This window comes from Clostridium sp. OM05-6BH (assembly GCF_003481635.1).
Lineage (GTDB): Bacteria > Bacillota > Clostridia > Lachnospirales > Lachnospiraceae > Butyribacter.
This window is the reverse complement of the sequence record NZ_QULH01000015.1, coordinates 1-57,671: the sequence shown is the minus strand read 5'-3', so window position 1 is coordinate 57,671 and position 57,671 is coordinate 1. Positions and strand designations below refer to the sequence as shown.

Below are 57,671 nucleotides of genomic sequence, written 5' to 3'. Positions count from 1 at the left end.
CTTCGACGGATTATGAGACGCTGTTACCATAATACCAGCAGCACAATGAAGTGCCCTCACAGCATAGGACAAACAAGGCGTAGGCATAAGTTCTTTATAAATATAAGATTGGATTCCGTTTGCCGCAAAAACTCCTGCAGCAACCCTTGCAAATACGTCTGATTTGATTCTCGAATCATAACTGATCGCAATACTTCTCTTGTTCGGTGCAAACTGCTTATTTACATAATCTGCCAAACCTTGAGACGCCTTTGCCACAGTATAAATATTCATTCGATTTGTTCCGGCACCAATTACTCCGCGCAATCCTCCGGTTCCAAATGCCAAATTACGATAGAATGCATCCTCGATCTGCTCTTCATTGCCGTCCATACTTTGTAATTCTGCAGCCACATCCTGATCATCTGCTAATGTCTTCCACCTTAAATATTCTTTTTGTATCGTCTCTTTCATGCTCTTTACCAAACCTTTCCAACAACTACATACTCTTCACCATTTTGATGATAATATTTTGTAATTGTCGCATATTCATTTAATTTTGTCACATTTAGCAAACATTTACTATGTCAATCTGATCATTTAACACGTCACTTTCAACATCTGCGCACTACCATGAATCTTGAGCGGCACCGAACCAGCGGGTACAAATATACAATCCCCCTTAAAAAACTGCAACACTCCTGATCCGCCATAAAGCAGTAAACCACATCCTGACGTGCATAATAATACCTGAAATGAATTTTTATCTGTGTAAAAATCTGCCATTTCACGACATGATTCCGTATTAAGCAGCATACGCTCAACCTGAAAATATTGGCACCGGCATAATAGTTCACTCGCCCAGCCTCTTTGATACTTTAATACTCGGAGCGGTTGTCGTGGTTCCGAACTTTGCCGCAGATCAACAACATCAAGCGCTTTATCGACATGTAATTCTCTCAGCTTTCCCTGCTTGTCGCGACGATTATAATCATACAAACGATACGTCAGATTAGAATTTTCCTGAATCTCCGCGATCAGTGCTCCTGCGCCGATCGCGTGCACCGTTCCTGCCTCAATAAAAAATACATCATCTCTATGCACCGGCACTTTCTGTAAGTATTTTTCCACTGTTCCATTCTCTATGCTATGACGTAATTTTTTCTTATCCATATCATGATAAAAGCCATACACAAGTTTTGCATCTTTAGCCGCATCCAAAACATACCACATTTCTGTTTTGCCAAAGAGTTCCCCCTCCTTGTTTCTTGCATATTCGTCATCCGGGTGCACCTGCACAGAAAGATCCTTCTTCGCATCAATAAACTTGATCAAAATAGGAAGTTCACCTGCCTCAAGATACGGATTACTCCTCGGATGTTCTCCGATAAATTCCGGAAAACGTCTCAAAAGTTCTGCAAGTTCCATTCCCTCAAACTCACCACTTGCAATAACACTTGGTCCATCCGGATGTGTCGAGCATTCCCATGTCTCCGCCAGCGGCTGCATATTAATATTTTTCGAAAAATCATCATTTAATCTACTGCCACCCCATAAATAATCCTTAGCGGCAGGTTTCAATAAAAACGGCTTTCTATCCATGTTCATCCTCCGCACTATGCCTTACCTTGTTGCCGGCAATTCGTACACCTTCTTATCATGCACATTGATTTCCTTACCAAGCTGTACTTCCATCACCTGTAGTTCTGTCTTAGCAATAATAGTATGACGACATCCTGCAGACATCGTAATAACATCTCCTGCCCGGACACTCTGTTCCATTCCATCCACAATTGTTCGTCCCTCACCGGAAAGAATTGTCCACACCTCATCCCTGTGCTCGTGACTATGATAATTCATGCTGTGTCCCGGATTTAACGTTACCTTTATCGTAATACTTTCTTCCTCAATATCAATGACACGGTAGCTTCCCCACGACTTTTCAGCATACATGATCTGCTGATCGATCTGATCCACATATGGCTTAATTCGATCTGCCTGCTCAATATCTGATACTAAAATCCCCTCCGCACTCGCCGACACAACAATATTCTTAGTACCCATACACAAGATCGGAACATTCATCTCATTGATCACAAATGTGTTCTCTGTCGTTTCATCAAAGATTGCCTCACCGATCGTATTTCCCTCCATGATCTCAGTCAATGCATTCCATGTTCCAAGATCATTCCACGCACCGGAAAAGCGCATTACTTTAATGTTTTTTTCATGCTCTACTACCGCATAGTCAAACGATATTTTTTCCAAAGTTTCATACTTATCAAACAGGTCCGCATAATCCGTAAAATCAATCAACTCATGTGCTCTGTCCAAGACATGACCTAAGCGAAATGCAAAAACGCCACCATTCCACAATGCGCCTTGTGCAATATAACCTTTTGCAATTTCTTCCGTTGGCTTTTCCTTAAATACAGATACATCACTTACTGATTGCGTTGATGTCGGAATAATGTATCCATATTTTTCACTCGGATACGTCGGTTCAATTCCCATTAAAACCAGATTAGCCTCTTCCGTTTCTGCTAATTCTCCCAGACGCTTTAATGCTTCAAAATAATCATCATTAACATATGGATCTACCGGACAAACCACAACCGATTCCTCTAGCCCAACTCCTCGAACATCTTTCAAATAAGCGGCAGCCAACACAATCGCCGGAAACGTATCACGGCGGCACGGTTCAACACTGATCCCTACATCTTCGCCCAACTGATTGTGTATCGAGGAAACCTGCGTCTTAGACGTTGCGATTGTTACTTCCGCATTTTCGTCCACCAACTTAATCTGACGATATACACGCTGTACCATTGATTCATATCCATTTTCCGTTTTCAAAAATGGAATAAATTGTTTTGAACGAACATCATTCGAAAGCGGCCAAAGACGCTTTCCGGATCCACCAGATAATAATACTAAATTCATAATAACTAACTATTCCTTTCTCAGCGCAACAATTCGCATTCAACCGATCACTCTACCCCCAACATTGGGAGTCCTTTGTAAATCAACTGTAATAACACTTCTATATGATCAACGCTCTGCTCTCATCGGATTATTCAAAAAGTCCTCATACGATAACCGAATTCCATCCTCTAATTCCGTCTTATATGTCCATCCAAGCTTCTCAGCTTTACTAACATCAAGAAGTTTACGCGGTGTACCATTTGGTTTCGAACTATCCCACTTGATCTCTCCATTGAATCCAATCACCTTAGCCACTAATTCTGTCAATTCCTTAATCGTTAATTCCTTACCTGTTCCCGCATTGACCGTCTCATCACCACTATAATTGTTCATTAAGAACACACATAGATTGGCCAGATCATCTACATACAAAAATTCACGAAGTGGAGAGCCATCCCCCCAGCAAGTCACTTCAGTTGCTCCACTCTCTTTCGCCTCATGAAAACGGCGGATCAACGCCGGAAGCACATGGCTGTGTGTCGGATGATAATTATCATTTGGTCCATACAAATTGGTCGGCATCACCGAAATGTAATCCGTCCCATACTGTTTATTCAAAAACTCACAATATTTCAACCCGGAAATTTTAGCTAGTGCATACGCCTCATTCGTCTTCTCTAATTCTGAAGTAAGCAGGCAGCTCTCTTTCATTGGCTGTGGTGCCATTCGCGGATAAATACAGGAAGATCCTAAAAACTCAAGTTTCTTACAACCGTTCTTCCATGCAGAATGAATCACATTCATCTCCAAGATCATATTATCATACATAAAATCTGCAAGTGCATTTTGGTTCGCCACAATGCCGCCAACTTTAGCTGCTGCTAAAAATACATACTCTGGCTTTTCCTGTGCAAAAAATGCTTCCACTGCATCCTGTCTGCACAGATCAAGCTCTGTATGAGTACGAGTAACAATATTCGTATATCCCTGTCTTTCCAACTCTCTGACTATTGCAGATCCAACCATCCCCCGGTGCCCTGCAACGTATATTTTGGCATCTTTTTCCATCATTTCGATCATCCGTCCTTTCGATTGGTCTCAAAAAATATTTTGTCTCTTAGCTGATACCATGAATTATCCGGTACTATGCATCTGCATCTTTCACCGCACGCTCCCTCTTCGCTAACTTACGGTCATGTTCCGCCATGATACGGACCAATTCTTCATAACTTGTTTTCTGTGGATTCCATCCAAGTACTGTCTTTGCCTTCGTAGGATCTCCCCAAAGATTATCTACATCGGTTGGACGGAACCACTGCGGATTGACGCTGACTAACAGCTTGCCGGTCTCTGCATCGTATCCCTTTTCATCCACGCCTTCACCTTCCCAACGGATCTGCATTCCATTTGCTGCAAACGCCTTTTCCGTAAAGTCGCGAACCGTATGCTGCTCTCCCGTTGCAATCACAAAATCTTCAGGCGTATCATGCTGCAAGATCATCCACATACATTCTACATAATCTCTCGCATATCCCCAGTCGCGCAGGGAATCCATGTTGCCCAGTTCCAAATGATCCTGTAATCCCTCAGCGATACGTCCTGCTGCTAACGTAATCTTGCGGGTTACAAAATTTTCACCACGACGCTCCGATTCATGATTAAACAAAATGCCATTCACTGCAAACATGTTATATGCTTCACGATACTCTTTTACAATCCAAAAGCCATACTGTTTCGCAACCGCATATGGGCTGTATGGATGAAATGGTGTTGTCTCTCTCTGTGGCACTTCTTCCACCTTACCAAATAATTCAGATGTAGATGCCTGATAAATCTTAGTTTTCTGCGTTAGTCCCAAAATACGGACAGCTTCCAAAATACGAAGTACACCGATTGCATCAACATCGCCGGAATATTCCGGGACATCAAACGACACCTGCACATGCGACTGTGCAGCCAGATTATATATTTCATCCGGCTGAATTAATCCAATGATACGAACCAATGAAGAAGAATCAGACAAATCTCCATCATGCAATGTAATAGCATTCTTTTCTAACAAATGGTCAATACGTGATGTATTGGAGATTGAAGCTCGTCTTGTAATACCATGTACCTCATATCCCTTTTCTAACAAAAACTCTGCCAAATAAGATCCATCCTGACCTGTAATTCCTGTAATTAACGCTTTTTTCATAATATAATAAACTCCAATTCTGCACACGTTTTTCCAGCATAACCATTTGTATCCTGTGTGCGCCGATACAAATTGCTATGCTCTTATTTCATAAATACAAGCGTTATTTTACGCACAAAAAAAACGTAAAACAAGACAATATATTGGCATGTTTTACGCTTTTTAGCACAATATTGTTTTTTATTCATTACTCAAACTTTCCATACCTTAATATCTCACGCATAGACATATTGCTTATTATGTCAGTAAAATAATAGCTATTTTGCAGCCAACAAGGTAAATTATCCTGCCATCAAGAAACTATAGCAATTGCTGCAGAACGCAGAGTTTTCACAGTGATTTCTTATTTTGTTAAGTCTCTGATGAATACATGCCTGAAGGATTGTCTGAGATGTCCCGGTTTAGCAAGGTATCATCCATTTTTGGACGGGACGCTTTCGCTACGATGCGCTACGTCACGTTACTTAATGTCTCTGAAATACGAGACATAAGTAACGACGAGCGCAAAGTCCCTTTCAAAAATGATGAATACCTTGCTTCCGGGACTTCGAGTTTCCGAAAGGCATGTAAATCAATCATCAGAGACAACAAAATCTAGAAATCACTGTGAAAACCTATTGCGGCAAAGCAATTGCTATAGTTTCTTGATGGCAGGACTCACTATATAGCGGCTGTAAAATATAATTAGTCCATCGACATAATAAGCATTATGTGAATCGGTTAGTAACGTCCGGTATAAAGTTTTAGTTCATTACAGTTTCAATGCATCTATCACACGTTTTACCTCTTCCTCATCCAACTCTACAATGTCCGCAATAGATGCAATACTATCACCCCGTTCATGTAGCTTTTGAATCGTTCGTTCCCGGCCTTCCGCACGGCCTTCTTCCTTTCCCTCTAGGTAACGCTGACGATATTCATATTCTAATGTCATATAGTCCAACCTCCATCTCTCGTTTTGGCGGGCCGAACACACTGCTTCCTCCAGCTCCTCTGTAAATTTGTCCGACGCACCTTTTCCATCAATATAATCTAAAATCCGTTGCATTTCGGGACTCACATCGTCCATTGTTCCCTTTGTACTTAAGATTATCTTAACTGCGTCATCGTCTAATGTCAATGCTGTATTTTCCTGACATGTATTACAAAATGTGTAAATATGCCGGCCTTCTCCGAATGGATCAAATGTGCAGATGAAGATTACGTAACTTTTCTTTAATGTCGTATAATCTTGACCTTTATCCAATATATTGAGATCTATCATCCCCTGGTAATAACGCATCCTCTTCGGCAGGTTTGCGCCATCGGACGTCTGCATTTCCAGATTGAATACCGTGTTCTGATCATCCTCCACATATACATCCAGCCGAATCCCTTTCGCCTGTAGGGACAGATCAATGGTTTTCTGTGTTTGTGGATATACGATCTTTCGTATCTTCACACCTAAGATTGTCTCCAAAAGCGGTTTCACAAATTTAGGATTGCTCATGATCCGACTAAACATAAAGTCGTCTCGCAGTTCCAGTTCCTCATATTTCTTCATCTTCATTGCCATAGTAATCTCCTCTTCCCTAAAATATGCTACATTTATTGTTTCGTATGTTGCAGTATATCATTTTTGACCGAGGATTACTATTGACATTTTTCACATTCTCATGCATTAATTTTGTACATATCTCACAATATTTGTTCGTTTTAATTTTCTATATTTTGATCAATCAGTTTATAAAAAAGAGCAAACCAACGTTTTGCTCTGATTCCCTCTACGTTGCGAGCATTTTAAGATTATCTTAACTGCGTCATCGTCTAATGTCAATGCCTAGTTTCCGTTACAATCTATACGATAAAAACCAGTCATTGCTCACCACATCATCCGATATCTTCTCGGTGTCAATCCTTCTATCTTCTTAAATGCCCGATTAAAATAATTGGGATCCGATATCCCACACTTCTCCCCGATCATCTCCACTGACAGATCCGTAAATCGCAGCAGCTGCTTTGCACGCGTAATACGAATCTGCAGCAAATACGAATTCACCGTAACACCATAGGTCTGCTTAAACAGCTTCGTCAAATAATACTTATTGATGTAAAAACGTTTCGACAAATCATCTAATGTCACCTTATCCTCATAATGCGATTCCAAATATTCTTTCACAAGATGAATACTTTCCTGCTTTGCTCCACCAATCTCCTGCTCCGGATGATATGTTTCCTCCATTAACAATGTCAAAAAATTCTGCAGATACCCATTAATCCGCATATCACGAATATAATCTTCCGAATCAGCTACGCGATATACCGCATCAATCACATCCATATATTGATCGATCCGTTTAGAAGGAAAAACATTTTCTCCGCCTCGGGATAAATACTTATCATAAATAGTGGCTGCCATACTGCCATTAAAATGCATCCATTTTAGAGACCATGGATCATCCTTAGAACTTCTATGGTAATACGGATGTCTGCAATCAATAAACACACAGTCCCCCACAGAAAGCGAATATTTTTGTCCGCGAAACTGCAATTCTCCCCGACCATTCTTTACGACAAAAAACAAGAAAGAGTCCAGCGATTCTCTATGACTTTGATGTGGCTTCAATGCCTGCAGCGAACCAACCTCTTGCAAATATAACAGTGCTTCTTTTGCAAATAAAGTCGGTGTATAGATAATGCGGTCTGAACGCACTGCACGATCCGTGAAATATCCCATTTCCTCTATGCTCATACCGCACCTTCTCTCTATCACATTGCAAGCTCTACAATTCTACAAATGCTTTAGTTCAGCACAACACCCTTGCGCAGCATAAAGTTGCCATATTGCCGTTCCTCGCCCGTCTGTATAATTGCGTAGGCTTTCTTGGCATGCTCATAAAATTCAAACCGCTCATATTCTCCGAGCTGCACCTCGAATCCCTCAATCTCACTGGAACGAGCACGAACCTCTTCCCACATCGTCGGTATCGGCATTCCTTTATCTATATCCGACTGCACCAGGCTCATCACCATGATCGGAGCCTTTACATACGTGTCTAACGGCATAACTTTCACAATAGCTTCCACCATCTCCGGTGCACTAATACAAGGGTACTGAATAACACGCTTTCCCATCGCTTCTGCCGGAAAATGTGCATCTGCGATGACAATTTCGTCATCATGTCCCATCTCGCATAGTATTTTCAACATCTCCGGAGTCAGCACTTTCGGAATTCCTTTTAGCATCGTTTAACTCCTCCCTTATTCCCAGATAAACTCCGTATCCCAAACATCAACGCCACTATCCTGGAATATGCTATATAATCTCTGGTGTAGCTGTTCTCTCGTAACGCCCTTCTTCATGATCACCTGTAAGAAACCGCCACCACCGGCGCCGGAAATAAACTGTCCATCCACCAGATCTTCACAAGCAAGAAATATCTGATCAATGCACGTATTCGTCGATCCCGCATCAAGCTGCTTGCTAAGTTCCCAATGCTCATTCAAAAGTGCCGCAAACCGATCCACATTACCACGTTCCAACTCAAATTGCATCAATGCCGCTGTCCGCTGCATTTGATCCAACGCATCGGTAGATTCCTTACGCCCACCGATATATCCACCAACAACATCCCGCAACAAATTTCTCGCCAAACGTCTCTGTCCGGTATAGATCAGCGCAAATCGCTCCTGCAGCTCCTTCTTGGTTGCCTCACTCAGTACCACATTTTCTACTTGAATCACCTGATTGATTCCAGGTTCTGTCGTAATCATCTTAACTCCCGCTGTCACGCCACCGACTTGATCCTGCCAGCCGCCACCGGTACTCATGATCTGCTCCATGCAAAGCACAATATCATAAAGCTCTGCATCTTGTACTTCCTGTCCAAAAAATTCAAAGATCGCCTTCACACAAGCCCCCGATAGAATGGAACTTGTGCCAAGTCCAGACCCCTTCGGCACACCGATCACCTGCGTCGACAAATAAAATCCGCCACCCAGCTTCTCCAATATATCCGTCAATTCATAATGACCTTCGATCGGAATAATGCCACATGCGATCAATGCTGCTTTATGAAGGGCAAAGAAATCATAAGGATTATGGCAATCCTGAATCTCCTCTACCGTCTTTGCAACACCACTTACACCAATGTCCTGACTCTCAAACTGTACCTCCAGCTCGGGAATTCGATGCATCGTCACCTGAATCGGATAATTGCCTTTCAGCTTAATCGCCGCATTTAATACAACACCACCCTTTTCGTTACAATGTGGTGGTGTATCCGTCCAACCGCCGCCCCAATTCACACGAACCGGAAGCGAAACATGCACTTCCTCCTTCGCAATATGAAAATCATCAAAATCCGGAATCTTATCTTTGCCATTTTCGTAGATAACGCGCTGGATCTCATCAAAGCATTTGCTCTCTAACGCATCATACTGTGCTCCTGCAAAGCTTTGGCGATGATTTCTCATATATCTGGACAACGCATAATAAATGCGAATCTTCTCCGAAAATGCACTATGCTCTGCGCGCTCCATCAACAACTGATATTGCGCCTCGTTAATTCCTGCATCACCAAAGACACGCAATGCATCCTCGTAATACTCTCCCTGCATCAATCGATCCACGAAACAGGTCACAAGCACCTGGTTCTCAATGCTCCGTTTCCACGGAACAATAGCGCGTACATCCGCTGCATTAAAACTGCTGCACAAACTCAGTCTCTTTGACTCCAACCAACTCTTCACATCATCCGGCTTCGCTGTTCCTGCCACAATACGGCATAAACGCATCGCACTTGCAACACTGGCAGTACGATCTGCCTCTACCGTGTAGAGATCAGCAAACCACAAATAACGCTCCTGTCCATTCCATATTTGCTCCGGCAAAATGTCGTACACCGCCAATATTTTTTGTATCGGTATCCCCATCCATAGGCTATTCTTCTCATAGGTTCCCTTTGGATTATCCTCCGTACCATACACCCTCGTCACAAAGGTGCCATCCGAGAGTGCCAACGTGTGAAACACCATATTTTCCGGCAACGTCACATTCTCAATGCCGGCATTCGAAATGATCGTACCGGCTCCAACGACCGTATTCGGTCCAATATAACTATCCTCTATATAGGATCCCTGTCCTATCACGGCATCTGACGCAATGTAGGCATTATTCGTCGCATATTCGTCCGCATCCTGCATATTCGTCAAAACACGCTTCTGCCAGCCAAGGAATTCATAATCATCCACGCCAACCGTCACAAGCTCTCTAAGCTCTCTCGTAGTTCCAAAATGAATAAACTCCGCCGGAGACAGACAGATCAGCTTCATTGAGAAAGCATGCAGTGCCTCCCAGATCTGATTACGACACTTTGTCAGTTCTTCACAAAAGCTCCCCTCCGGAGTCTCCCGCTGAAAATCATCCAACGTCGCTTCGCCAGCTAACGGATACAAGAAGTCCGCATAAAAACTTACTCTTGCTGTCTCATTCACGAACTTATGAAACTTCTCCTCACAGACAATACCATCTGTGCTGATCAGACCAAACAACGCATTCAGTAGTTCAGCATCTAATACCACTGCACCGGTATCAATATCAACCGCATCATTCTCATTCACCGCACCGGCTGCTCGAAGTGTCTCCACCGACTGTTTCTGTAGGCAGCGTGCGACATGATCGTGACCATCATTTAAAAATACACCGTGATTTTTGCCTGTCTCAACATCTTCCTTGATCGATATCGCTGCCGCACCGTGATACTGTAGATCGATCTGCAACGGGTTAAATAAAAGCAGCACATCTCCCGATAGAACAACCATTCCATCCGGGAAACGTCCTGCTAAAGAAGTCATCCCTATTATAAATTCATCAAATAATGTCGATGGTCTGCCATTTGGCAGCTCCCGCGGCACCGGTGAAAACAACTTGCCACAAGCCGAATACTGCGGAACACGCTTACTGTCTCCTCCAGAGTGGATCACCAAGATCCGCTTACCCCGGAAATGGTTCTCCCTTGCATCTCCATCCTGCTCAGCAATATACTTCAATACATTAAAAGTTGCTCCACCAGATCCAACACGCTTACCATCCGGATCCGGTAACACCTTATAAACTGTCTTCTCCGGCAGCAAGCCTAACGTCAGCCGATCTAAAATCTGCTGCTCATAGGCTAACGCCTGCTCCTCATTGGAAGCTGTTAATATCACATAATCCCATGTGATATAACTGGATTTGCGCAAACTGCGCTGATACTCGTCCCACGAGTCAAGATAACTCTGAGCGAGGAATAGTTTTTTCAGTTTTCTTTTAGTCATCGGTATACGCTCCCTTGGGTTATAATACATATGTAAGCTCTCCAGAAAACTTTGGTCAGTATAGAGTCTTGACACCATACAGTGTTTCTGCGAACTCTGTGTAATTAAAATTAAGATATTTTGCTCCAGACTTTACCACATTCTACAATGGTTTCACACTTGCATCCAGCATTTCTGGAATCGCCATCGAAGGCGTATCTAAATCGAGGTCAGCCAATGCTTCTTCAAAATTCCACCACAATGCATCATTTCTGATGTATGTCTCCAACACTTTCCTAAGATCACTATGTCTTCCGAGCCAATCCCGGAACTTTGAATAGGACGATGAAACACCATGCGCCAAATCGGAACCGTTTCCTATCACATAAAGAGTTGTTGTGGGGGAAGGTTCTAGTTCTCTTCCTGAGGTTATCTCCCAAATCCCTATCTTTTCCAGTAGTTCTGTTTCAAAGTTTCCATAATATTTAGCCCCACATTTAAGAAGGGAGTCTTTGTAACCTTGTCATTATCGTTCTTATTCCATCTTCAAACTTCCATTGTGCATTCCATCCGATACCTTTTAACCTGCATATATCAGGGTTTACGTTTACAATCCCTGTTGCAGGGTATGGCACTGTTCCATAGTGCAACTCGCTTTTACTATGCGTAACATCTATCATCTTTTCAATAAATACTTTTAATGGAGCCGAATATCCTGAGCCAAAATTATAAACTCCTTCGACATTATCTGATTCTATAAGCATACAAAGAGCTTTAACTGCATCATCGATATACAGGAAATCCCACATTTGGATGCACTTTGTCAAATCACAAGGCTCGTTAGAAATCATTTTCTTCAATATAGAAATCACCAAAGTACCTGCATAATCATTTGGTCCATATAAGCTAAAAAACCTTGGTTCTACCAAAACACAATTATGATTCTGGCAGTAATCTTTTGCATACTCATAAAATGCTAACTTATATTTTCCGTATTCCGTGTTAGGCTGTGGATCAACATTCTCCGTTAGCTTTTCCTGTTTAGTCCACAATCCATATTCAGCTTGAGACCCAGCTGTAATAAATCTATTGCATTCAAGGCGTATCATTGCCTGTAAAAAATCAACATTGTATTGTAGATTTGTCTTTTGGAGTTTCTGATTGCTCCGATCCTCCCCACGAGTTCCGTTCCATGCTGTTGCTACAGCGACATCAACTTTTCCATCTATCAAAAAGTCCAACGTACGATAGTCACACATATCACACTTTACAATTGTAATCAAATCACTTTTATTTAAGACGCTTAATTTTTTGCAATCATTTCTGACAATTGCAATTACTTCGTGTCCCTGCCCTAATAATTCGTTCGCAAGAGCTGACCCAATCATGCTTGTTGCTCCGGATATAGCAATTTTCATCCACCTATTCTCCCTTCAGCATTTTAGTCATTTCCATTTTCAAACCTTCTGCATCAATACCAAATTGACGGTATAAGTATCCTGCATGAGCCATTGCTACAAACTTATCAGGAACTCCACACACCTTGAATCTTGTAGATAAATTATTCTCAGCAATTACCAACGATACCATACTACCAAGCCCACCATAAATATTGTGATCCTGTGCAACAATAACGTTTCCCGTTATTGTTGCTTCATAAATTGCATTTTTATCAATCGGCTTAATCGAATACATATCAACAACTCGAATTTTCTTTCCAGTTTCTTCACGAATGCGCTTTGCAGCAGCTACCGCATGCTGAACTATAACACCCGAACAGAGGAAAGCTCCGTCATCACCATCCATTACCAATGTGGAACCACCTGCACATACATCAACATCCTCATCATAAATATTTTCTGTCGGTTCTACACTACTACGAATATACATGGGACCATTATATTTCAATGAATAGTCCAATAAATTTTTAGCCTGATTGGCATCACTCACTTCAAATACCGCAATGTTAGGAATAGATGTCATAATACCGCAGTCCTCAATTGCCCAGTGCGTTGCACCTGAAATTCCTCCAGATACACCAGCATACACACCAATCATACGAACATTTTGATTTCCATAAGCCACATCGGTTCGGCATTGCTCACATGCACGCATAGTTAAGAATGGTGCCATTGAGAACACATAGGGAATAAATCCTTCGCATGCCAAACCAGTGCCAAAGGAAATCATATTCTGCTCTGCTATGCCCGTATTAAATGCCCTATGAGGATTTTCTTCGACAAAATTCTGATTTCTACAAGTTCCAGATAAATCTGCATTGACAACAACAACTTTGTCATTTTTCTTACCCAGTTTACTCATGTATTCGCCAATTATATTACGGAGAAAGCTTTTATTTTCACTCATATATTCCACCTTCTATCATATGCTTCATAAAGGGATTCAACAGATTCTTTTAGCTGTTCATCAGTAATTTTTCCAGCATGCCAACGCACTTCATTCTGCATATATTCAACACCGCACCCCTTAATTGTATGTGCAACAATTACTGTCGGCACATCAGAAGTTACTGGCGGAAGCTGATCAAAACACCTCTTAATTTCTGAAATGTTGTTCCCATCGATTTCAACCACATTCCATCCGAACGCTCTATACTTCGCGGCAATATCTCCTAATCCGGTTACATCTTCAATCGAACCATCAGCTTCTAATCCATTAAAATCGACAATAGCAACTAAATTTCCCAAATTATATTTTACTGCATTTAACGCAGCCTCCCAAATGGATCCTTCCGACTGCTCTCCATCTCCCATAATCGTGTAAACACGGCTAGTATTATTTCCTTTAAGACGCAACCCTGCTGCAATTCCACAAGCTATGGGCATACCATGACCTAAGCTTCCAGTAGAAACCTCAACAAAGGGGTTCACTAGATTGCAGGAGTGCATCGAAAAACGACCCTGATCTGTTGCATATTCGTTGATAACATCTTCAGCTGTAAAGCAGCCAATAGCAGCTTGATTAAAACTTGTAACAGCCGATGCATGTCCTTTCGATAATACAAAACGATCCCTGCTCTCATCCTGAGGATTTTGTGGATTATAATTCATCTGATATTGCCATAGAACAGTCATAATATCAGCAATAGATAAATCTCCACCAATATGAATTACTTCCCTGTTACACAGTTTCAATAGATTCACACGAATCTCCAAAGCAGCCTTTTCCATCTCTTGAATGGTTGTTATTCTCATGCTGTCACCTCCTGTATGTTACGGTGAGCAATGCAAGGTTCTAGATGCCATGCGACACTCTGATAATTTTCTAAAAATCTCCTCTTAATTCATGCCATTACTGGTTCACTGCCTCAATGATTATCTTGGCCATATAGTCAATCATCTCATCAGTCATACCAGGATATACTCCAACCCAAAATGTATTATTCATAATGAAATCAGTGTTGGTTAAATCGCCAAAAACACGATACGCATCCGTACCACGAATCTGATCAAAACAAGGATGTTTAATAAGATTTCCGCTAAATAACAGTCTTGTCTGCACATTATGATTTTCAACATAATGTGTTATCGCATTACGATTTAATCCACAATCTGGTTTTACAGAGATCAAAAAACCAAACCATGATGGATGACTGTTTTTTGCCGGTTCAGGAAGAATCAACTTATCTGAAACAGGTTCCAATGCAGCACGTAAACGATCCCAATTATGACGACGGCGTTCAATAAATGATGGGAACTTCTTTAACTGTTCACAACCAATCGCTGCCTGCATATCCGTAACTTTCAAATTATATCCGAAATGGCTATATACATATTTATGATCGTATCCTGTCGGAAGTTCTCCATATTGTCCATCAAAACGATGTCCACAAAAATTATCTTGACCAGATGGACATACACAATCACGCCCCCAATCCCTAAACGACAATATTAAGCGATTTAATTTTGAATCATTCGTATATACGCAACCACCCTCACCCATTGTCATGTGATGTGGCGGATAAAAACTGGATGTACCTATATCTCCCCAGGTACCAGTAAAACGCGTCTCGCCATTGATAGTATACTTTGTTCCCAGTGCATCACAGTTGTCTTCGACAAGCCATAAATTATGTTCATCACAAAATGCTTTAACTGCCGACAAATCGAAAGGATTTCCAAGTGTATGTGCAATCATGACAGCCTTTGTCTTTGGAGATAATGCTTCTTCCAATTTAGTAACATCAATATTATATTGTGGCACTGTAACATCAACAAACACAGGAACTGCACCATACTGAATTGCAGGAGTAACCGTAGTTGGAAATCCACATGCAACTGTAATAATCTCATCACCTTTCTTAATCTGACGATCACCTAACTCTGGTGCTGTTAGTGCCATAAATGCAATAAGATTTGCAGAAGATCCACTATTAACAAGATGTGCATGTTTTACTCCGATCCATTCTGCAAATTCTTTTTCAAAGCGATCTGCAAATCGTCCGGTAGTCAGCCAAAAATCAAGTGTTGCATCTGTCAAGGCACACATTTCCTTTTCATCGAACACTCGAGCTGCATATGTTATTCTATCTCCTTCTTGAAAAGTTTTTTTATTTTCCTTAAAGTCATGATAATATTCTGTTACCAATGCCTTAATCTGCTCACGTGCTTCTTCTTCATTCTTCCAAGTAGTCATTTATCTCTCCTCCATAAATTCTTTTATTTCTTTGTTCATTTCCGCAGCTACATTTCCACTCGCCAACCATACCTTACTAAAACGACAGGTCATTTCCATACATTCTTCCATATGCCAGCGAGGCTTCCAGCCAAATGTCGACTTTACTTTACTGCAATCAAGTTTCAAGAAATTAGCCTCATGTGGTGCATTATCTTCCGCCTGATTTTCCCATTTTGCTTCTTGTCCCCAACATTTACAAAAAAGATCCACTAACTCACCTGTGGTAACACAATCACAATCATCCGGTCCCACATTGTAATAGCCCTGATACGTTATATCTTCATACTGTTTTTGAGCAATCATAAGATAAACAGCAAGAGGTTCTAACACATGCTGATATGGCCGAGTTGAATATGGATTTCGAACCCCTATCACCTGTCCTTTTTCCATTGCACGAACGCAGTCTGGAATGATTCGATCATTTGCAAAATCACCTCCACCAATAACATTTCCCGCACGTGCCGTAGATATTGCAACACTATTATCTGCAAAAAAACTATTCTTGTAACTATGTGTTACTAGCTCAGAACAACTTTTACTATTAGAATACGGATCAAATCCATCCAGCGGTTCATTCTCTCGGTATCCCCATTCCCATTCATTATTATGATACACTTTGTCCGTTGTGACATTTAACACACTCTTTACGGAATGCGATTGACGAACGCATTCTAAAATGTTTACAGTTCCCATAACATTTGTATCATATGTATATCGCGGATCTTTGTAACTATCGCGTACAATAGGCTGTGCCGCTAAATGAAAAACTATTTCTGGCTGTGCCTCGTCAAACGCTGCCTTAAGTGCGTCATAGTTTCTGATGTCACCAATTATTGAGTGAATTTCCTCTGAAATCCTGGATATATCAAATAATGAAGGGGTTGTTGGTGGATTTGTCGAATAACCGGTTACTATCGCCCCGGCATTTACTAAAATCTTACAAAGCCATGTACCCTTAAATCCTGTATGACCGGTAACAAACACCTTTTTTCCTTTATAAAAAGAAAAATCAATTCGTTTATTCATCAATCAATCCTCCCATTTTTTCCATGGTGCCACTCCCTTAGAGAGTAATTTTTCTAATTCATCCATCTCACGTTTATTATCCATACACTGCCAAAAGCCTCTATGCATATAAGACATTAACTGACCTTCCCCGGCAAGTTTTTCTAAAGGCTCGCGTTCAAATACTGTCTGATCCCCCTCAATATAATTGAAAACTTCTGGTTCAAGAACCATGTATCCCGCATTGATTGGTGCCTCGTCAATCTGACTCTTTTCTCGAAACGATTTAACTGCATTGTCTCCACCAATATCAAGGATTCCTTTTTGTTGCTCCAACATAACTGCTGTTAATGTGGCAACCTTTTCATGTTCTTTATGAAACTCTACCAACTTCTTAATATCCACATCACATACACCATCACCATAAGTCATCATAAAAGTTTCATTTCCTATATATGGCTGAATACGTTTAATTCTTCCTCCTGTCATGGTATGCAGTCCGGTATCAACAACTGTCACCTTCCATGGCTCACAATGCTGTTGATGAATCGTCATTTCATTCTTGCCATTTGTAAAATCAAATGTAATGTCACTATTATGAAGGAAGTAATCTGCAAACCACTCTTTAATCACATGCTGTTTATAGCCCGCACAAATTATAAACTCATTAAAGCCATAATAAGAATATTCCTTCATAATATGCCATAAGATTGGCTGTCCTCCAATTTCTACCATCGGTTTTGGTTTAAACTGTGACTCTTCTGAAATTCGGGTTCCAAAACCACCAGCTAATAACACTACTTTCATTATATTCAGCCTCCAAATTCATGATTAGATTATATAGCAATCCAGCTTTCCGGATAATAATTGCCGTTAATATAGTTCTCCTTTGTATTTTCGTCAACAAAATTTCTTGGACATATCACCTTTTTATCGGAAGAATCATTCAAATATCCACCCCAAAAAGAAAATGTCGAGTTAGCTATAATATTCCCACCAGAGCACTTTGTCATGAGATACATGTCAATTGCTGCACTGTTACCGCCATCCATGTAAATCACATTTCTATTATTAAATAAACCCAATCCTTTTACCTTTTCTATGTCATCAGAAAAAACAAGGTAAATGCAATTAGTATCATCAAAATAGCCTAATGCTTTTTTATAATAATCCAATTTCAAATTAAGAGAAGAAAGCACCAAATAATCAGTAAGCCTGAAGTGAACACTTACTGGCTGTAATCCCTTAAGATCCAATCTTTTAAAAATTGAGTCACCGTCATTTACTATTCCCTGTCTAAACGAGAATTCTACTTTGACCCTGTTTTCCACACTTTTCCAATCCTGATATGTTCCAAAACCATCTATCACGTCGTAATTATTTGAGTCTCTAAGTATCAATAATGTTTTATCACAATGTACCGCACCAGAAAGGCCTTTAAATTGCTTAAAATTATGATAACTTTTCTTTATAAATTCATATACTATTCTGTCTTTATAATATTTGAATTTAGAAAAGTATGTCATTTTCATGCTATTTTTCCAATTAGAAGAATCTATTCGTTTGATACGCTGTGTTAAGGCTCGGATAAATAAATTTCTACTCTCAATTAATTTAATTCCAGAGCAGTTAAAGACATCTAAAAACTGGTAACCTCTTCTGAAATTTTTTAGTTCATTATAAAATACCAATTCTTGATTATTTACTTCCGATAAATACATGAGATTCGCCAATGTTGTCATCTGTGCTCCTAGCTGGTCGCCATGTGCAATTCTACTGTTTGTTAACATTTAGGTTCTCCTTTGTTTGTTAATACTTATTTTTCCTCATATAAAAAAATCACGTGTCTTTTCGTCACTTCTAAATCGCTCTACCGAATCCAAGAGATTAATATCATTTCTGATTTCCAATTCTTGATCTGGAAAAATAGATTTGTGTTCTGTCATGCATTTTTGAATATACTCCTTGCTACTTAATCCCTTATGTTCAGTCACATGCGCATAAGAATTTATTTTATTTTCAACAAATTGTTCATCACCAAGCCAAGAATGATGAAACCCGATAAAATCGTCTATACAATGAATTTCATTCATTAATTCTCCGCATTCACCTTTTTTTCTGAGTTCATCAAAACTCCAAGATATATTTTTATAATACCTTCCAGTCATGACAAACATTCTATAGCTATAATCTGCAGCTCCTCCCCAATTTTTGGAAAATAAATTAAAATAGAACAATGTAAAATACAGTTTTCCTGTAACTATTCCATATTTTTTTGCAGCATCAAATACCATCTTTGCTTTCTTGCTGTCTAAAATTTCATCAATGTCACATAATATAATTATGTCATCATCAGTGATGTTCAAATGTGGAGCTTGAGATATATTTCTTTGAACAGCTTCATTATACCAGGTCTGAGCTCTCAATATATGCCTTTTATAAGAATTTGAAGATATGCGAAATCGAGAAAGTAATAATTTCCCTATTATATTATTTTGAACAAACTGTTTTTTCACATCTACAAATTGATGTACAACATTATCAATTTTATTTTCGTAGTTTTTTTTCTTCGGTCGATAATGAAAGTCCCTGTTTGATTCAGTTATATAAATAGTTCCTCCGTAGTTTCTACTTTCATCTGCAGAAATTCTTAAAATTAAATTTTCATTTAAAAAAGGGCTAAACTGATATATCATTTTTTTCCTCTCATTCTATTAGAGGTAGTGTCAAACACTACCGTGTTTTATTGTCTAATTATATTGCTAAAAACCTCTTGAATAATTTCTTCTCTTAAAATTGCCAATATTGTAATATAAACGGCAGCACCAACTACGACTTTTACCACTAAAGTAATAAATAAATTGTCAAAACTCAGCCAATATATAGTAACAAACATTATTATTGCTGAAATAATTGCTTTCCAGTCCATTTGAATAATATTCTTTAAGCTAATTATTTCACGGCTGAAAATTAAAACCACCAAAAATAAAGCGCCAGAAGAAACAACCGAAGCCACTGATACCCCTACTGATTGCAGCCTTTCAACCATAAACAAATTTAGTATAACATTCAAGATTGCGCCCACACTGATTGCTATATTGTATTGATTCTGTTTATCATTAGATATTAGACACTGTTGTCCAATATAATTAGCCAAAATACTCATCAACACGTTAAATGCCAGAATTTTCAGTAAGACAGCACTTTTCTCATATCCCAAACCAAAGAACAATGGAACAAATTCATCTGATATGCAAATAATCCCCACCGTCACTACAATGGCAACAACTGATGCATAGTGTAACGTTTTAAACATAAATTTTTTTGATTTCTCGTTGCTGGCATTATGGTTCAAATATGTAACTCTAGGCATTACAACGTTGCTGATTGAATTAATCACCGAACCACATAAAGAACATATTTTAGATGCTTGTTCGTATACACCGACTTCATAACTATTGGCAAATGCCCCCAATACCGTCTTATCCGCTGAGGTAAATATAGTATTTACAATTCCTGGTACAAAATAAATTAAAGATTTTATTGTATGTTTTAATATATTCTTAAAAGACACCTTAGATGAAATAATGTATTTTTTTACTGTTGGAAAAACCACGATATAGCTGATTACATTTGATAGTTGCATAATTATAGCATAAATTAGAAAATCTTTTTCTGATTTAACTAGTATAATAATTAAAACAATATTAACTAATCTAACTGCAATATTTCTTAACGCAGTGGTTTTAAAGTCCTCCATCCCCATTAGAAACCATGTCGAATCAATCCCCGTGGAGATAATATTCATAATCATAATTGCACACAGAATCTTATTACCACTGGAAGTCCACACAAAAGATATTGTATAAACAATAATACATGTCACCATTAAAAAAAACTTTGCAATCATTATTTCCTTAAACAACGTACTTATATATTTTTTATCTGCTCTATTTGCAGACACCTTTAGCATACCATAAAGGGAAAATCCTAATGCCTCTATTAAAACAAAATAGGAGCTATTTGCCAAAGCATATGAATAATCTCCAATAAGTTCAGCCGACAATACACGCGCAACATATGGTGATAATATCAGGGGAACTATAAACGATACAATCTGATTTAATATATTATAAAAAATATTAATAGAAATCTTTTTCTCCTGCATTAGCTAATCTCCTATAATTATATCTGCCATACGATTTACATATGAATCAATAGAAAAATTACTTTTATATAGATCGCTTTGCAAATATTCGTTTATATTGCTAATAATTTCTTTATATTTATTCTTATCCATGCTATGTAAATATAAGTACAATTCATCCAATGAATCAAATTTTCTGTAATCAATAAAAGTATTCTCTGGAACAAATCTTGATATATCTTCTGCACCATAATAAACAGGAACACAACCCGAAAAAAAGGCATCGAAAATTTTTTCAGTTATATATCCAGACTTACTTTTCATATTTTCAAAACAGATTGAAAATTTATATTTCGCCATTGTATGAAGCTTATCCTCTACTTTTCCACGATAACTTTTTCGGTCCGACTTGTTCCAACCAAAACCATATAGGTCAAATTCTATATTGTTTTGTTCAAAATACTGTATTATATTTAATCTCTCAGAATATAGTTCATATTTGTCAGTACTATGTTTATTTCCACATATCATTGTGATAAATTTCTTATTTTCATAAGGAGTATCCAATAGCTTTTTAGGCATTGCCTGCGGATAAAAAAATTGAAAGTACCTTTTATTATCAACCATTCTTTCATCCCATGTTAAAATTTTATCGAACCATTTATGATTCTTTTTATCGTATGAAGCCCTAAAAACTGTAGGAGGCTCCTGGATAATCAAAATTGCTTTGCATTTTCTGTTCAATTTGCTGTATTTATAGAAATAATCCTTCTCCCATTTTTTCTTGAATATATATTTCAACCAATCAGTTAATCTATTCATAGTCAACCTGGAAGCATTATTCAAATCTTGGAACAACCAAACATCAATTTCCTCTTTATTATCATACATATCCACTGTATGATATTCATGTCCCAATTCTTCTAAACGCTCTCTTAATTTTATCCCCGGTAATAATAAATTTTGACCTATGCTACACATAGCTGGATCAAATAATTTATCGTTTGAATATGACTCACCATATGGGGTTACAATTGCAATCTTCATCTATTTCTTCACCTTTTTTGTTAATTTATAAGCTAAACTTGCCGGTCTCGAAAATATATCTGCAATTCGAAGCATCCTTTCATACTTGAAAGTACTAATTTTTGATACTTTCAATTCTTGATGCATTCTTTCAAGATATCTTACAGATTTTTTATAACTAATACATTTTGAAGTTTCTCTTGCTAACAATCGTCTAAAATACCATTTGAAATATTCAGTTCTTCCTAGCTCATCTTCTTTTAAAAGATTTCCGTAGTATTCATCATTCGACAAAAAATGAATTAACTTAATCAACATTTCTTCTAAGTTTGATGAACTATCCTGACTTTTGTAAATTCTATAGTCTAATAATGTTTTTGGTATTTCAGCTATTGTTCCACCTTTTTTTTCTAACTCCATATATATAACAACATCGATACACGGACCAGGTGTCGACAATATGGTAATGTTATTATTTTTTATAAATTCTGTTCTATATACAGTTGCCGGAAAAGTAAAACTCTTTTGCTTATTTAAATACTCATGGAAAAATTGCTCATGACAAAATGTACGCTCTACATATTTTTCTTCATTTATAATTTTGGTATATTCACCATCCTCGTCAATATTATTAGCGAGACACGATACTGCCATACAATCTTCATGATCATCTAAATAAGTAACTTCTTCTTTCAATAGATTATCATGTAAAATATCATCATCGTGAAAAATTGCAAAATAATCACCATCGCAATTTTTGAATGCATAGGATATGTTTCCAATTCCTCCAAGGTTATGTTCATGCCTAATATAATTAACTCTCTTATCTTCAATAGACTTAACATACTCTTCTGTTCCATCGTTCGAACAATTATCCAAAACATTAAGTATGAAATCTGAATATGTCTGATTCAGAATACTTTCTATAGCAGATTTAAGATAGTTTACTCTATTGTATGTTAGAATAAAAATCACTACTTTAGTTTGCATTTTTACCCCCTTCATCTAAATAACAGGAATATTTATACCCTATCAATATTGCTGAATAAGTTGCTGAAATAGCCTCAGTAAATGTATGTCCACCTAATATACTATACGAAATCATACATATAAGAGCTATATTGAGAAACAAATTTTCGGTCATATCCATACATTTCCATGAAAATGAGCGAATAACAAAATAATAAACTTCTATGGCCACAAAAATACCATAAGCAAATATAATTTCGAAGAGATCCATTTCTACAGCAATTGCAAAATTCGTACGACCTACTCCAAATAATAATTTCAAAGCAGTTAGCCCTTTGCCAGAAATAGTATTCCACTCATTCAATAACATATTACTTCTTCCACTAGAAAGATACTCCCATATAGTATTAGTTTTCAAAGCTTTTTCTATGAAATATGTATGATAATCAATATATCCTAACATATCACTGGCAAAATATTTTGAAACAAAACAATATGCCACAATCGCTGTAACTATAATAGTAATAACTGTTCGAATTCTGTGTTTTGAATAGAATAATATTAACGCAATTACAACAGCTCCAACATAAAGATACGGGGATTTTGTTCCTAACAAGACAACTGCAATAATATTCAACAAAGTCACAATCAAATATTTTTTTTCACCTCTTGAAAAATACAAGCTCAAAACAAACTGAATTACAAAAATAATTGACATTGCATTAACCGAAGAATATAAACCTGCTAACGAATCGTTTGCCACGTTACTCACATTAATTGCTTTACATAGTAATAAAGAGAGTGGCACAAACCAACAGCTAAATTTCCAAAAATTTTCAAAACTGTCTTTTCTTATCGTTCCATTCTTTGAATAGTTAATTAACATTTGTGTTTCGGATAAAAATAGTATTAATTTCATTCCAAAATTCAAGCCCACCATCGCATTACTACTCGTAAAAATCATTCCAGTAATTACAGATTGAATTAAAATATATCCTTCAATAAAAAAGAATGCATATGTTGTCTTTTTTTCTTTCAATGGTATCCGTCTTGTACAAAGATACGAATTGACTAATATTAAAAGTATTCTAATAACCTGACCAATCGGAAAAATCTCTCCATAATAACCATTAAGTAAATCTATGAGCGGCGCAAAAAACATAGAAAAGATTATATATTTTTTTATACTAAGTGTTTTTTTCCCTATAATGTGCGGTGTGCTAATTACTATTTTCATTAAATACCTCATTTATCTGTTCAGCCATTTTACAAGGTGTAAAATTCATTGCCATTCTCTTACAGCAATCTTCATAACCTATTTTACCATTCTTAATAATTGATTTGATTTTATTTGCATACTGTTTTGCATCATATCCATCTACAATATATCCCGTTTTCCCATCTTTTATTACATACGATATATCACCAACATCTGTAGATACCACAGGAACACCCATATATAAACTTTCCAATACCACTAAGGACATCGCCTCATTCTCAGACGCAAAAACAAAAACGTCGGAATATTTCAATACTGTTGCAATTTGCACGCGATTGAGTAACCCCAAAAAAACAACTCTATCAGATATTCCTAGATATTTAGCTTTTTCTTCTAATGCATCTTTTTCCTCTCCATCGCCACAAATCAATATATCAATATCAAATCCTTCTTCAATTAATTTGTATGCTACATCAACAAGAAAATCCATTCGTTTTACACGGCTTATCCTCCCAACAGTAACCAGATGTTTTCTATTTGATAATATAGGAATGGAGTCTTCATCTACGACAAGTTTTGTATCAAATGAAGAATGGATAGTAATGCTTTTTTTATTTACAATTTCCTTCATTTTGGGCTGTTGTTCAAGATACAATTCTTTTGATCTGTCAGCGGCCCAGATAACTCTATTGCTTTTCTCGATAGTTCTTGAAATTATTTTCCAATAACAGTCTGTAAATAGTTGGATTCTAAAAATTGGAAATCTTGAAATTCGTAGTGTTTGGCATGGATCACCATGAACATGATAAACACATCTTATATTCTTTCTCCAAAAAGGAATTGCTAATTCAGCTGAATGAATATAATGGTAATCTGCATTAATCTTTTCTATTTTTTTCCAATATTTTCTTATTCCATATACCATTCTTAGTCTGAAGGGCACGTGAGTTTTTTCCTTATCGGCAAGCACCTGCGAAACGGGAAGAAATTTATAAACAAGATTTCCTATCTTTTTATCACTCCATTTCCCAACCTTGTCAGACTCGTTGAACGACATCCCTACAAGATAATACTCAATCATCTCACTCTTATTTGCTGATAAAAAATTATTCAGCAACATTACTTCTCCACCGTTAGGTAAAGAAAAATAATCACATACCGCATATACCAATACTCGTTTCATTTGTTTTCCTCTTTGTTCTCATTTTTTTTTGCGCTAAATCTTGGTACAAAACCATTACGTTCGACAAAATAATATATCTCATTAAGCATCTGGTAATTAACTTCAGCACTGTATTTGTCTTGATATATCTTATATATTTTGTCATAATTCAAAGATAATTCTTGCATCTTTACAACAATACTAACAATTTCATCTACAGAATTTAACGGAAACTTATAACCTGTTACGCCATTCTCTACAACAGTAGCACAATTGCCCACATCACTACATAGTACAGGGGTTCCAACAGTATACGCTTCTACAATACTCATCGGAAACCCTTCATACCATTGAGTCGGCAATACAAGTGCCTGGCTATTTGCTATTATCTTTAGGATGTCAGCATTTGGCACAAATCCACGCATTTCAATGTTCACATCATTTTCTCTAATGAAGGACTTACACCAATCTTCCATAGGCCCCGTACCACAAACAATCAGCTTAGGCGCATGAACTCCCATGCGCTTCCACGCTTCAAACAGAAAATCAATTCCTTTTAGCTTGTCTAGCCTTCCCGCAAAAACAAATTGATTCTTTCTGTCTTTCTTTGAGATACATTTATTTTTACTTTCAACAAAATTAGGCTTTACAAATACTCTTTCCGGTTTAATTTGCTTTAATTCCAATATTTTATTCTTATTAAATTCAGTCAAACAAATATAATTGATTTTTCCGTAAATTCCTGTCATTCGATGAAATACTGTATTAATGACACATGCCAATGTCTGAATTTTACTTCCACGATAACAATTATGTTTCACTGCACACTGCAAACCATGCTTCAAACAATCTTCACAAATATGCCCATCTCTATAAAAAGTTGCACCAGGACAAAGCAATCTAAAATTGTGGATAGTCTGCACCACTGGTACTTTCATAGATCTTGCCGCATAATAGACTGCTGGGCTTACCAGATTAAGTGTATTATGAACATGAACTACTTCTATATCCTCTTCTTTTATCAACTTCTTGATATCTCTGTATGTTCTTGGATTAAACACCGTTGTAACTGTAAGAGAAAGTTTCTGTAGTTTTGACATTTGCTTTAAATCAGCATTATTACGGCTGTATAAAAAAACTTTATGACCATGCTTCTCAAGCATTTTCATTTCATTAACAACAACTGTATCCTCTCCACCTGGAATCTGGTAATAATTATGTACAAACAAAATATTTTGTTTTTTTTTGTCCACGGTCATTACATCATTTTCCCCTTATCATTGCATTCCAAATAAACTTGGTGTTAGTGCTCCAATATCGTTTGAACAATCTCTTAGGATCTTGCATTAAGCGATACACCCATTCCAGATTATGTTTCTGCATCCACATTGGAGCACGCTTAATATTTTCTGCATAATAATCAAAGCCTGCGCCAACACCAAGCATCAGTCCATCAATTCTCCCCTGATGTGCTGCCATCCACTTTTCCTGTTTGGGTGCTCCAAGACCAACCCACACAAAGTCAGGCTTTGTGTCATTAATCTGTTCTACTATCGCTGCATCTTCCTCCTCCATCATCGGTCTAAACGGTGGACTATACATTCCGGCGATTTGAATTTTTGGATAGCGATTCGTGAGTTTTTGATATAATAATTTCAATGTTTCTTCTTCACTACCATAAAAATAATGGCGATAACCTTTCTTTGCAGAAATTTCAAAAATCTCTCCCATTAAACTAGGACCTGTTGTTCGCTCCATATTCTTATAGCCGCGTTTCTGACCAACAGTGGAAAGAGGTCCACCATCTGGTATTGCCATCAGTCCATTATTTTGTATCTCACAATATTTCTCATCTTCATAACTAGTTACAGTTGTATGCACATTGGCGACGCATATATAGTCCCCTTTTATTTTTGAAAGATTTTTTTCGAGATAATATACCAACCATCCCATGTTAATCGCTGCAATATTAACTCCCATAATATTACAGGTTGGAATGAGTTTTTTGTCAATCTGTCTCTTATACTCCATTCCTCGCACCTTTTCAGTTCTCCTTTTTCCATGGGGTTCTACTTTCTTTTTGTGGGATCTCTCACCCCAATCTTTTCCCATAGTTCTCTACTTCCACCCCCCCACAACTACAACTTCCCCAACCCCTAGCACCACTTCTGTCTCTCGTTCAAACAACCGGATCTTCGCTTTTACCTCCTGCCGTTTGATATCCACACTGACGAATGTGCCTTCCATGCCTTCAAACGTACCGCTTGTAATGCGAACGGTATCTCCAGCTTTCCAGCTTTCCATGGTCTTTTGAAATTGTTGTTGCTCTTGTTGCTTTGTAATATCACGTTGTTGTTCTTGCTTTAGTTTTTCTTCACGTAAGTTTTCTTCGGTTGTTTTGCCAATGACTTCGAGTGCAACTTTTGCCTTTGTGTATCTACCGAAGAGTTCGACTTCGATCTCTGCGACACGCTTATGACGATCGACGTAGCAGATCTTAGCATGTCCATAGCGAAGTGGACCGCTTAGTATTTCAATGCGCTCACCAACCTGGTAACCGACCGATGGTCGTACGATGTCTTCGTCATCCATCATTTCCCGCAGATATGTCTGCTCTAGCTCATGGATCGGCGTAAAGTTTTCGGCGCTGCGAAGTACTTTGGTCACTTCCGGGATCGCATAGCAAGCACGGATAATGTCTGTAATGCGATTCTCGTCGGTATCTATAAAGATATAGCCGGGGAAGAGCGTCTGGATCAGTTCTTTCCACTCGCCACAACGTTTCTTAAGTGTTACGCATTTTGGCAGGAAGATCCGTTCATACTTCTCGGTATTGATCACCTGCTCACACAATTTTATGATCATTCCTTCATTACCTGTCTGCACCTGCATCACATACCACATACGAATCCTCCATTCATTTATATACGAAAAAAGCACAAATCATGTTCTGATCTGTGCTCTCGCATTTCACATATTCAAGAATTAGTACGGTAATTCACTCCCTGCAGTAAACTTTGCTGGAAGAAAAGTATCTCATGCCATTTTCTGCAGAAAGATTCTCTAAAAAAGGGTATGCTTCGCCACTTCCTATCAAATACTCAAAAAAAATAAGCAATCAATAGAAAATCATCAGCAAATATAACCATCCTACTCTCATAACGCGACAATGCGACGATTACTCAATCAGATTTTTGTAACTTACGTATACACTGCTTGCAGGGACGAGCCTCTACAGGCAATTGCGCTTAGATACTTTGAGAGTGTACCTCGGGAAAGGCACACTTCTCAAAACACAACGTATAATATTTATATCATGAAGCGGCTGCTTTCACAAGCCGCACCATAACCATATTTACATCGCACCTTCACGATGCAGCACGACTAACACTGTCTTGAACAGGATCTTAATATCAAGTCCAATGCTCCAGTCATTGATGTACTTCGTATCGAGTGCCACGACTTCTTCGAAGTCGGTGATATCACTTCGTCCACTGACCTGCCACATTCCGGTGATTCCCGGTTTGGTTGCAAGTCTTGCACGGTGATGGATTTCGTATTTTCCCCATTCGTCCATTGTTGGTGGGCGTGTTCCAACGATGCTCATATCACCTTTGAGTACGTTGAAGAACTGTGGAAATTCATCGAGACTCCAGTCTCTGATATAGTTACCGACCCCTTTCTTGATCGTGCCATCAGCACGCTTCTTGCAGCCGATGATACGAGGGTCGAACTCCAGCTTAAACATCATGCCGTCTTCTACACGGTTTTGCTCCATAAGCTCCTGCTTGCGCTCCTCTGCATCGAGGTACATACTGCGGAACTTATAGATCTTGAATCGCTTACCGTTCTTACCGACTCTCTCCTGTGCAAAGAAGATCGGTCCCGGCGACTGAATATAGATTAACGGTGCCAGGATCACGAATAAGATTCCGGTAATGATACATCCAACAATTCCTCCGCAAATGTCGATCAATCGCTTGAGGAACAAATCTCTGCCGGATGCATAGTTTAAGGTTGTCGTTAGCACAGTATAACCGCCCATATGCTCTACCATCTGACGATTAAGAATGAGTTCCTTGTTTTCAAACAAGTTTTCATGCACGACGATGCCCATATCGACGAACTGTGCCACCAACTCCCTGCGCGTTTTATAATTATGAGGACACGCCATAAATAATTCATCCACCCAACCCCTGCAGACATACTCTATGACGGTGCTTTCTGACGCTACGACCGGAATACCTTTGATCTGCTTGCCGATCATATCTTTATCTAATATTACGATACCGCGCACCGTATATAGCTGATAATATGTGTCCCCCATCGTTTTCAACGTCTCGTAAATGGCATCCGATGTCGATACGATAAGTAATGCCGGTTTTTCACCGCTGCGACGCATCTTGTTGACTGCTCCTTTCATAATAAGCCTTGTCACATAAGAAATCGGCATGTAAAATGCAGCGCACAGAAACAGCACGGTTCGCGAAAATGGCTGTGCGTTTTGCACTGCAAACAAATATAAGGTAAATGCCAAAATGACGTACACATCATGTTTGACGGTTGTATACAGTTCCTGAAGCATTCCGCGCTTTAATACATTTTTGCATGTATTGCATACAAAGAGCAATACAAAATCAATAAATCCAAGCACGATCGCTGCACTACGATATAGTTGAAAATGATACGGATTCACCGCACCATGACGGATAACATATGCAATTAAGAATGAGAGTTCCAAACAGATTATGTCTAATATAATAAAGTCGATATGTTTATACCAGCCTTTTGCTTTACGTCTGTACATTCTCTCACCTTCCTTTTATCTATAGCGATACGCTTATGTTCCCCACGCCTTACCATTCGTTGTCATCTATACTACATATAAACTATAGGTCATTTCCCACAGTATTATTTTCAATTTCTTTCTCTTGCAGTTGAATTTATCATAAACTGCTATCATTATACCCACTGATGTGGCTTTTTTGTTCTTATTAATGTTCAGATATCTATTGGCTTATACGCCCCTGTCACCAGTGCAGTTAACCATTATCATGGTCTGCAACATGAATAACCCCTTATTTTGAAAAAAAAGCAAATTGCTTACAAATCAGATTTCTCCGATTTGCAAACAACCTGCCCCGACACTCACCTTAGACGGTACGATAAATTATTTTACCTTACCCTTGAAGCCTGCCTTCTTGAGAGCCTTCTTGAACTTCTTGAGAGCCTTCTTGCTCATCTTAGGAGCCTTAACAGTGATCTTCTTTGTGTTGAGACCAGCAAAAGCACCCTTCTTGATGGTAACCTTCTTGTTAGCCAAAGTGATAGTCTTGAGCTTCTTGCAGCCCTTGAATGCATTCTTGCCGATGGTCTTAACGTTCTTTCCTACGGAAATCTTCTTAACCTTCTTGCAGTTCTTGAATGCATTTGCGCCGATAGCAGTAACCTTGTATGTTACACCCTTAACCTTGATAGTTGCTGCAACCTTAACTGTAGCCTTTTTAGACTTAACAGCTGTAACAGTTGCTGTACCCTTCTTGGAAGTCTTAACAGTAACACCCTTAACGGTAGCCTTTCCATTGACAGCCTTTGGAGCTGTTACTGGAGATGTAGCTGCACCTGCAGGAGCTGCTGCTGTAACTACTAATGCTGCTGCTAAAGCACTTACTAATACTTTCTTCATTGCCTTCATTGTCATTTTCCCTCCTTTCGTATTCGGAATCATCTATGAGTAAACCGTTCCCCCAAAATAGGAACAGTAGACCCAGCATAATCATATGAACCGATCAGTTCATTCTCTGCTGTCATATCACCAAGGTGTCAATAACACCAATGCTGACAGCCCATAATTACTTGGAGGCGTAATAATATTCATTACCCTTGCTGTTACTGCCATAATAGCCGTAACCATACCCATAACCGTATTTCTTGCCGCCATACTTCTTGTAGTAATAGCTTCCTCGGTTACCACCGACACGGTTAAGTACGATACCAAGTACCGGACAGCCTGCTCTTTCCAACTGTCGAATGGAGTTGCGCACCATTTTCTTCTGTGTAAACCCACCACGTACTACGAGAATCGCTCCATCACAGAGGGAACCGATCTTCTCGCCATCGGATACGAGGTTGAGTGGCGGTGCATCGATGAATACGTAGCGGTACATATCAGCCATAGTATTCAGCATATTTTCAAACTGTTTGCTCTCCATCAACATGGATGGATTGACAACGTTTTTGACATTCGGCAGAATATCTCCACCGGATATCTGTGTATGTAACACAGCATCCTGAATTGGGATGTCATGTGCCAATATATAAGAAGTACCCCAGACTTCACTGCCATCATTCATTGTAATGTCATATTTGTCTGTCATGACGGACTTACGAAGGTCGGCATCTAACAGGATCGACGGTGTTCCGGATTCTGCCATCTGACGCCAAAGCTGCATCGTTACAAACGATTTTCCCTCGTCTGGCATAGTACTAATTACCATAATCTTTTTAATATCGCTTCCCAGGAAACTAATATTGATACGCAGTCTGTTGACCGCTTCCTCTACTGCATAGGGCAGCGTCGGCATATTTCCTATGGTTACTTCATTCATATCGCACTCTCCTTTGTGTTTTCGTGCTATCTAACGGTTTGTTTCGTTTTTATTGACTGCATAAGTGCTGCGCTTTCTACATTATTTGTTTTGTTCTTGCTTCTGATCGTCTTTTTCCTTTTGCTTTCTGGCTTTCTTGCGCTCTTTGTGGGCTTTCTTCTTCTCCTTAGCGATCTCTTCCTCTCTCTTATCGGAGATTTCTGCAATATCACCCTCAGGGATAACGGTAAGCGGCATTACACCAAAGGCTTTCTCAACCTCTTCTGCAGATCGCATCGTATCGTCCATCAGGAATAATACAGTAAGCACTGCCATCACAAGCACTAACATTCCAATAGCACCGATTGCGGTATTCTTAACCAGATTCGGCGAACATGGTCCTTCCGGAAGCACTGCCTTTTCAGCAATGTTCGGAGCCGTTGTCTCCATCAGCTTCGGCAGATACGTTACCGCTGTCGCTGCTACGCTGTTTGCGATCGTCATTGCCTCTTTTGCTGAGGTGCTCTCTACCGTGATCGCCAAAATACGAGTCTCACCCACCGGTGCGATCGTCAGCATTCCGAGCAGCTCCTCATATTCGTAGTCAAGGTTGCAATCCTTAATAACATCCTCTAAAATCGGACGTATCTTGATCAACTCAGTATAATCCTCCGAAAGAGAGGTACCGATGTTCAAGTCATTCAAATCAACGATCTTGTTATTGGATGCTGATACTACATATAACTTTGATGTTGCCTGATACTTTGGTGTGATCAGGAAGTGCGTGATCGCTCCTGCAGCAACACCACCGACTAACAATGCAATGATCAATATTAAAATTTGTGAGCGAAAATATTGAAATAACTCCAATAAGTCAATTTCTACTTCTTCGCTGTCTTGGTCCTGGATTTGAATTTTGTCCCTTAACTTACTCATTTAAGCTCCCCTTATCAACATGCTCTGTGTATATCTCTGATCTCCCATAATATGCCATTATTACCTCAGCACTATTTCTTGAAACTCTGTATGGCAGATTAGAATGCTATTTATTTGTCTTAGGCTGTTCCATCAGCGGATATAATTTTTTGACTATTTGCTCAATTGATGCTGCATCCGCATAAAATTCTCTGTGTTCTAAGCCATCTCCTAACGCCTTGCCCAGCTTTAATTTGCCATCTATCGTAAGCATTCCCTGGGATTGGTACTCATTAATTGTGTCTAAATAATGCATCAAATCATTTTGATTAATTTCGGATATTGCATATGAGTCTAATGCATTGAGTAATGTTGCTGCGAACTGATTATCTTCAGCAATCTTCTGCTTTGCCTTGTCCGCAAATGCACTCATATACTGTCTTTGTCTTCTCATTCGTGATGTGTTTTCTTCATCTCCAACTCCATAACGGTCGTGAATATAGTGAAACGCTTGTGAATCTGATAATGTGATTGTCTTGCCCTTCACCATTGCCGCATCCACGCTTGAAAAGTCGTCTTCCAACGTTACGGTAACACCACCAACCTGTTTATTAAGGACCGGTATTGCTTTCATTGGAAGTTCATAATAACCATCAATCGGTACGCCGCCAAGCAAATGAGACACTGCAGTGATCGTGTTTTCACATCCCTGCTGTCTATTGCCTCCATACCAGTGTGCTGTACACAACTGAATATCTGCTGTTGCCTCGCCTTCACCTTTGTTGTCCAATAGATGAATTTCCGTCATGGTATCACGGTTAAGCTGCAACATTCCATAGGAATGATTCTCCTCATCAAATACGACCAATAACATAAAATCTGCCATGGCACCCTGATAATCCTCGCCGATGCCATCTTGATTGCCACTGACATCTGTTCCGATGATCAACCATGAAGTTACTTTATGTAATAACCCGTATTTATGATGGTTAAGTTTGACTTTCTGAAGGGAATCCCAATCAATTGGCTGCTCCGTTTGCTCTGCTGTGCGGTTCTTCGAGCCTTTTTGTTTCCGGTTCGTATTGCCGGAACGATATTCCATTAAGAATAAGCCCGTCAGACCGATACACAACAGTACAATAACCGTAATGCATATCGCCTTCGATCGATTACTCTTCCCTACACGCTTATCTTCCATTATGGTAAGATCCTTTCTCCCAGTGCATCAATTTCTTGCAAATACTGTGCACCAAGCTTGCAGGCTATGACGTTTCTGCCCTCCTGCAGATTAGGCAGCCTCGTTTTCATGTTATGGCAATCCGATCCAAGTATTACCTCATAGTCACCGGATTTTAAAAACCCAAGCGCCCTGTGTCTGGTTCGCCATGACAGGAAACTCTCTGTATTGATCTGCGTATACACCGGAAGATCAAATACGGCTTCCCAATATTTTTTGTCTTTTTGAAATGGATAATAACGCTCAATGTGTGCAATGATCAAGGTAAGCTTTCGCTTCTGTACAAGAAACTTTACGTCCTCAACCACTCCTTTATCCCACTGTGCAAACGGCATTTCTAATAAGAGAATATTCGTTCCTTCGATACAAAGCTCCGGAACCATCTCTGCTTTGCCCATGCCTGCGAAATAATACACCTCAGCACCCTTGTAAAATACTGGAGGCTCGATGCCCTTCTCTTCCATTCGGAACAGCAAGCGTTGATATGATTTCTCACGTCGATCCAGAAAATTTTCTACCGAATCCTTCCCCGCATAAAAATGTGGTGTAAAAACGATCCGATCAACTCCCTGCTCTTTCTCAAGAGACAAAAGTTCTAAAGATTCCTGTGAGCTACCGCTCCCATCGTCAATACGTGGCAAGATGTGTGTGTGAAAATCTATCAAGTCGTCATCTCCCTCCGGCAGTCTGCCTGCGTCACAACATGTGCTTGCTTTCGTCATTATGCAAAACCTTTTGTCATCCTGTTTCGAAATGACATATTATGTATTTTTTCGACATACAAAACACATTTTGTTCACATTTCAATCAGCCGAGTGTTATTTTAATACATGACTTTTGTGTTGTCAACTTTAAAATCTGTCATGTTGTTTTTCGGTTTTTTCCATTTTTTAAAATTCATGTTGGTATCCATACATTTTATCCAACAAATAATGTTTTAATCGGCTGATTTTGTATAAATCATACAATAAAACAGATGCTTTGTTTCTTAAATTTTTTCCAGAATTTTATCGAAGTAATTCTGCCGATTTTTTTATTAATAATTTGTTTTTTTTGTGCAAAATAACTTCGTTAAAATCGGCTGTTTGACACGCACAATAAATGAAAAGATTTCATCCACTTTTTACAATATTCAATTCAATACTATCGTAATTCATTAATACAGATTACTTACTTTGAATTTACGTTCTGCCTCACGCCGTTGATCTTTCTTGGCAATATCCTGTCGTTTGTCATACAATTTCTTACCTTTTGCTAAGCCAATTTCGACTTTGACCAGGCTGCCGCTGAAATACACGCTTAGTGGCACGATCGTATAACCCTTCTGCGTAATATGCCCTTGGATCTTGCGGATTTCCTGGCGATGCAGCAATAATTTACGCACGCGCAGTGGATCTTTGTTAAAGATATTTCCTTTTTCATAAGGACTGATGTGCATATTGTACACAAATACCTCATCGTGTTCGATGCGAATGAATGCTTCTTTTATACTGCATCTGCCCATACGCAGAGATTTCACTTCTGTTCCGGCAAGAGATATCCCTGCTTCATATTTTTCCTCGATAAAATAATCATGATATGCTTTTTTATTATTTGCGATCAGTTTCTTCGCCATGTTCGTTTTCGTCCTCCTCATTCAATTCGAAGTCGATCGTGCGAAGCAGCTTGTCTACTGCCGACACGGTCACGCGCACTTTCTGGCCAAGCTTATATATTTTGCCTGTCTTCTCTCCAACCATTTGATAGCGCTCTTCCTCAAAATAATAATAGTCTCCCGGAATGTCTGCAACACGCACCATACCCTCGATCGTATTCGGCAGTTCTACATACATACCCCAGCTCGTCACGCCGGAAATCACACCGTCGAATGTCTCACCGATAAATTGCTCCATATATTCCGCTTTTTTCATTTTTTCAACTTCACGCTCCGCATCATCTGCCCTTCGCTCCAGTCTGCTTGCCTCTGCCGTCACCTCCGGCAGTATCTGTTCATAATGACTGATCCGCTTGTCTGTCAAGGCACCGTGTAGATTTTCTTTGATGATACGATGGATCTGCAGATCCGGATATCGGCGGATCGGTGACGTAAAGTGGCAATAATATTTCATTGCCAGCCCGAAGTGACCTTCACATCCTGTCGTATATTTTGCCTGTTTCATAGAACGCAGCGTCAGTCGACTGATGAGTCCCTCCTCTGGCGTTCCTTCCACTTTAGAGATCAACTTTTGCAGTTCCTTTGGATGTATTTCATCCTCTGCACCAGTCTTAATGGTATATCCAAAATTATTGATAAATATGCCGAGCTGTAATATTTTTTCGCTGTCAGGTGCTTCGTGTGTACGATACACAAAAGGAAGTTCCTGCCAATAGTAATCTTCCGCAACGGTCTGATTTGCCGCCAACATAAATTCTTCAATAATACGATGTGCATTATTGCGCTCGTATTCTGCTACATCGATCGGTTTTCCTTTGGAATCCAATGTGATCTTGCTTTCCGGAAAATCAAAATCTATAGATCCACGTTTATCACGACGCTTGCGCAAAATAGATGCCAGCTCATACATCAGTTCAAACATCGGTATCAGTTCTTCATATTCTTTGCGCTCCTCAGGATCCTGCAATTCAACAATCGCATGAACACTTGTGTAGGACATTCGACGATCGACGTTGATCACAGTTTCCTCTATGCGGTGTTTTATGATCTCACCTTTGGCATTGATGTCCATCATACAGGATAAAGCAAGACGATCTGTTCCCTGATTTAATGAACATATTCCGTTTGACAGCTTATGGGGCAGCATAGGAATAACGCGATCGACCAAATATACACTGGTTCCTCGTTTAAGGGCTTCCTTATCTAATGCAGAGGACTCTGTTACATACTGACTGACATCCGCAATATGAACACCCAGATGATATATGTCTCCTTCTTTAGTCAAGGTTATTGCATCATCAAGATCTTTGGCATCTTCACCGTCAATCGTTACCGTCTGCAAAGAGCGATAATCTACGCGTCCTTTCTTTTGTTCTTCCGGTACTTCGTCATCAATCCCCGCAACTTGATCCATCACTGCATCCGGATACTCTTCCGGCAGACCATACGCTTTGATCACAGATAAAATATCAACACCGGGATCATTGATATGACCTATAATTTCCAATATTCTGCCTTCCGGGTTGTGATTTTCACTGCCATAGTCCGTAATTTCTACAACAACTTTATGACCGGTGACAGCACCTTTGCTTTCTGCCTTTGGAATATAAATATCTTTGGTGAACTTATGGTTGTCAGCAACGACAAAACCGAAACTTTTACTATTGGAATACGTTCCCACTAAGATTGTTGAGGCTCTCTCTAATACGCTCACAACCGTTGCTTCTTTACGTTTGCCACGCTGCTTGTCGTCTACGGAAATGCGCACAGTATCTCCGTCGAGTGCATTCATCACTTGATGCGCCGGGATGAAGTAGTCCTCCTCTTCTCCCTCAACACGGACAAATCCAAACCCTTTCTGTGTTGCCATAAAGCGGCCGGTAAGCAGATTGTCGGCCAGTGGCCGCACTTTTCCACGCTGACTGATATGGATCTTGCCTTCCTCGCACAATGCCTCGACCACGCGACGCAGGTCTTTCTTTTCTGCGGCAGGCACCTGTAATACCATCGCCATTTCCTTTACAGACATCGGCTTATATTCTTTGTCTGTAACAAAATCATATACTAATTTCTTTTTATTATCGAACTCTTCTTTTTTCATACAGATCCTCCATTTTGAAAAAAGGGATTGCCAATCGGCAATCCCTGTAATAATGCATTTGTTTACAACGGCGAAACTGTCATCGCTTTAGTAACATATTCCACCAAAACAACAACCATACTGCCATCGCTTTAGCAGCACGCTCTCTCAAAACAGCAACCATACTGTTATCGCTCCATTATCATGCTCTACTGAAATATCTTCAGATTGAGAATTAATGAAAGCACGACAAATACAACAGCAAGAATCCTTGTTGCAAGCTCTAATCCACCTTCCATGGAACGACCCTTGTTCTTACCCCAGTATGTCTCAGCGGCACCGCTGATCGCTCCGGTAAGTCCTGCCTGCTTGCCCTCCTGCATCAGTACGATTACTGTCAAAACGCAACATACAAGAATATATACCAACAATAAAATAGTATGCAGTGTATGAATCATTGAAAACTTCCTCCATTCTGTGTTTTACGGTTATCTGCTACCCGCAGTACACCGTCTGAAAATCTCTTTTTGAAACTGTCTATACGCAGTTTCAAACAGATACTATCATAGCATATTGTCTATGAAATAGCAAGCTGATTCTTATTTTTTAAGAAGAAGAGACTCGCCAGTCATCTCAGCCGGCTGTGGCAATCCCATGATCTCAAGCAAAGTAGGCGCAATATCTGCCAAACGGCCGCCCTCACGAAGTGTGTAGGCTTCATCATAATTAACAAGCACAAATGGAACCGGATTGGTTGTATGTGCTGTATGAGGCTCTCCTGTCTCATAATCGATCATCTTCTCTGCGTTTCCGTGGTCTGCACAAATAAACAATACTCCGTCTGCTTTTTTAATTGCTTCTACTGCAGTACCTACGCACTGGTCAACTGCTTCAACTGCTTTCACTGCTGCCGGTATCACTCCTGTGTGTCCGACCATATCCGGATTTGCAAAGTTGATCACGATCACATCATATTTATCGGATGCAATTGCCTCATTAAGACGTTTGCTGACTTCCGGAGCACTCATCTCAGGCTGCAGATCATAAGTAGCAACTGCAGGAGATTTTACCAAGGAACGCTCTTCATCTTTATTTGGCTCTTCTACACCGCCGTTAAAGAAAAATGTAACATGCGCATATTTCTCAGTCTCTGCAAGACGAAGCTGTTTCTTGCCATTCGCTGCAAGATACTCGCCAAATGTATCTACGATATTTTCTTTTTCAAACGCGATAAGCTTGTTGGCAATTGTCTCATCGTAATCCTTGAAGCATACAAAAGTAAGTGGCATAAATCCATTGGCACGCTCAAAATGATCAAACTGCTCATCACAAAATGCATGCGTCATCTCGCGAGCTCGATCCGGACGGAAATTGAAAAAGATCACTGAATCATTTGGTTTGATCGTTGCGACCGGTTTGCCGTCTTTCTCAACAACTGTAGGAACAACAAACTCATCTGTTACGTCCGCTGCATAAGAATCTGCAACTGCCTGCACTCCATCGGCTGCTTTATTGCCAACACCTTCAACCAATGCTTTATAGGCTTTTTCTACACGATCCCAGTTGTTGTCACGGTCCATTGCATAATAACGTCCATGAACACTTGCGATCTGACCTACTCCGATCTCATCCATTTTAGCCTGCAACTCAGCAACATAATCTTTGCCGGATGCCGGTGGTGTATCTCTACCATCTAAGAAGCAGTGAACATATACATTTTTTACATCGTTTTTCTTAGCAAGCTCTAACAATGCATACAGATGTGTGTTGTGGCTGTGCACGCCACCATCGGAAAGAAGTCCGAATAAATGCAGATCGGAACCGTTCTTTTTCACATTTTCTACTGCCTGCAGTAATACTTTATTTTCAAAGAAATCACCATCTTCAATTGCTTTGGTGATACGAGTCAGATCCTGATAAATAATGCGTCCGGCACCGATATTCATATGACCTACCTCGGAGTTACCCATCTGACCATCCGGCAGACCAACTGCAAGACCACTGGCAAGACCCGGCTGCCAAGGGCATTCTGCCATCAGCTTGTCCATTACCGGCGTATTTGCCATGGCAATCGCATTGCCTTCCGTCTTGTCATTCAAACCATATCCATCAAGAATCATCAAAACAACTGGTTTTTTACTCATTTTTGACCTCCATTAATCGTTTATGTCCGCTTATGCCGCAAAGGCATCAGACATCTTTGTTCTTTATCATCTTACCCAAAATTAGATTATATAATAATCGCTGCATTTATGCAAGATATATACAGTTGTAGCTCTTATTACTCTCCCGCTTTCAGTCCAACGAGATTAACTTTTATTGCTCTCCCACTTTCAGTCCAACGAGATTAGCTTTTATTGCTCTCCCACTTTCTCTTCATAGATTTTGTGATATACTTCATCAATCTTGGCTTCGTCTAACTTTGTGTCCAAGAAAAACTCTACCGCATACAACGCCTGTGCTACAAGCATTTCCAATCCATTAACGCCAGTCATTCCAAGCTCTCTTGCCTGAGCAACTAACTTTGTCTCCAATGGATTATAAATAACATCAACTACTGCTTCACATTCCGGGAAACGTGTTAGATCAATCGGACTGGCATCACAGTTTGGATACATACCAACCGGACTTGTATTTGCAATAAATTCAGCATCTGTATGTTTCGCAAAGCATTCTTCATAAGTGATTGCAGATGCTGTCTTGATAATATCAACAATAACAACTTTTTTGGCTTCCATCTTTTTTAATACAGCAACGACTGCTTTAGAAGCACCTCCATCTCCTAGAACAACACATTTCTTTCCTTTTACGGAAATGTTATGTTTCTTTAACATATACATAAAACCGGAGAAATCTGTATTGTGGCCTTCCAAACGACCATCTTTATTTACGATCGTATTGACTGCACCGATAGCCTTTGCATTGTCATCTAAGCTGTCCAGGTAAGGAATAACATCCTGTTTGTAAGGAATGGTGACATTGATTGCCCGGAATGCATGCTGCTCCATGAAAGGCACAAATTCCTCTTTTGTCAAAGGACATAGATCATATGTATAATCTGCCAACATCTCGTGAATATCTTTGGAATAACTGTGTCCCAGCTTTCCACCAATCAAACCGTAATCCATTTTGATTAGCCTCCTGTATAATTTATTTCTTATAGCAGTTTACTTCATTAAGTAACGAATTACAAGCGCAAACTCACTAATCATGACTTGCTGTCGGCTAGTATCTTATCACAAAGCTTTTCCAGTTGTTCATACGTCTCAATAAAGTTTGCTTCTCTGCGAATTGCTGCCGAATGCGGATATCCTGTCGTATACCATGCTATGTGCTTTCGCATCTCCCGCATCCCCATTGTTTCGCCTTTGTATTCCACCTGCATTCTGCCATGACGACGTATCATTTCAACCACCTCTGAAAGCTGTGGTTTCGAGATTTGTATCTCTTCTCCGGCATCGTACTGCATGAGTGCCTGTTTGATCTCAGCAAACAGCCACGGATTACCTCGAACACCACGAGCCAACATGAGTCCATCACATTTTGTCTGCTCCAAATATTTGATTGCATCTTCTGCTGAAAAAATATCTCCACTGGCTATCACCGGGATTGTTACTGCTTCTTTGACCTGCGCAATGATATCCCAATCTGCTTTTCCACTATAATACTGTTCTCTGGTGCGTCCATGTACCGCAATGGCTGCTGCACCATTCTGTTCTGCCATCTTGGCAAATTCGACTGCATTGACGGTATCCTCGGTAAAGCCTTTGCGAAATTTAACGGTCAAAGGCTTTGAACTTGCCTGTGATACTTTGCGAATGATCTTAGCTGCCAGCTCCGGAGTTTTCATCAACGCTGAACCCTCGCCATTGTTAACCACTTTCGGCACCGGGCACCCCATATTAATATCTAAAATATCAAAATTACGGTGATCAATTTTACGTGCCATTTCTGCCATCAGATCCGGATCTGAGCCAAACAACTGCAATGCTGCCGGATGCTCTTCATCCGCGATTTCCCATAGCTTTTCTGTATTTTTGTTATTGTAATATATTCCTTTTGCACTGATCATCTCCGTGTAGACAAGATCAGCTCCCTGCTCCTTGCATAACAAACGAAATGGCAGATCTGTTACACCTGCCATTGGTCCTAATATTAAATTGCCGGGAATCAATACATTTCCTATCTTAAAACTACGCATAACACTCCAATTTTATTATTTCTTCTGCTTATCATAGATAATCTGTAGACCTCGAAGTGTCAGATCGCTGTCATACACCTGTATCTCGTCCGTATGCTCTGAAATAATCTTCCCAAGTCCTCCGGTTGCGACAACTTTCGCATCCAAGAAGCCTGACTCTTCTTTGATCTTTCGAATAATGTACTCCGACTGACCGATCGTGCCAAAAAACAGTCCTGCCTGCATTGATGTGATCGTATCTTTTGCAATAGAAACCCCCGGGCATTTGATCTCAATTTCCGGCAGATTCGCTGTATTATTCCACAACGCGTTCGCAGAAATGCGTATTCCGGGACTGATCACACCACCTAGAAATGCCCCCTCTGCAGTAACAATATCATATGTTGTCGCTGTTCCAAAATCAACAACAATAATCGGTCCGCCATACTGTTCATAGGCACTGACTGCATCTACAATACGATCCGGTCCGATTTCTTTTGGATTGGCAGTTTCTATACGTATTCCGGTCTTTATTCCGGCTCCGACTACCAGCGGATGACAATGCAGATACTTGATGATGCCACTTGTAAAAGAGTACATGATCTTCGGCACAACAGATGCAATGATCACTTCATTTACATCTTCCGGAGAGTATCCTTTCTGCTGCAGTATCGCACAGATCAACTCGCCATACTCGTCCGAGCTGCGCGGTACTTTTACTGTGACTCGAAATCTCGTGATCAATTCACTCTCACGAAACAATCCAAATGTAATATCTGTATTTCCAACATCTACTGCCAATAACATAGCTGTCCTCCATTAGTCGAAATCGACCTTTTCACCAAGTATTTTTATTCTATAATATAATTCAAGAGCCTCTAACAACTCCTGTTTTTCTGCCTGATACTGCTTGATCTTGAGCACACTGCCGATCTCATCAAACAGAAAATCATCATCCGCAGAAGTCACCTGAAACTGTAAATTGCCATCTTCGTCAAACTGCAGTGTCAAAATACCGCCAACGTCTGCCGTATACAACACACACATGACTTGCAATTCCTCTTTGACTGCTGTAGGTAATCCGCTAAACGCTTCGTTCAGGTAGTATTTTTGTTCATAAGAACTCGCTGCACATAAGACAACCGGTTCCTTTTCAGACATATCCCTGTACCCCCCTTATTGATACTTCTCCGGACATGACCGGTGTGACGCTGCCATCGATCTCAACTAACAGTGATCCGTCTTTATCAATGCCACGTGCAATACCCCGTGATATTTTGTCCGGCGTGGCATCCTCAACCATGCCATGGTAGATGATCACTTCTTTGTCTTTATTGGCAAGCAATTCATCATACTCTTCCACAAACGCAGACAGATCTCCGTCCTGCATATATCGTCTGTAATAACCACCAAACGCATCTGCAAAAGCCGCTGTAAACTTAGCTCTGTTTACTTTTTTGCCTGTTGACAGATAAATGCTGGTCGCCTTGTCCTTTAATGTCTCATCGAATTTTTCTTTGTTAGCATTGATTCCGATACCCATTACGGCATAATGCACATACTGAACTTCTGAACTCATTTCCGTCAGAATACCACATATCTTTTTGCCATCAATGATGACATCGTTGGGCCATTTGATCTGTGGAAGCACGTCGCATTCCTGATAAGTTGCTTCACACATTGCCAATGCTGCCAATAATGTGATCCCTGACACATGTGCCGGCTGAACTGTCGGTCTTAATACGTAAGTCATATAAATACCAACACCGGATTCAGAAATCCAATTGCGGCCTCTGCGTCCGCGTCCCGCTGTCTGCCGATCGGCTACGATCAATGTTCCCTCAGCTTCTCCCAATTCTGCAAGTTGTTTGCCTCGGATGTTTGTCGAGTCAATGCTATCATGACATTCGACTTTTTGACAGAAACTTTCCTCTTCCAAATATGCCTCAATCTCAGGACCATACAATATATCCGGTTTACTTATTAAGCGATAGCCTTTATTAGTAACCGATTCAATGTCATAGCCAAGTTCTTTCAGACAGCAAATGTTTTTCCAAACTGCCTGTCTGCTCACGCCAAACGTTTTACATAATTTCTGTCCGGACACAAATGTGTCCGAATGATCCATCAGTTCCCGTAATATCTTCGATCTCATAAAGATCACGCCTCTCCTAATGTTGCAACCATCACCGCTTTGATCGTATGCATGCGATTTTCTGCTTCGTCAAATACTACCGATTGCTTGGATTCAAATACTTCATCTGTAACTTCAAGTTCTTTTAATCCAAATTTTTCATATACTTCTTTGCCAATTTTGGTCTTTAAGTCATGGAAAGCTGGAAGACAATGCATAAATAGCGCCTGTTCTCCGGCATTCTGCATAACCTTTGCGTTTACCTGATATGGTGACAACGCCAAGGTACGCTCTTTCCAAACTTCGTCCGGCTCACCCATAGAAACCCAGACATCCGTATAAATAACATCAGCATCTTTTGTTCCGGTCATTGTATCCTCTGTCAGCGTGATGGAACCACCGGATTCACTGGCGTACTGTTCACACTGTTCTACCAATGCCTGATTCGGGAAATATTCCTTTGCAGTACATGCCGTAAAATGCATTCCCATTTTAGCACAAGCGATCATCAGTGAATTACCCATATTATATCTGGCATCGCCCATATATACCAGCTTAACGCCTTCCAAACGTCCTAAATGCTCTTTGATCGTCAGAAGATCTGCTAACATTTGCGTTGGATGGTATTCATTTGTCAAACCATTCCACACCGGTACTCCTGCATATTTTGCAAGATCCTCTACAATCTCCTGCTCAAAGCCGCGATATTCAATACCATCAAACATTCTGCCAAGAACACGTGCTGTGTCCGCAATGCTCTCTTTCTTACCGATCTGAGAGCCCTGTGGATCTAGATACGTAACACCCATTCCCATATCATGTGCTGCCACTTCAAAGGAGCAGCGTGTACGCGTACTGGTTTTTTCAAAGATCAATGCAATATTTTTGCCAATATAATGATTAACCAATTCTCCATTTTTCTTCTTGGCTTTAAGGTCAGCAGACAGATCCAACAGATAGCTGATCTCTTCTTTCGTAAAATCCTTTAATGTCAGGAAATTTCTTCCTTTCAAATTAACGCTCATAATTTCTCCTCTTTTCTCTCTGCCCGAGGCTGTAACCCTTTGCAGAATGCTATCGTATACAGATGACCTAACATCATTTAATTGTCTTTGATCACTTCGGAAAAAGATTTAGCAAGACCTGCCATTCCCTGAATTTCAGATGGAATGATGATCTTGGTTGCTTTTCCATCGGCAGCTTTGCTAAAGGCTTCCAAACTCTTAAGCTGCAATACTTCTTTGCTCGCCTGTGCATCATTCAACATGCGAATACCATCTGCACTTGCCTGCTGTACCGTCTTGATCGCCTCTGCCTGACCTTCCGCTTCGCGTATCATCGACTCTCTCTTAGCTTCTGCGCGAAGGATCGCTGCCTGTTTTTCTGCTTCTGCATCCAAAATAGCTGCTTCTTTTTTACCCTGTGCTACCAAGATAGCCGATTCCTTTTCACCCTGTGAACGAAGGATCGATTCTCTCTTTTCGCGCTCTGCTTTCATCTGACGCTCCATTGCATCCTGAATTTCTGCCGGAGGAATGATGTTTTTGAGCTCGACACGGTTCACCTTGATTCCCCATGGATCTGTTGCGGAATCCAGAGATGCTCTCATCTTCGTATTGATCGTCTCGCGGGAAGTCAGCGTCTCGTCTAACTCCAGGTCTCCGATAATATTACGCAGAGTGGTTGCTGTTAAGTTCTCAATCGCAACGATCGGATTATCAACACCATATGCAAACAGCTTTGGATCCGTGATCTGATAAAAGATAACAGTATCAATTCGCATTGTTACATTATCCTTGGTGATAACCGGCTGCGGCGGGAAATCAACAACCTGCTCTTTGAGCAGAATACGTTTTGCAATGCGGTCAATAAACGGAACTTTGAAATGGATTCCTACATCCCAAGTTGCCTGATAACCACCTAATCGCTCTACAACATACGCATGAGCCTGCGGCACTACATTGACGCAGGATATCATGACAATCACTACAACAACTAATAACACAATTAAATATGGCATATTAATGATCTCCTTTCACTTTCACAAACACGCGGACACCTTCCACGCGAGTAACGACAATACGCTCTCCCGTCTCAATGACCACATCCTCCTCGTCACTTCGCGCTGTCCATTCGATTCCATCGATCAAAACAGCACCGGTTTGATTAAAGTTATCAATCGTAACGATTACTTTTCCCTCTCTGCCGATAATTCCACCGACATTGGTTTGCTCTCTGCTGTTATTAAAATAACGCTCTGCTACCGGCCTTGTAAATACGATCAATACAATAGAAACGACCAAAAACAGCACAATCTGTATCGGTAACGGCACATGCAGCACCGCTGCCAGAAATCCAACCAATGCACCTCCGGCCAGTCAGATTGTTGTCAGCCCCAATGTGATGATCTCAATCACAAGAAAGATTGCAAGCAATATCAGCCAATATAATGGTTCCATATAACTCCTACATTCCTTTCTCATTTTTCAAACTATAAGTTTCCAGTGTGTTTATAATGTCAGCATTATAGAACATTTCCCTCTTTTTTTCAACTATATCTGCACTGACCACCATTTTCTGCTTTTTCAACGATGTCTGCGCTGGCGCTGCATTTCATACATGACAATCGCTGCCGATACTGCTGCATTCAAAGATTCCAAACTTCCCTCCATCGGAATACGTATTCGGTCTGTGATCGCTGCAAACATCGCATCCGACATACCATTGGCTTCATTGCCAATCACCATAGCCGCCCCCGTGGTATAATCCGGTTCATCATACACAACGCTGCCTTCCATGGCTGTTCCATATACTGCGATCCCCTGCTCTCGCAGTTTTTCTGCAAGCGCCGGCAGATCTTCCACATAACAGTACGGCATTCGAAAGATGGCTCCCATTGTCGCACGGACTACTTTCGGATTAAACAGATCAACTGTCCCTTTGCTCATGAGCACTGCTGCCATACCGGCTCCCTCTGCTGTTCGCATAATGGTTCCCAAGTTGCCGGGGTCACGCAGATCATCTAACAATAAAAACTGTTGATTGTTCGCGTTCAAAATTTCCTCCATCGTATATTTGGGCATCTGCACTAATCCCAAAACGCCCTGCGGTGTAACCGTATCCGTGATCTCCGCAAAGACTTCTTCAGATACAACTTCATATGGGAACTCCTCTAACAACGGCTGAATACGTTCCTCTTCTCTGCCTTGTGAACTTTCTGCAATATATATTTTTTGCAGTTTGCCATAATGCGCCGCCTCTGCGACAAGCTTTGCACCTTCTGCAACAAACATACCGCTTTTTTTGCGATATTTCGCTTGATTCTGCAGTTTGATCAACTCTTTGATCTGACGATTCGAATTACTACTAAGCATGAAATCTTGTGCCTTTCCGTTATCTACTTACTTTCTCTTACTTTTTGCGGTATTTCTTAACGATATATCTTCCCATTTTAGATAAATCGGACGTCTTAAATCCGCTTGTTTTCTTGCAGGAACTTTTAAGCAGCGAAGCCGATTCCGGCTTGTTGCTAAGACTCCAGCAGCAATAACTGATCTTATTACGATTCATCAGACTGATCCACTTATTCGCAGAAGAAAAATCATAATTGCCATTTCCGCTGGCATCACACGCACTAAATTCCGAACAAAACAGTGGCAATTTGCTGCGAAGTGCTGCGTTTACTTTGGCGCGCAGATCATCGCCATGCGTCGCTGCATAAAAATGGAAGGCATACATAATGTTTTTTCCTTTGAGTGGAGATTTTGCCGCCATATCAACATCCTGACTCCATGTCGGCGTACCGACAATGACTACCGCGTTTTTATCCGCTTTGCGGATCACCTTGATCACGGATTTTGCATACGATTTGATAGTCTTCCACTGTACACCGCCATTCGGTTCATTGCAGATTTCATAAAATACATGTTTTTCTTTTCGATATTTATTCGACATTTTCTTAAAAAATGCCTTAGCCTTAGACTGATTTTTCTTCGGATTGCCATCACTTAAAATATGCCAGTCAATGATGACATACATGCCAAGCTTTCTGCCGGCTTTTACGGCTGTATCGATCTTTGCCAAAAGCTTCTTGCGGCTTGCCGTATCTGTCACGCAGTATCCATTGTAATCCTCGGTATACATTGCAACACGAAAACAATTAACGCCCCATTCGTCCCGCAGATTTCGCAAAGCTTTCTCATTAACAAACGGCTCTCCAACATCCCAGTTGATGCCATGACTGGATATTCCGCGAAGCTGTACCGCTTTGCCTTTTTTATCCACCAGCTTAGTGCCTTTGACACGTAATCTGCCATGTTTTCCAACAAAAGTGTTTCGATAAGCAACCTTTTTGGTCTTACCGGTCAGCTTCACTGCTGCTGACGCTTTCGGTGCCTGCAGGCTTCCCGGTGCTGCCGATATAAGCAGACTCCCCGCTACCGCCATTGCCATTACACCACGTAACCATTTCTTTTTTCTCATAACCATTCTCCCCCCATTAATTTTCGTTTAATTTCGCTAATTTCGCTGTCTGATCTGCCGCAATAATGTTCTGCAGCAGTTCATTAATATCTCCATCTAATATTTCTCCCAGACGATGGCTGGTAAATTTGATTCGGTGATCTGTCACACGTCCCTGTGGGAAATTATAAGTACGGATCTTTTCGGAACGATCACCGGTTCCAACCTGGCTGCGCCGCTCAGCTGCCTGTTCGCTATTCGCCTTTTCCTGCTCCATATCATAGATGCGGGAACGAAGTACTTTCATCGCCTTGTCTTTATTTTTGAGCTGAGATTTCTCATCCTGACAGGTAACCACAATACCCGTAGGGATATGCGTAATACGAACAGCAGAATCTGTTGTGTTGACGCACTGTCCGCCATTACCGGACGCACGGTATACATCAATCTTGCAATCGTTCGGATCTACATGTACTTCAACATCTTCTACCTCAGGCATGATCGCAACCGTTGCCGTCGATGTATGAATACGTCCGCCAGATTCTGTCGTTGGGATTCTCTGAACGCGATGCACACCGCTTTCATATTTTAACTTGGAATACGCTCCATGACCGAGCACCATAAAGACAATTTCCTTAAAACCACCAATGCCGTTTTCATTGGCACTCATCACTTCTACTTTCCAACGGTTTGCCTCGGCAAATTTAGAATACATACGGAACAGATCTGCTGCAAATAATGCCGCCTCATCTCCACCGGCACCGCCACGGATCTCTACGATAACGTTCTTATCATCATTCGGATCTTTCGGCAACATCAAAATCTTCAATTCCTGTTCACAGGATTCTACTTTAGCTTTGCAATCTGCCAACTCCTCTTTGGCAAGCTCACGCATTTCCTCATCGTTCTCTTCCTCTAAAATGGCAAGACTATCTTCCACACCATCTTTTGCCGCACGATACTCCTGATATTTCTCAACGATCGGCGTCAACTCATTCTGCTCTTTCATAAGCTGGCGGTATTTATCCTGATTACTGATAACATCAGGATCCGTAAGCTCAATATTAAGCTCTTCCAATCTACGCACCAAATCTTCTAATTTATCAAACATGATTCTTCCTCCATTCTATTTCATACGATACATTGTACAATACGATCTTTACCGGCAAGATCCTGAAACACCTGTACTTCCCGATATCCCTGTTTTTGCAATATTTCCGCTACAGCAGCAGCCTGTTCACATCCGATCTCCAAAAACAGTCTTCCGTTTGGTGCCAGTCGTGTGACCGCCTGTCCTGCAATCCTCCGGTAAAATTCCAGCCCATCCTGTCCACCGTCCAGTGCAAGCATCGGTTCGTGCAATCGTACTTCCGGCATCAATCCCTCTATCACTGACGGTGGGATATACGGTGGATTCGATACGATCACATCGTATTGCCCATCCATCTTTGTCATAAGATCCCCCGCAAACAGTTCTACAGAAGCGTTAAGTTCTGTTGCATTCTGTCTGGCAACTGCAAGTGCTTCCTCGGAAATGTCTACTCCGTGCACGATGAACGGTTTACCAAGTTTGGCAATCGCTATCGCAATACACCCGGAACCGGTACACACATCTAACACTCGTTTGCCATCTACATATGGCAGAACCCGTTCTACAAGACATTCGGTATCCTGTCTCGGGATCAGTACATGTTCATTCACATGAAAATCCAGCCCCATAAACTCCTGCTCACCGGTCAAATGCTGTAATGGAATGCGTTCCCCACGTTTTGTAACCAGGTCGCGGTATCGAATCATATCCGGCTCCGCCATCGGTTCCTCTCCATGCAGGAAAAATGCCGCACGGTCAAGTCCGGTCACATAGGAAAGCAAATACCATGCATCAATGTCGGCATCCGGCACTTCCATCTGCTGCAATTTGTCCACGGCTTTCGCCAAAGCTTCCTTTAGCGTAAGGATTTCCTCTTTCATCCGTTTTCCACCTCATCCACGGAAGGCTTTGATTCCATATCTGATTTTGCACCATCCGGATCATCAAAGAAACGATCTAAGGAGGAAAGTTCATCCTCTGTCATTTCTTCCTGTGCTTGTGCAAGCGCTTGACGCTCTTCCTTACGTTTGGATACTTCATCCATTACCTTCGCGATCTCATCCTCACGCTTTTGCATTTCTTTCATATATTTCTTGCGCTCATCGGCACGTTTCTTATACTCCTGCTCACGTTTTTTGATCTCAGAAGCAAGTTCTGTTCCACTCTTTTTCTTAGCATTCGCCGGATCCACGATCGGCAGCGGTGCTGTCATGCCGCTTTTACGCATCTCTTCTGCCACTTTTTTGCGTTTTGTACTCTTCTTAACCGCCTGCAATCTGCTCTGGTACTCTTTCCAGTCAAAAACTGCTTCTACTGAAGCAATGGCAACCTCGATCATGCTGTCATCCGGTTCTCTCGTTGTCAATCCCTGTAAAAACATTCCCGGTTTGCTTAAGATATTGATGATCTTTGCATCGCTGTTGCCCGCAAGACGGATAAATTCATACGAAATACCTGCCACAACCGGCACCAGCAGCAAACGGCTCAACAAACGAAGCCATACACTGTCAAAATGTAAAAACATAAACAGTACGATACTGATCAACATAACAATAAAGAGGAAACTGGTTCCACAACGCTTGTGATATCTGGAATGCTTACGCACATTCAATACCGTCAGATCATCACCATTTTCCACGCAATTGATCGCCTTGTGTTCTGCACCATGATACATGAATACCCGGTTAATATCCTGCATAAAGGAAATGACATACACATAACCGATAAACAGCCCCAGTCGGATCAGTCCCTCGATCAGTGCTAATACAGCCTGCGATCGAATATGATCTTTTAGCAGCAAAGATAATCCAAACGGAAGTGCAACAAACACCGCCAGCGCCAGTACAATAGACAGCATTACTGTCATCGCCATCTCCAGCTGTTCACGTTTTTCTGCTTTCTTCGCCAATGATGCTGAATTTTCTGCTTCGGAGCCTTCTTTTTTTTGTTTCTCGCCACTCTTCTCATCCGTACGATCTGCCTTGTTCCCATCCGCAGCTGAAGCTTCCTGCGCTTCTTCCTCTTCGTAAAAGCTGGCAGAATATGTCAATGTCTTCATTCCTAACACCAAAGAGTCCACAAATGCAACAACACCTCGGATCAATGGAAGTCTGAAAAACAGCTTGCGGTCCCCTTCACTTGTGCAGGTATCTACCTTTATATCAATCTCTCCATCGGGTTTGCGTACTGCTACTGCATACTTGGACTTATTGCGCATCATTACGCCTTCTAATACTGCCTGTCCACCTATTCCTGATGATTTCATTTTTATAACCATGCCCTTCCACGCATCTGTTTTATTCTACAACAGATACAATTTTCACACTGCGGATCTGTTTCATTCTGCAACAGATCCAATTTTTACACCACAAATTTACTTCACTTTCTCTCCATTTGTGTATAACACAAACGGTCACAGCACTTGTTAAGCACAAATACTGTGACCGTTCATAAGGTCGGACGCACTCCGACCATTTATTTTGCTAGTTTGCCTGAATACCATAACGGCGATTGAACTTATCAATGGCACCACGAGCTTTGACAGCCTTCTGCTGACCTGTATAGAATGAATGACATTTGGAGCAGATTTCTACGTGGATTTCCTCCTTAGTAGAACCAGTCACAAACTCATTTCCACAGTTGCATACAACCTTTGCCTGATAGTAGTTTGGATGAATTCCTTCTCTCATCGCTTTATCCTCCATTTCCATTCCGCCGCTTCTCAGCAGTCGGTTACTATTGCGAAGAAAACTTTGAAAAAAGCCTTCTCGATTCTCATTTTTACACAACTTCTTCAGTATAGCATAGTCAAAAGCGGATTGCAAGCACTTTTATACAATTTTTGTCTTGCGAATCGTTTGGATAAATTCCTGATTACTCTTAGTACGACGGAACATTTCAATGATCCGTTCAACAGCCTCTTCGGATTTCATTCCGGTAAGTGCTTTACGCATCAGGAAATTAGCTTCCATCTCCTCCTGTGTCAGAAGAAGATCATCTCTGCGCGTACTGGAACGAGGAAGATCGATCGCCGGGAATACACGCTTCTCGGAAAGCTTGCGGTCAAGAACAAGCTCCATATTACCGGTTCCCTTAAATTCCTCAAATACAACATCGTCCATCTTACTTCCGGTATCCACAAGTGCAGTTGCAAGGATTGTCAAACTTCCGCCCTCACGCATATTGCGTGCTGCACCAAAGAAACGTTTTGGCATATGCAATGCAGCCGGATCTAAACCGCCGGACAAAGTACGGCCGCTTGGCTGTACTGTCAGGTTGTAGGCTCTTGCAAGACGAGTAATGCTGTCTAACAGGATCATAACTTCTTCGCCCTGCTCTACAAGACGCTTAGCGCGCTCAATAACCATCTCCGATACACGCTTGTGATTTTCCGGAAGTTCATCGAACGTGGAGAAGATCACTTCTACGTTATGTCCTAAGATAGACTCTTTGATATCTGTCACTTCCTCCGGACGCTCATCGATCAACAATACGATCAAATGCATCTTCGGATGATTTGTCTTAACAGCCTTGGCAACCTGTTTTAATAATGTCGTCTTACCTGTCTTAGGCTGAGATACGATCATTCCTCTCTGTCCTTTACCAATTGGTGCGATCAGATCCATCATACGCATGGATATCGGACAGCCCGGTGTCTCTAAGCGAAGTCTCTCATCCGGAAATACCGGTGTCAACTGCTCAAACTTTGGACGATTTATCATCTCATCCGGATCATTGCCATTGATTTCTTTGATATATAATAATGCGGCAAATTTCTCATTCTGATTACGAATACGAATATTACCATTTAGGATATCTCCGGTACGCAGATGGTACTTACGGATCAACTGCGGTGAGACATACAGATCTCTCTCTCCAGGGAGATAATTGTCGCATCGAATAAATCCATATCCCTCCGGGAGTACTTCCAAAATACCCTCACGTGATACACCACTATCCAACTCAGCGATCTCCGTTGGTGTCAACTCGTGCTGTGGTGCCCGGTGCAGCTGCGGACGAAGATCCGCATGATAGCCTCTGTTATCATTGCGTACATATCCGCCACGATCCATATTATCATTACGATAACCATCGTTTCGATAGCCTTCGTTACGGGAATAATTGCTACGATTCATGCTCTCACTGCGGCTGTATACACCACGTCCCATATTATCGCGGTTCATGTATCCTCCGCGGTTCATATTATCGCCGCGATTCATGTATCCTCCGCGACCCATATTATCATTACGGGAGTATCCTCCGCGACTCATATTATCATTGCGGGTGTATCCTCCACGGCTCATTCCCTCGTTACGGGAGTATCCTCCACGAGCCATTCCCATCTCAGGATCCCTCATATAACCGGATGTTCTCATAGGTTCTCTATCACTGACATAGCCACGATTCATATCTCGTCCACTTTCCTCCATACGGGAATTGTCTGATTCACTCGCATATCTGGATCTTGGCATCGGACTGTCGACAGCCTCTCCTGTGCTCTCTACAACATGATCTACACTCTGAATATCGTCCATCTCAGGTGTCGCATCTGTAGATTCCATTGTTGCTGCAACTTCTTTCACTTTTGCAAGCAACTCTAACTTTTTGTAACTGGTAACACTTTTGATGCCCATCTTCTTCGCTACAATTCGTAATTCAACCAATGATAACTTATCGTATTCTGTCATAAAAATATCCCTTTCCAATAAAAAAAATTCAACTTGTGCTAACATGATTCTTTCTGCAATTATTAGGTCGGATTATAATGAATAATAAATCGATCACGACGATATTGTCTCGCCTATGTATCTATGACCTACTGTATTAGAGTAATTACATGCACTAAATAATATAAAGCATTTTAACAGCGTTGTAAATGACTTTTTCAAAAATTTTCGCAAAATCCTATGAATATTATTGTTTTTTCGACATCGTTCGTCTTTTTTCGAACAAAATATCTTTTGTCGGACGAAGTTTTTCGGCTTTATTGTTTTCCAATTCGATGTATGCTATGATATAGTTTGCGATTGCTATTACAAATAATTCTACAGAAAATGGAGGTTAAATCGAATGACAAATGCAGAAAAAGCTCTACAATTACATAAAGAATGGAATGGCAAACTGGATGTAACTCCCAAGTGTCAGGTAAAATCCCGCGAGGATCTGGCTGTTGCCTACACACCAGGTGTTGCTGAACCATGTAAGGTCATTGCAGAAAATAAAGAAGCAGCTTATCAATATACTATCAAATCCAATACCGTTGCTGTTGTTTCTGACGGAAGTGCCGTCCTCGGCCTCGGTAACATCGGTCCGGAAGCTGCTATGCCGGTTATGGAAGGCAAAGCAGTCCTCTTTAAGGAATTTGGCGGTGTCAATGCCTTCCCGATCTGCTTAGATACACAGGATACTGAAGAGATCATCAAAACCGTGATCAACATTGCACCGGCTTTTGGCGGTATCAACTTAGAAGATATTTCTGCGCCACGCTGCTTTGAGATCGAAAGTCGTCTAAAAGAAGCCTTAGATATACCGGTATTTCACGATGATCAGCACGGTACTGCGATCGTTGTTCTCGCCGGCATTATTAACGCTTTGAAAGTGGTTGGCAAAGAGAAAGAACATTGCAAAGTTGTTGTAAACGGTGCCGGGTCCGCCGGCGTTGCTATTACAAAATTATTACTCCGCTATGGATTTACCGACGTAACAATGTGCGATATCAGCGGTATCTTATCTAAAAAGAGCGAGGGCTTAAACTGGATGCAGAAGGAAATGATGGAAGTAACAAATCTGTCCGGCAAAACCGGAACACTGGCTGACGCACTTTGTGGTGCCGATATTTTCGTTGGTGTCTCCGCTCCTAATATTGTATCCGCAGAAATGGTTCAATCCATGAATTCCGATGCGATACTGTTTGCCATGGCAAATCCTGTTCCGGAGATCATGCCTGATGTTGCAAAAGCTGCCGGTGCACGCGTTGTCGGAACCGGTCGATCTGATTTTCCAAATCAGGTCAATAATGTTGTTGCTTTCCCTGGCATCTTTAAGGGTGCATTAGACGGCAGAGCGACCGACATTACAGAAGAAATGAAGCTCGCTGCTGCTCTTGCACTTGCCGGACTCGTTTCTGACGAAGAATTAAATGACGAACATATTTTACCGGAAGCGTTTGACCCACGCGCAGCTCAGGTGGTGGCCGATGCAGTCAAATCACACATCCGTTAGATCTCGTTGGGGTGAAAAGCCCTACTATTCCTTAGACCATTATCTCAAAGAAACGTTTGGACAAAAGGTCTATAAAATTGCATTAGATGCGGGAATGACCTGTCCAAACCGAGATGGAACACTGCACACGAGAGGCTGTATTTTTTGCAGCGAGGGCGGTTCCGGTGATTTTGCCACGACGAACCGATCTATCACGGCTGCGATCGATGAGGCGATCTGTCGCCTAAACGGCAGCGCCAAGGAAACCGGTCAGAAATACATTGCGTATTTCCAATCGTTTTCCAACACATATGCTCCCATCGACATATTACGTCCGATGTATCTGGAAGCGCTGGCGCATCCGGATATCGTCGGACTTTCTATCGCTACCAGACCGGATTGCTTTTCTCCGGAGATTTTTTCCCTGCTCGATGAATGCAGGCAGATAAAACCGACATGGATCGAGCTCGGTCTGCAAACGGTGCACGAGCATACGGCTCGTTTCATTCGCCGTGGATATCCTCTGCATGTTTTTGAGCAGACTGCGCACACGCTGCATACACTCAATATTCCGGTGATCGTCCACGTGATCCTTGGACTTCCGGGCGAAACCGAAGCAGACATTCTTGAAACGATCCAATATCTGAACACACAACATATTCAGGGGATCAAATTGCAGCTATTGCATGTATTAAAAGGAACGGATCTGGCAGTTTATCTCGAAGAACATCCTTGGCATATCCTGACTCAGGAAGAGTATGTAGATCTGGTCATCCAATGCATCGGCAATCTCTCTCCGGAGATTGTGATCCACCGCCTGACCGGAGATGGTCCAAAAGATCTCCTGATCGCACCACACTGGAGCTGCAACAAACGGGCTGTTCTTAACCAAATAGCACACTCTCTCAAAACAGAGCAGGTCTATCAGGGGAAATATTACAGCAAGCAGAAAGGAAACCTATGACACCAGACACACTGCGTTTGTATAAATTAATTATTTTATATGCATTAAGCCGCACAAAACAGGGACTACCTAATGCTTTTTTGTGCGATTTCATTTTAGGGCATGGCTATACAGACTTTTTTTCAATTCAGGAAACATTAGCACTTCTGACAGAAGATGCCCTGATTGAGGAAGAGGCAACTCGTAAAACGACATATTACAAGATCACACAAAAGGGATCGCAGATGTTAGAATACTTCTCTTCCATGCTTCCCAAAGACACGATACGACAGATTGATGAATATCTGCGAGACAATAAAGTTGATATTTTAGAAGCTACCACAGTCCACACCGACTATTCGGTAACTCCTTCCGGAGACTATCTGGCATCTGCTTTAGTACAGGAACGCGGCAACACATTATTCTCGCTTTCCTTTGCCGTTCCCTCCGAGGAAGCAGCTCGTAAGGCGTGCCAAAAATTCAAAGAAAATCAGACTGAAATATATCAATGTTTATTAAAAAAGCTGGGAGAATAATTCTCAATGGCATTAAGTTAAGGAAATCTCACATCACAGAAATGTGGTGT

53 protein-coding genes (1 of these 53 running past the window's edge) are annotated in these 57,671 nt (G+C 40.7%); 3 read left to right on the top strand and 50 right to left on the bottom strand.

The genetic code is table 11. The annotated features are described in order from the left end of the window. The 50 genes from DXB73_RS11460 to rho form a co-directional block, all read right to left on the bottom strand. Positions 1–453, bottom strand: partial view of a phospho-sugar mutase gene (locus DXB73_RS11460; protein WP_118691208.1) — the beginning only. 1,239 nt of this gene lie to the left of the window's left edge; 453 of the gene's 1,692 nt are visible here — the first part of the coding sequence; its start codon is at positions 451–453; the stop codon falls past the left edge of the window. Positions 454–579: 126 nt separating this feature from the next. Next, the gene (locus DXB73_RS11455; RefSeq protein WP_118691207.1) at positions 580–1,581 is read right to left on the bottom strand and encodes a type I phosphomannose isomerase catalytic subunit; all 1,002 of its coding nucleotides are present in this window, start codon (positions 1,579–1,581) and stop codon (positions 580–582) included. Positions 1,582–1,602: 21 nt separating this feature from the next. Then, entirely contained in the window at positions 1,603–2,922 is a 1,320-nt protein-coding gene (locus DXB73_RS11450) for a sugar phosphate nucleotidyltransferase (protein ID WP_118691206.1), read from the bottom strand. Between the two features lie 108 nt (positions 2,923–3,030). Then, the gene (locus DXB73_RS11445) at positions 3,031–3,975 is read right to left on the bottom strand and encodes a GDP-L-fucose synthase (RefSeq protein WP_118691225.1); all 945 of its coding nucleotides are present in this window, start codon (positions 3,973–3,975) and stop codon (positions 3,031–3,033) included. Positions 3,976–4,048: 73 nt separating this feature from the next. Continuing rightward, positions 4,049–5,101 (bottom strand): GDP-mannose 4,6-dehydratase, encoded by a 1,053-nt coding sequence (gmd, locus tag DXB73_RS11440; protein ID WP_118691224.1) that lies wholly within the window; start codon positions 5,099–5,101, stop codon positions 4,049–4,051. A 751-nt stretch (positions 5,102–5,852) separates the two neighbouring features. Further along, the gene (locus DXB73_RS11430) at positions 5,853–6,656 is read right to left on the bottom strand and encodes an Rpn family recombination-promoting nuclease/putative transposase (protein ID WP_243104095.1); all 804 of its coding nucleotides are present in this window, start codon (positions 6,654–6,656) and stop codon (positions 5,853–5,855) included. A gap of 306 nt (positions 6,657–6,962) precedes the next feature. Beyond that, positions 6,963–7,832: an AraC family transcriptional regulator gene (locus tag DXB73_RS11425; protein ID WP_243104096.1), complete on the bottom strand. Its 870-nt coding sequence runs from the start codon at positions 7,830–7,832 to the stop codon at positions 6,963–6,965. Between the two features lie 50 nt (positions 7,833–7,882). Next, positions 7,883–8,326, bottom strand: coding sequence for an RbsD/FucU domain-containing protein (locus DXB73_RS11420; protein WP_118691204.1), 444 nt, complete (start codon positions 8,324–8,326; stop codon positions 7,883–7,885). A gap of 15 nt (positions 8,327–8,341) precedes the next feature. Continuing rightward, positions 8,342–11,398 (bottom strand): L-fucokinase, encoded by a 3,057-nt coding sequence (locus tag DXB73_RS11415; RefSeq protein WP_118691221.1) that lies wholly within the window; start codon positions 11,396–11,398, stop codon positions 8,342–8,344. Between the two features lie 476 nt (positions 11,399–11,874). Next, positions 11,875–12,795, bottom strand: a complete 921-nt coding sequence (locus DXB73_RS11405; RefSeq protein ID WP_118691202.1) for an NAD(P)-dependent oxidoreductase — start codon at positions 12,793–12,795, stop codon at positions 11,875–11,877. Between the two features lie 4 nt (positions 12,796–12,799). Then, positions 12,800–13,744 carry a transketolase C-terminal domain-containing protein gene (locus tag DXB73_RS11400; protein WP_118691201.1) on the bottom strand — a complete coding sequence of 315 codons (945 nt, stop codon included), beginning with the start codon at positions 13,742–13,744 and terminating at the stop codon, positions 12,800–12,802. Next, entirely contained in the window at positions 13,741–14,592 is an 852-nt protein-coding gene (locus DXB73_RS11395) for a transketolase (RefSeq protein ID WP_118691200.1), read from the bottom strand. Before DXB73_RS11395 ends, DXB73_RS11400 begins: the two co-directional genes overlap by 4 nt. A gap of 97 nt (positions 14,593–14,689) precedes the next feature. Continuing rightward, positions 14,690–16,033, bottom strand: a complete 1,344-nt coding sequence (gene rfbH, locus DXB73_RS11390) for a lipopolysaccharide biosynthesis protein RfbH (RefSeq protein ID WP_118691199.1) — start codon at positions 16,031–16,033, stop codon at positions 14,690–14,692. After that, a complete protein-coding gene (rfbG, locus tag DXB73_RS11385) occupies positions 16,034–17,101 on the bottom strand; it encodes a CDP-glucose 4,6-dehydratase (RefSeq protein ID WP_118691198.1) in 1,068 nt (355 codons plus the stop codon). A 3-nt stretch (positions 17,102–17,104) separates the two neighbouring features. Further along, positions 17,105–17,887 (bottom strand): glucose-1-phosphate cytidylyltransferase, encoded by a 783-nt coding sequence (rfbF, locus tag DXB73_RS11380; protein ID WP_118691197.1) that lies wholly within the window; start codon positions 17,885–17,887, stop codon positions 17,105–17,107. A 29-nt stretch (positions 17,888–17,916) separates the two neighbouring features. Then, positions 17,917–18,870, bottom strand: a complete 954-nt coding sequence (locus DXB73_RS11375) for an alpha-1,2-fucosyltransferase (protein ID WP_118691196.1) — start codon at positions 18,868–18,870, stop codon at positions 17,917–17,919. Between the two features lie 36 nt (positions 18,871–18,906). After that, entirely contained in the window at positions 18,907–19,776 is an 870-nt protein-coding gene (locus tag DXB73_RS11370) for a hypothetical protein (RefSeq protein ID WP_118691195.1), read from the bottom strand. Positions 19,777–19,823: 47 nt separating this feature from the next. Next, entirely contained in the window at positions 19,824–21,248 is a 1,425-nt protein-coding gene (locus DXB73_RS11365) for an oligosaccharide flippase family protein (RefSeq protein WP_118691194.1), read from the bottom strand. Positions 21,249–21,251: 3 nt separating this feature from the next. After that, positions 21,252–22,274 carry a glycosyltransferase family 10 gene (locus tag DXB73_RS11360; protein ID WP_118691193.1) on the bottom strand — a complete coding sequence of 341 codons (1,023 nt, stop codon included), beginning with the start codon at positions 22,272–22,274 and terminating at the stop codon, positions 21,252–21,254. Further along, positions 22,275–23,243 carry a glycosyltransferase gene (locus DXB73_RS11355; protein ID WP_182448323.1) on the bottom strand — a complete coding sequence of 323 codons (969 nt, stop codon included), beginning with the start codon at positions 23,241–23,243 and terminating at the stop codon, positions 22,275–22,277. Beyond that, on the bottom strand, positions 23,233–24,459 hold the full coding sequence (locus tag DXB73_RS11350; protein WP_118691191.1) for a hypothetical protein: 1,227 nt from the start codon (positions 24,457–24,459) through the stop codon (positions 23,233–23,235). The genes DXB73_RS11355 and DXB73_RS11350 overlap by 11 nt, the downstream gene beginning before the upstream one ends. Continuing rightward, a complete protein-coding gene (locus DXB73_RS11345; protein WP_118691190.1) occupies positions 24,443–25,624 on the bottom strand; it encodes a glycosyltransferase family 4 protein in 1,182 nt (393 codons plus the stop codon). The genes DXB73_RS11350 and DXB73_RS11345 overlap by 17 nt, the downstream gene beginning before the upstream one ends. Continuing rightward, positions 25,621–26,862: a glycosyltransferase family 4 protein gene (locus tag DXB73_RS11340; RefSeq protein WP_118691189.1), complete on the bottom strand. Its 1,242-nt coding sequence runs from the start codon at positions 26,860–26,862 to the stop codon at positions 25,621–25,623. Before DXB73_RS11340 ends, DXB73_RS11345 begins: the two co-directional genes overlap by 4 nt. 4 nt (positions 26,863–26,866) lie before the next feature. After that, positions 26,867–27,715 (bottom strand): WecB/TagA/CpsF family glycosyltransferase, encoded by an 849-nt coding sequence (locus DXB73_RS11335; RefSeq protein ID WP_347559545.1) that lies wholly within the window; start codon positions 27,713–27,715, stop codon positions 26,867–26,869. A gap of 6 nt (positions 27,716–27,721) precedes the next feature. Next, the gene (gene loaP, locus DXB73_RS11330; RefSeq protein ID WP_118691188.1) at positions 27,722–28,507 is read right to left on the bottom strand and encodes an antiterminator LoaP; all 786 of its coding nucleotides are present in this window, start codon (positions 28,505–28,507) and stop codon (positions 27,722–27,724) included. Positions 28,508–28,958: 451 nt separating this feature from the next. After that, a complete protein-coding gene (locus DXB73_RS11325; RefSeq protein ID WP_118691187.1) occupies positions 28,959–30,410 on the bottom strand; it encodes a sugar transferase in 1,452 nt (483 codons plus the stop codon). A 363-nt stretch (positions 30,411–30,773) separates the two neighbouring features. Then, entirely contained in the window at positions 30,774–31,298 is a 525-nt protein-coding gene (locus tag DXB73_RS11320) for a leucine-rich repeat domain-containing protein (protein WP_182448324.1), read from the bottom strand. A gap of 157 nt (positions 31,299–31,455) precedes the next feature. Next, positions 31,456–32,211, bottom strand: coding sequence for a CpsD/CapB family tyrosine-protein kinase (locus tag DXB73_RS11315; RefSeq protein ID WP_118507189.1), 756 nt, complete (start codon positions 32,209–32,211; stop codon positions 31,456–31,458). Between the two features lie 81 nt (positions 32,212–32,292). Beyond that, positions 32,293–33,126: a Wzz/FepE/Etk N-terminal domain-containing protein gene (locus DXB73_RS11310; protein ID WP_118691185.1), complete on the bottom strand. Its 834-nt coding sequence runs from the start codon at positions 33,124–33,126 to the stop codon at positions 32,293–32,295. Between the two features lie 106 nt (positions 33,127–33,232). Beyond that, a complete protein-coding gene (locus DXB73_RS11305) occupies positions 33,233–34,303 on the bottom strand; it encodes an LCP family protein (protein ID WP_118691184.1) in 1,071 nt (356 codons plus the stop codon). After that, entirely contained in the window at positions 34,303–35,064 is a 762-nt protein-coding gene (locus DXB73_RS11300; RefSeq protein WP_118691183.1) for a CpsB/CapC family capsule biosynthesis tyrosine phosphatase, read from the bottom strand. The genes DXB73_RS11305 and DXB73_RS11300 overlap by 1 nt, the downstream gene beginning before the upstream one ends. 434 nt (positions 35,065–35,498) lie before the next feature. After that, positions 35,499–35,957: an SsrA-binding protein SmpB gene (gene smpB / locus DXB73_RS11295; RefSeq protein WP_022024996.1), complete on the bottom strand. Its 459-nt coding sequence runs from the start codon at positions 35,955–35,957 to the stop codon at positions 35,499–35,501. Next, positions 35,932–38,097: a ribonuclease R gene (gene rnr, locus DXB73_RS11290; protein WP_118691182.1), complete on the bottom strand. Its 2,166-nt coding sequence runs from the start codon at positions 38,095–38,097 to the stop codon at positions 35,932–35,934. The genes smpB and rnr overlap by 26 nt, the downstream gene beginning before the upstream one ends. A 188-nt stretch (positions 38,098–38,285) precedes the next feature. Continuing rightward, positions 38,286–38,534: a preprotein translocase subunit SecG gene (gene secG, locus DXB73_RS11285; protein WP_182434173.1), complete on the bottom strand. Its 249-nt coding sequence runs from the start codon at positions 38,532–38,534 to the stop codon at positions 38,286–38,288. Between the two features lie 141 nt (positions 38,535–38,675). Further along, positions 38,676–40,220: a 2,3-bisphosphoglycerate-independent phosphoglycerate mutase gene (gene gpmI / locus DXB73_RS11280; protein ID WP_118507185.1), complete on the bottom strand. Its 1,545-nt coding sequence runs from the start codon at positions 40,218–40,220 to the stop codon at positions 38,676–38,678. 210 nt (positions 40,221–40,430) lie between these two features. Further along, positions 40,431–41,204, bottom strand: a complete 774-nt coding sequence (locus tag DXB73_RS11275) for a shikimate dehydrogenase (protein WP_118691181.1) — start codon at positions 41,202–41,204, stop codon at positions 40,431–40,433. Between the two features lie 80 nt (positions 41,205–41,284). After that, positions 41,285–42,277 carry a tRNA dihydrouridine synthase DusB gene (gene dusB / locus DXB73_RS11270; RefSeq protein WP_118691180.1) on the bottom strand — a complete coding sequence of 331 codons (993 nt, stop codon included), beginning with the start codon at positions 42,275–42,277 and terminating at the stop codon, positions 41,285–41,287. A gap of 15 nt (positions 42,278–42,292) precedes the next feature. Then, positions 42,293–43,063 (bottom strand): type III pantothenate kinase, encoded by a 771-nt coding sequence (locus tag DXB73_RS11265; protein WP_022025002.1) that lies wholly within the window; start codon positions 43,061–43,063, stop codon positions 42,293–42,295. Positions 43,064–43,075: 12 nt separating this feature from the next. Continuing rightward, entirely contained in the window at positions 43,076–43,417 is a 342-nt protein-coding gene (locus DXB73_RS11260; protein ID WP_022025003.1) for a DUF6145 family protein, read from the bottom strand. Continuing rightward, positions 43,410–44,411 carry a biotin--[acetyl-CoA-carboxylase] ligase gene (locus DXB73_RS11255; RefSeq protein WP_243104099.1) on the bottom strand — a complete coding sequence of 334 codons (1,002 nt, stop codon included), beginning with the start codon at positions 44,409–44,411 and terminating at the stop codon, positions 43,410–43,412. The genes DXB73_RS11260 and DXB73_RS11255 overlap by 8 nt, the downstream gene beginning before the upstream one ends. 5 nt (positions 44,412–44,416) lie before the next feature. After that, the gene (gene argF / locus DXB73_RS11250; RefSeq protein WP_022025005.1) at positions 44,417–45,415 is read right to left on the bottom strand and encodes an ornithine carbamoyltransferase; all 999 of its coding nucleotides are present in this window, start codon (positions 45,413–45,415) and stop codon (positions 44,417–44,419) included. Between the two features lie 77 nt (positions 45,416–45,492). Further along, on the bottom strand, positions 45,493–46,410 hold the full coding sequence (locus tag DXB73_RS11245) for an SPFH domain-containing protein (protein WP_022025006.1): 918 nt from the start codon (positions 46,408–46,410) through the stop codon (positions 45,493–45,495). Between the two features lies 1 nt (position 46,411). Continuing rightward, positions 46,412–46,753 carry an NfeD family protein gene (locus DXB73_RS11240; protein ID WP_243104100.1) on the bottom strand — a complete coding sequence of 114 codons (342 nt, stop codon included), beginning with the start codon at positions 46,751–46,753 and terminating at the stop codon, positions 46,412–46,414. 222 nt (positions 46,754–46,975) lie between these two features. Continuing rightward, on the bottom strand, positions 46,976–47,764 hold the full coding sequence (locus DXB73_RS11235; RefSeq protein ID WP_118691179.1) for an RNA methyltransferase: 789 nt from the start codon (positions 47,762–47,764) through the stop codon (positions 46,976–46,978). A 37-nt stretch (positions 47,765–47,801) separates the two neighbouring features. Next, positions 47,802–48,872 carry a glycoside hydrolase family 5 protein gene (locus DXB73_RS11230; RefSeq protein WP_243104102.1) on the bottom strand — a complete coding sequence of 357 codons (1,071 nt, stop codon included), beginning with the start codon at positions 48,870–48,872 and terminating at the stop codon, positions 47,802–47,804. 16 nt (positions 48,873–48,888) lie between these two features. After that, a complete protein-coding gene (gene prfA, locus DXB73_RS11225) occupies positions 48,889–49,962 on the bottom strand; it encodes a peptide chain release factor 1 (protein WP_118691178.1) in 1,074 nt (357 codons plus the stop codon). A gap of 20 nt (positions 49,963–49,982) precedes the next feature. Continuing rightward, positions 49,983–50,822: a peptide chain release factor N(5)-glutamine methyltransferase gene (gene prmC, locus DXB73_RS11220; RefSeq protein WP_118691177.1), complete on the bottom strand. Its 840-nt coding sequence runs from the start codon at positions 50,820–50,822 to the stop codon at positions 49,983–49,985. After that, a complete protein-coding gene (locus DXB73_RS11215; RefSeq protein ID WP_118691176.1) occupies positions 50,819–52,207 on the bottom strand; it encodes a DUF1385 domain-containing protein in 1,389 nt (462 codons plus the stop codon). The genes prmC and DXB73_RS11215 overlap by 4 nt, the downstream gene beginning before the upstream one ends. 217 nt (positions 52,208–52,424) lie before the next feature. Further along, the gene (rpmE, locus tag DXB73_RS11210) at positions 52,425–52,631 is read right to left on the bottom strand and encodes a 50S ribosomal protein L31 (protein ID WP_022025014.1); all 207 of its coding nucleotides are present in this window, start codon (positions 52,629–52,631) and stop codon (positions 52,425–52,427) included. 141 nt (positions 52,632–52,772) lie between these two features. Next, positions 52,773–54,674, bottom strand: coding sequence for a transcription termination factor Rho (rho, locus tag DXB73_RS11205; RefSeq protein WP_347559548.1), 1,902 nt, complete (start codon positions 54,672–54,674; stop codon positions 52,773–52,775). 337 nt (positions 54,675–55,011) lie between these two features. Between rho and DXB73_RS11200 the strand changes: the two genes are divergently transcribed. From DXB73_RS11200 to DXB73_RS11190, 3 genes are read left to right on the top strand one after another with little or no spacing between them, the layout of a single operon-like run. Then, positions 55,012–56,163 carry an NADP-dependent malic enzyme gene (locus DXB73_RS11200; protein WP_118691175.1) on the top strand — a complete coding sequence of 384 codons (1,152 nt, stop codon included), beginning with the start codon at positions 55,012–55,014 and terminating at the stop codon, positions 56,161–56,163. Next, positions 56,138–57,106, top strand: coding sequence for a TIGR01212 family radical SAM protein (locus DXB73_RS11195; RefSeq protein WP_118691174.1), 969 nt, complete (start codon positions 56,138–56,140; stop codon positions 57,104–57,106). Before DXB73_RS11200 ends, DXB73_RS11195 begins: the two co-directional genes overlap by 26 nt. Next, complete coding sequence (locus DXB73_RS11190; protein WP_022024126.1) at positions 57,103–57,621, top strand: DUF4364 family protein; 519 nt, start codon at positions 57,103–57,105, stop codon at positions 57,619–57,621. Before DXB73_RS11195 ends, DXB73_RS11190 begins: the two co-directional genes overlap by 4 nt. Positions 57,622–57,671 lie beyond the last annotated feature (50 nt).

Bases quoted from the DNA above. Each gene is read 5' to 3' on its own strand.
- DXB73_RS11455 (WP_118691207.1), bottom strand. From the start codon at position 1,581: ATGGATAGAAAGCCGTTTTTATTGAAACCTGCCGCTAAGGATTATTTA.
- DXB73_RS11450 (WP_118691206.1), bottom strand. From the start codon at position 2,922: ATGAATTTAGTATTATTATCTGGTGGATCCGGAAAGCGTCTTTGGCCG.
- DXB73_RS11445 (WP_118691225.1), bottom strand. From the start codon at position 3,975: ATGATGGAAAAAGATGCCAAAATATACGTTGCAGGGCACCGGGGGATG.
- gmd (WP_118691224.1), bottom strand. From the start codon at position 5,101: ATGAAAAAAGCGTTAATTACAGGAATTACAGGTCAGGATGGATCTTAT.
- DXB73_RS11430 (WP_243104095.1), bottom strand. From the start codon at position 6,656: ATGGCAATGAAGATGAAGAAATATGAGGAACTGGAACTGCGAGACGAC.
- DXB73_RS11425 (WP_243104096.1), bottom strand. From the start codon at position 7,832: ATGAGCATAGAGGAAATGGGATATTTCACGGATCGTGCAGTGCGTTCA.
- DXB73_RS11420 (WP_118691204.1), bottom strand. From the start codon at position 8,326: ATGCTAAAAGGAATTCCGAAAGTGCTGACTCCGGAGATGTTGAAAATA.
- DXB73_RS11415 (WP_118691221.1), bottom strand. From the start codon at position 11,398: ATGACTAAAAGAAAACTGAAAAAACTATTCCTCGCTCAGAGTTATCTT.
- DXB73_RS11405 (WP_118691202.1), bottom strand. From the start codon at position 12,795: ATGAAAATTGCTATATCCGGAGCAACAAGCATGATTGGGTCAGCTCTT.
- DXB73_RS11400 (WP_118691201.1), bottom strand. From the start codon at position 13,744: ATGAGTGAAAATAAAAGCTTTCTCCGTAATATAATTGGCGAATACATG.
- DXB73_RS11395 (WP_118691200.1), bottom strand. From the start codon at position 14,592: ATGAGAATAACAACCATTCAAGAGATGGAAAAGGCTGCTTTGGAGATT.
- rfbH (WP_118691199.1), bottom strand. From the start codon at position 16,033: ATGACTACTTGGAAGAATGAAGAAGAAGCACGTGAGCAGATTAAGGCA.
- rfbG (WP_118691198.1), bottom strand. From the start codon at position 17,101: ATGAATAAACGAATTGATTTTTCTTTTTATAAAGGAAAAAAGGTGTTT.
- rfbF (WP_118691197.1), bottom strand. From the start codon at position 17,887: ATGAAAGTAGTGTTATTAGCTGGTGGTTTTGGAACCCGAATTTCAGAA.
- DXB73_RS11375 (WP_118691196.1), bottom strand. From the start codon at position 18,870: ATGTTAACAAACAGTAGAATTGCACATGGCGACCAGCTAGGAGCACAG.
- DXB73_RS11370 (WP_118691195.1), bottom strand. From the start codon at position 19,776: ATGATATATCAGTTTAGCCCTTTTTTAAATGAAAATTTAATTTTAAGA.
- DXB73_RS11365 (WP_118691194.1), bottom strand. From the start codon at position 21,248: ATGCAGGAGAAAAAGATTTCTATTAATATTTTTTATAATATATTAAAT.
- DXB73_RS11360 (WP_118691193.1), bottom strand. From the start codon at position 22,274: ATGAAGATTGCAATTGTAACCCCATATGGTGAGTCATATTCAAACGAT.
- DXB73_RS11355 (WP_182448323.1), bottom strand. From the start codon at position 23,243: ATGCAAACTAAAGTAGTGATTTTTATTCTAACATACAATAGAGTAAAC.
- DXB73_RS11350 (WP_118691191.1), bottom strand. From the start codon at position 24,459: ATGAAAATAGTAATTAGCACACCGCACATTATAGGGAAAAAAACACTT.
- DXB73_RS11345 (WP_118691190.1), bottom strand. From the start codon at position 25,624: ATGAAACGAGTATTGGTATATGCGGTATGTGATTATTTTTCTTTACCT.
- DXB73_RS11340 (WP_118691189.1), bottom strand. From the start codon at position 26,862: ATGACCGTGGACAAAAAAAAACAAAATATTTTGTTTGTACATAATTAT.
- DXB73_RS11335 (WP_347559545.1), bottom strand. From the start codon at position 27,715: ATGGGAAAAGATTGGGGTGAGAGATCCCACAAAAAGAAAGTAGAACCC.
- loaP (WP_118691188.1), bottom strand. From the start codon at position 28,507: ATGTGGTATGTGATGCAGGTGCAGACAGGTAATGAAGGAATGATCATA.
- DXB73_RS11325 (WP_118691187.1), bottom strand. From the start codon at position 30,410: ATGTACAGACGTAAAGCAAAAGGCTGGTATAAACATATCGACTTTATT.
- DXB73_RS11320 (WP_182448324.1), bottom strand. From the start codon at position 31,298: ATGAAGGCAATGAAGAAAGTATTAGTAAGTGCTTTAGCAGCAGCATTA.
- DXB73_RS11315 (WP_118507189.1), bottom strand. From the start codon at position 32,211: ATGAATGAAGTAACCATAGGAAATATGCCGACGCTGCCCTATGCAGTA.
- DXB73_RS11310 (WP_118691185.1), bottom strand. From the start codon at position 33,126: ATGAGTAAGTTAAGGGACAAAATTCAAATCCAGGACCAAGACAGCGAA.
- DXB73_RS11305 (WP_118691184.1), bottom strand. From the start codon at position 34,303: ATGGAAGATAAGCGTGTAGGGAAGAGTAATCGATCGAAGGCGATATGC.
- DXB73_RS11300 (WP_118691183.1), bottom strand. From the start codon at position 35,064: ATGACGAAAGCAAGCACATGTTGTGACGCAGGCAGACTGCCGGAGGGA.
- smpB (WP_022024996.1), bottom strand. From the start codon at position 35,957: ATGGCGAAGAAACTGATCGCAAATAATAAAAAAGCATATCATGATTAT.
- rnr (WP_118691182.1), bottom strand. From the start codon at position 38,097: ATGAAAAAAGAAGAGTTCGATAATAAAAAGAAATTAGTATATGATTTT.
- secG (WP_182434173.1), bottom strand. From the start codon at position 38,534: ATGATTCATACACTGCATACTATTTTATTGTTGGTATATATTCTTGTA.
- gpmI (WP_118507185.1), bottom strand. From the start codon at position 40,220: ATGAGTAAAAAACCAGTTGTTTTGATGATTCTTGATGGATATGGTTTG.
- DXB73_RS11275 (WP_118691181.1), bottom strand. From the start codon at position 41,204: ATGGATTACGGTTTGATTGGTGGAAAGCTGGGACACAGTTATTCCAAA.
- dusB (WP_118691180.1), bottom strand. From the start codon at position 42,277: ATGCGTAGTTTTAAGATAGGAAATGTATTGATTCCCGGCAATTTAATA.
- DXB73_RS11265 (WP_022025002.1), bottom strand. From the start codon at position 43,063: ATGTTATTGGCAGTAGATGTTGGAAATACAGATATTACATTTGGATTG.
- DXB73_RS11260 (WP_022025003.1), bottom strand. From the start codon at position 43,417: ATGTCTGAAAAGGAACCGGTTGTCTTATGTGCAGCGAGTTCTTATGAA.
- DXB73_RS11255 (WP_243104099.1), bottom strand. From the start codon at position 44,411: ATGAGATCGAAGATATTACGGGAACTGATGGATCATTCGGACACATTT.
- argF (WP_022025005.1), bottom strand. From the start codon at position 45,415: ATGAGCGTTAATTTGAAAGGAAGAAATTTCCTGACATTAAAGGATTTT.
- DXB73_RS11245 (WP_022025006.1), bottom strand. From the start codon at position 46,410: ATGCCATATTTAATTGTGTTATTAGTTGTTGTAGTGATTGTCATGATA.
- DXB73_RS11235 (WP_118691179.1), bottom strand. From the start codon at position 47,764: ATGCTTAGTAGTAATTCGAATCGTCAGATCAAAGAGTTGATCAAACTG.
- DXB73_RS11230 (WP_243104102.1), bottom strand. From the start codon at position 48,872: ATGAGAAAAAAGAAATGGTTACGTGGTGTAATGGCAATGGCGGTAGCG.
- prfA (WP_118691178.1), bottom strand. From the start codon at position 49,962: ATGTTTGATAAATTAGAAGATTTGGTGCGTAGATTGGAAGAGCTTAAT.
- prmC (WP_118691177.1), bottom strand. From the start codon at position 50,822: ATGAAAGAGGAAATCCTTACGCTAAAGGAAGCTTTGGCGAAAGCCGTG.
- DXB73_RS11215 (WP_118691176.1), bottom strand. From the start codon at position 52,207: ATGAAATCATCAGGAATAGGTGGACAGGCAGTATTAGAAGGCGTAATG.
- rpmE (WP_022025014.1), bottom strand. From the start codon at position 52,631: ATGAGAGAAGGAATTCATCCAAACTACTATCAGGCAAAGGTTGTATGC.
- rho (WP_347559548.1), bottom strand. From the start codon at position 54,674: ATGTTAGCACAAGTTGAATTTTTTTTATTGGAAAGGGATATTTTTATG.
- DXB73_RS11200 (WP_118691175.1), top strand. From the start codon at position 55,012: ATGACAAATGCAGAAAAAGCTCTACAATTACATAAAGAATGGAATGGC.
- DXB73_RS11195 (WP_118691174.1), top strand. From the start codon at position 56,138: ATGCAGTCAAATCACACATCCGTTAGATCTCGTTGGGGTGAAAAGCCC.
- DXB73_RS11190 (WP_022024126.1), top strand. From the start codon at position 57,103: ATGACACCAGACACACTGCGTTTGTATAAATTAATTATTTTATATGCA.